This window comes from Mesorhizobium sp. LMG17149, from assembly GCF_024518695.1.
Lineage (GTDB): Bacteria > Pseudomonadota > Alphaproteobacteria > Rhizobiales > Rhizobiaceae > Mesorhizobium.
This window is the reverse complement of record NZ_JANIFL010000013.1, coordinates 172,794-229,869: the sequence shown is the minus strand read 5'-3', so window position 1 is coordinate 229,869 and position 57,076 is coordinate 172,794. Positions and strand designations below refer to the sequence as shown.

Sequence of the window (57,076 nt, the reverse complement as noted above, 5' to 3'; positions counted from 1 at the left end):
CGTGGTGCATCCGGAAAACAGCAGATGCGTGATGCCTTGCGCGCGCAGCACAAGTTCGAAATCCGTATAGGTGAAAGCGCTGTTGCAGGTCTTGTCGACGATGATGTCCTGCGGGGCGACGTCGATCTCCGGAACGATCTGGAATCCTGGACCAGAGCGCAGCAGGATTTCGGTGCCTTCGAGCCCAGCGCGCTTGCGGCGCCATGTCTCGTAGGGCGTCATGTCGGCCATGTCAGCCCGGTAGCCCTGCCTGGTGTGGATGACCCTGACACCGGCCTTGCGGGCGGCTGATATCAGCCGGCTCACGGTCGGCAGGATCGCCCTTAGAGGCGACGGGTCATAGCCCTGCCTGGCGAAGTAGCCTGTCGTCGACAGGAAATCCTGCTGCAGGTCGATGACGACCAGTGCGGTGTTTTCGGCCACCAGCCTGCCGTCATAGGGGAAATCGAAGGGCGTTGCCTTGATCATCCGGGGCTCCCTGCTTTGGGCCGCCACCATAGTGGATCAGCGCGACGACACCAGATGCTGCGCGTCGTGCAGACGCCGATAGATGCCGCCGGCGCGGAGCAGTTCGCTGTGCGAACCCTGTTCGACGACGCCCGACTCCGAGACGACGACGATGCGGTCGGCGCCTCGGATCGTTGCCAGCCGGTGTGCGATGACCAGCGTGGTTCGGCCCTCGGCAAGTTCGGCCAACGACTTCTGGATTTCGCGCTCGGTCTCGGTGTCGAGCGCCGACGTCGCCTCGTCGAGGATAAGGATCGGCGGGTTCTTCAGGAACATGCGGGCGATCGCCAGCCGCTGCTTCTGGCCGCCGGACAATTTTACGCCGCGCTCGCCGATGATCGTGTCATAGCCGGCCGGCAGGCCCGATATCATGCCGTCGAGTTGCGCGCGCCGTGCGGCGTCGGTGATGGCCTCGTCGGAAGCGCCGAGGCGGCCATAGGCGATGTTTTCGCGGATCGAGCCCCCGAACAGGAACACATCCTGCTGGACGATGCCGATCTGGCCGCGCAGCGAAGCGAGCGTCATGTCCCTGATATCGATGCCGTCGATGCTGATCGCGCCGGCGCTGACCTCGTAGAAACGCGGCAGCAGCGAGCAGATGGTGGTCTTGCCGGCGCCGGACGGGCCGACGAAGGCGATGGTTTCGCCGGCGTGGATGGTGAGATCGATACCCCTGAGCACCGGCTTGCCGTCGCCATAGCCAAAGCTCACGCCGCGATATTCGATATCGCCCTTGAGGCCGCTTACGGTCACGGCACCTGGCCGGTCGGCGATGTCGGGTTCGGTGTCGAGCAATTCGGTGTAGCGCCGGAAGCCGGCAATACCCTTGGGATAGGTCTCGATCACCGAGTTGATCTTCTCGATCGGCCGTACGAAGACGCCGACCAGAAGCAGGAAGCCGACGAAGCCGCCATTGCTGAGGCCTCCCGTGATGACGAGATAGCTGCCGGCGATCATGACCACGAGCTGGATCAGCCTTATGCCCATATAGTTCAGCGAATTGCTGGCCGACATGATGCGGTAGGCGTCGAGCTTGGTCTGGCGGTAGCGCTGGTTGTCATGCGCGAACAGCGTGCGCTCATGCTCCTCATTGGCGAAGGCCTGGACGACGCGCATGCCGCCGACATTCTCCTCGATGCGGACGTTGAAATCGCCGACACGCCGGTACAGCGCCTGCCAGTTGCGCTCCATGCGGTCGCCGTAGCGCATCGTCACCCAGGCGATCAGAGGCACGATCACCGCCGTGATCAGCGCCAGATGCATGTTGACCGTGAACATCAGCACGAAGGCGCCGGCGAAGGTCATGATGGCGATGAACAGGTCCTCGGGGCCGTGATGGGCGATCTCGCCGATTTCCTCGAGATCCTTGGTGACACGGCCGACGAGATGGCCGGTCTTGTGGTTGTCGTAGAAGCGGAACGACAGCTTCTGCAGATGGTCGAAACTCTTGCGCCGCATCTCGGTCTCGATGTTGATGCCGAGCATGTGGCCCCAATAGGTGACGACCGCCATCAGCACGGTGTTGAGCAGGTAGATCACCAGCAGCCCGGCAGACGCGATGATGATCAAGGTCCAGTCCTGCTGCGGCAGCAGCTGGTCGACGAAGGTGCGGACCGCCATGGGAAAGCCGAGTTCAAGCAGGCCGGCCAGCACCGCGCAGGAGAAGTCGAGCGCGAACAGCCCCTTCCAGGGCGCGTAGTAGGAAAGGAAACGTCTGATCATCGAGGTGAACCGCAAGCTGTCTTGACGGGCGCGGTGAGCGCGCCGGCCGTCATCGGTGGGCGCTGCTTACAATCGGCAGCGCAAGGGCGGCAATAGGCCAGGACGGACTTCATTGCCTGCCTTTCCACATCAGCGCCATGAAATAGGGGCCGCCGACGAAGGCGGCGATGAGGCCGGCCGGCACTTGCCAGGGAAAGATCAGCGTCCGCCCTGCCCAGTCGGCGGCAACGAGGATCAGCCCGCCTGTCATGGCCGAGGCCAGAAGCTGCGGCACGGCGCGGCGGAAGCCGAGCATGCGTGCGAGGTGCGGCGCCATCAGGCCGACGAAGCTCAACGGGCCGATGACCAATGTCGCGGTTGCGGTGGCCAATGCGGTGAGCGCAAGCAATGTGGCGCGAACACGTCCGAGTCGCAGGCCAAGGCCACGCGCGGCGGTTTCGCCGAGCGGCAGTATATCGAGCCAGCGCGCGGTCAGCGGCGCCAGCGCGAGGACGGTGACCGCGACCGTTGCGGCGGTGAAGGCATCCGTTGGCGTTGCGCGATACGTCGATCCCGACAGCCAGGCGAGCAGGAAGTCCATGCGCGGATCGCCGCTGGCCAGAAGCAGCGCGGCGAAGGCGGACGCGACCGTCGCAACGGCGACGCCGGCAAGCAGCAGCCGTTCCGGCGACAGGGCATTGCGCCGCCCGACCAGCACGACGATCGTCAGCGCCAGCAAGGCGCCGGCGAGGGCGGCGCCGAGCATTGCCGCGCGGTCGAAGCCGTCGCTGAGCAACAGCAGCGCCAGCACGCCGAAAGAGGCGCCGCCGGAAATGCCCAGGACCTCGGGTGCGGCCATCGGGTTGCCGGTCATGCGCTGCATCAGCGTGCCGGCGACGGCGAGCAGGACGCCCGCCGACAGGGCGACGACGACGCGAGGCGCGCGCAGGGCAAGCAGCTCGGTCAAATCCGCGGATGCGATCCAGTGCCAACCGCCTGCGCCACGGCCAAAGCCGATGGCGAGGACAACCGCGAGGATGAGCGCCAGCAGGCCCGCGATCAACGGCAGGCCGTTTGTCGGCAGGCGTATCGACGACACCATGTCGGCCTGCCTTTCGGGGGTGGTTCGCATTCTCGGCAACAGGAACAGCAGCAGCGGCGCGCCGAGCAAAGCGGTCGCGGTGCCGGCGGGGATTTCGCCGGTGAACGGCAGATGCTGCACCAGGCGGTCGGTGAGCCAGAGCAGGGCACCGCCGACCAGCGGCGACCAGACCAGACGGCGGCCAAGCGTGCGCGCTCCGGCCAGCCGCGCCAGCGCCGGGGCGGCGAGCGCCACGAAACCGATGACGCCCACCTCGGCGACGACCAGCGCGCTAAGCGAGACGGCGACTGTCATGCCGGCAAGGCGGATGACGGCCGGCCGGGTGCCGAGCGATGCCGCGCCGTCGTCGCTGAGGTCGAGCAGGCGTAGCGGTCGCCAGAGCAGGAGCGCGGCGCAGATGCCGGCCAGCAGCCATGGCGCCAGAACAACGACCGCCGCGTCGCCATTCTGCACCAGCGAGCCGCTCTGCCAGATGAACAGCTCCTCGGTGTATTCGCGGTTGAGCGCCATCAGCAGCGCGCCGGCCGAGCCGAAAGTGAGGCTGACGACGAGGCCGGCGATGATGATCGACACTGGCGAAAAGCTGCGCCCGCGCGCCAGTGCGAAAACGGCTGATGTGGCGAGCGCGCCGCCAGCCAGCGCCACGCCTTCGCGGCCGCCTTCCAGCAACCATGGTGCGTAGAGGGTGGCGGCCGCCAATGCGAGGCTCGCTCCGGCATTGGTGCCGATAGTGGTCGGCTCGGCCAGCGGGTTGCGCAGCACATGCTGCATGACGACACCGGCGAGACCAAGTGCCGCGCCGGCCAGCATGCTGACCGCGACACGCGGCAGGAAGGCATAGCGATACAGCAACTGCGCTGGATCGGATGTGTCGGGAGCGGTGAGCGCATGCCACCACAAGTGCGTCGGGAAAAGGTTGATGAGCTCGAAGATGGTCAGCATCAGTGCCAGGCCCGCGGGCACGGCCACCAGCAGGATGAGCGCGCCGATGCCGTCGCGCTGTCGCGGCAGGGACATTGCCTGAGCGATCATGCCGCTGCCACGAATTCGGCGAAACGCGCGGCAGCAGTGAGACCGCCGAACGGCCAGACCGGCGGAATGGTCCGCACCTGGCCGTTCCGGACGCAGGGCAGATTGGCCCAGAGCGAGCTGCGGGCAATCCTGATCCTGACGTGCGGCGGGATCGGATCGAGCGAGATCAGTTGCGCCTCGCCTACGGCGACCAGTTCCTCGATGCCGACCGTCGAAAAACCCCATTCATTGGTGGCGCCGGTCCAGGCGTTGACGAGGCCGAGCCGGTCGAGGACATCCTGCAGCAGGCTGCCGGCGCCGTAGACGCGGACATGGCGATCGTCGAACATGCTGACGACGCAGACCGGTTTTTGCACCGCCCGCTCCAGCCTGGCACGCGCTTGGGCGATCGAGGCTTCGGTGCGCCCGACAAGGTTTTCTGCTTCCGTCCTGCGGCCAAGCATGTCGCCAAGCTGCAGCGTCACCTGTTGCGCCTGCGCGTAAGGTGGAGCCTTGCCGCTGTAGAACGGCACGTTGAAGGTCGGCGCCAATCTGGTGAAGCTGTTCTCGTCCAAGCCATAGCCATAGGCGCCGACGATCAGGTCGGGCCGCAATTCCCGAAGCAGTTCGATATTGGGCTCGCTGCGCGATCCCAGGTCGATGGTGGCCTGCGGCAGCGCCGGGCCCTGCACCCAGTCGCCATAACCCCTGGTGTCGCCGACGGCGAGCGGCGACAGGCCGAGCGAGACCACCAGTTCGGCCGATGTCCATTCCAGGCAGACGACGCGGGCAGGTGCCGCGCGTGCCATGCCGCCCGGCAAAGCGAGGCCGGTCGCGGCGAGGCCGGCAAGATACTGGCGCCGTGTCAGCGCCGCCATTTTGGGCCGGCCCGCCACATTGCTTCTACCATGTGTATTTCACCGAACCGTTGATCCTGCGGCCTTCGCCGTAGAAGCAGCCGAAGCCCGAGGAGAAACAGGAGGCGACATAGCGTTTGTCGAACAGATTGCTGGCATTGAGGCTGAGCGTGGCGTTCTGCCAGGCGTAATGCACCGCCGCGTCGGCAAGCACGACCGATGGGACCTTGAAGCTGTTGGCGTCGTCGCCATAGGTCGAGCCGACATAGCGGACACCGGCGCCGAGGCCGAGACCTTCGAGCTTGCCGCCCATGAAGGTGTAATTGGCCCAGAGCGATGCGGAATGGGCTGGCACGCCGAAGGGCGTGTTGCCCTCGTTGCTGACCCAGACGCCGTTGACGTCTTCGACAGCGGTCGCCCTGGTGATCTTCGTGTCGAGGTAGGTGTAGGCCGCTCTCAGATCGAGGCCCGCATCCAGGCTCGCCACGGCTTCCAGTTCCACGCCGCGCGAACGGATCTCACCGGTCTGGAACAGATCGTTGGGTGAGCCCTCATTACCGGAACGCACGACATTCTGCCGGGTCAGGTCGAAAACCGATGCCGTAATGAAGGAGTTCCAGCCGGTCGGCTGGTATTTCAGCCCGATCTCGTACTGCCTGCCGGTCTCGGGCACGAACAGATTGCCGTCGCTGTCGGCGCCGGCCACGGGCTGGAACGATTCGGAGTAGCTGACATAGGGCGCAAGCCCGTTGTCGGCGAGATAGACGAGCCCCGCCCGGCTGGTGAAGGCGTTGTCCTTCTGCTCGGGAATGTAGCTGCCGGCCAGATTGTCGTAGACCTTGGCGTCCGACCAATCCTGGCGGCCGCCAAGGGTCAGCCGCCAGTTGCCGAGCTTGACCTGATCCTGCGCATAGAGACCGACTTGCTGCTGGGTGGTGTCGGTATCGGTGTAGGGCGTCAGATCGGTGATCGGGTACCCGTAAACCGGATCGAAGACGTTGAAACCGTCCTCGACGGTCCCTTCCGAGGCATAGTCGCGGTAAGTATAGCGTTTGTAGTCGAGGCCGACGAGCAGCGTGTGGGCGAGCGGCCCGGTGTCGAAATCGGCTTGTGCCTGGTTGTCGATGGTGACGCCGCTGAGTTTAGTGCCGCCGGCATCTGCATAACGGTAGTAGTCGCCGCTTGAAGGTTCCAGGCCGTTCGAGTCCGTCAGTCCGCCACCAAAGACGCCCTCCTCGGTGTGGGTGAGGTGGACGTAGCGGGCATGCTGTCGAACCTGCCAGGTTTCATTGAAACGGTGATCGAATTCGTAGCCGATCGAAGCCTGGTCGTTGTTGTAGGAGTCGAAGCCGGGTTCGCCGACGAACATGCTGTTCGGCAGGTACTTGCCGTCCTTGCCCGGTATGACCGTGCCGTAGGCAGGCAGATACTGCATCGCCCATCCCGAGCGGTCGCGCTGATAGTTGGCGAGGATGGTCAGGCTGGTGTCGGCATCGGGCTGCCAGGTGATCGCCGGCGCGATGAAGATGCGGTCGTCCTTGACGAAATCGATCTGCGTGTCGCCCATGTGAGCGGCACCGGTGAGGCGAAACAGCAGCGACTTGTCGGCGTTCACGGCACCGCTGAAATCGAACTTGCCTTCATACCGGTTGAAGCTGCCACCACTGAATTCGACCTCGCGCAGGTTTTCCTCGGTTGGCCGCTTGCTGACATAGTTGATGATGCCGCCGGGGCTTGCCTGGCCATAAAGCACCGACGCCGGTCCGCGCAGCACCTCGTAGCGTTCCGCGCCATAGGAATCGAGTGCGGTGAACAGGGTGAAATTGCTCTCCTTGAGCTGCAGCCCGTCCCTGTAGAAGACGCCGCTGGCGTTCGAAATGCCGCGCAACTGCAGGCCGAGGCCGCGATTGTCGGTGCCGTAGAGATTGCCGGTGGCGCCGGGTGTGTAGCGCAACGCGCTGTTCAGGCTGTCGACGGCCTGCGCTTCCATCTGGTCCCTGGTGATGACCGATATCGATTGCGGCGTCTCGATCAGCGGCGTGTCGGTCTTGGTGCCGGTGGAGCCCTTTGTGGCAACGTAGCCCTTGACCGGCCCGAAAGCGCTTTCGACACGTTCCTGGACTTTGATCGGGTCTAGGGTGGTGGTGACCGTCTCCTGGGCCAGTGCATGGCCGCAGCCAAGCAGGGCCGGCAGCGACACCGTTGCGATCAGCAGGCGCTTGCGCGCTATCCGGTTCTGCCAAATCGGTCCATGTCCTGAAATCATCTGGTGCGCCCTGTTTCCAAATTTCGTGCCGATATTGCCGGTCGCGACGATTTGTTGATCGTTGCAGTCATCTTCAATGTTGACTAGTAAGGTCATGTTTCATAGTCAACCGGGCACGACCCGTCGAAATGCCGGAATCTGGAAATGCGGGCGGCCGCACTGGAGAAAAGCCATGAGCATGGCTGGAATTGATGCCCAGACTGCCTTCCATATCGACGCGGTGCGCTTTGCCGTCGGCGAGCGGACGCTGCTCGGTCCGGTCTCGCTCGAACTGCAGCGCTCGCGCGTCTATGGGCTGATCGGCCACAATGGTTCGGGCAAGTCGACGCTTATCAAGCTCATGGCGCGCCAGCAGCCGGCGAGTTCAGGCGCCATCACTTTCGCCAGACGTCCGCTGCCGCAATGGGGCGCCCGCGAATTTGCCCGCGCGCTTGCCTACCTGCCGCAGACGACGCCCGCGGCGACCGGCCTGACCGTGCGCGAACTGGCGACGCTCGGGCGCTATCCCTGGCATGGCGCGCTTGGCCGTTTCCGCGCCGAGGACAGGCAGCATGTCGAGGAGGCGCTGGCCCTGACCGATATGGAGGGTTTTGCCGACCGGCTGGTGGACGAATTGTCGGGCGGCGAGCGCCAACGCGCCTGGCTCGCCATGCTGGTGGCGCAGAACGCCGGCGTCATGCTGCTCGACGAGCCGATCTCGGCGCTCGATATCGCCCATCAGGTCGAGGTGCTCGGGCTGGTCAAGGAGCTCAGCCGCAAACGCGACCTATGCGTCGTCGTCGTGCTGCACGATCCCAACATGGCGGCGCGCTACTGCGACGAACTGATCGCGCTCAAGGACGGCAAGCTGCTGACGCGCGGCACACCAGGCGAAATCATGCGCAGCGATGTGCTGAAAGGCATTTTCGGTGTGGAGATGGGCGTGTTCGCGCACCCCGTCACCGGCCAGCCTGTCGGCTATGTGCAGTGACAATATCTGATGCGGCGGCGGGAAATAGAAGGCGGCAGGCCGCTGTGAGAACAAGGAAGAAGCTGTTGTCGAGAACTGGTTTGTTGGCGGCGTTGGTCGCATCCGTCATCCTGTCGGCCGGCAGCGCGATGGCCCAGGAGCAACCCGCCGGTGCCGCGCCGGCGGTCGAAGCCCCCACCCCGGCTGCTCCCGCAGCCCCAGCGCCGATTGCACCCGCACCCTCCGCACCGGCAGTCGCTCCGCCCGCCACGATGGCGCCTTCGCAGCCAGGCACCCAGCCGAACACGGGCGCGCCGTCTGAGGCCGGACCTTCGACGGCGATGGAGTTGACCTTGCCGCATGACCTGTCGCCATGGGGCATGTTCATGGCGGCCGACATTGTCGTCAAGGCGGTGATGATCGGGCTGGCCTTTGCCTCCCTCGTCACCTGGACGATATGGCTGGCCAAGTCGCTGGAGCTTTTCGGCGGCAAGCTGCGCATTCGTCGCGCCGTGCGGGCGATCGGCGAGGCCGCCACGCTGAAGCAGGCCAGCCGCACCCTCGACCGCAGCGGCGGGCCCGGCGCGCTGCTGGTGCGGGCGGCTGAGGAGGAGACCGCACTCTCGGCCGGCGCGCTCGATCATGTCTCGGGCGATGGCCTCAAGGAGCGTGTCACGTCGCGCCTGTCGCGCATCGAGGCGGCGGCGGCGCGGCGCATGTCGCGCGGCACCGGCGTGCTGGCGACGATCGGCTCGACCGCGCCCTTCGTCGGCCTGTTCGGCACTGTCTGGGGCATCATGAACGCCTTCATCGGCATCTCGCAGGCGCAGACCACCAATCTCGCTGTGGTCGCGCCGGGCATCGCCGAAGCGCTGCTGGCCACCGCGATGGGCCTGGTCGCGGCCATACCGGCCGTCGTCATCTACAACGTCTTTGCACGCTCGATAGCCGGCTATCGGCAGATCCTCGCCGATGCCTCGGCCGGGGTCGAACGACTGGTCAGCCGCGACCTGGACTTCCGCACCGTGGCGCCGGCAACGCCACTGGCGGCGGAGTAGCGCCATGGGAAGCAGAATCCGACAGACCATGGATGACGATCTCGAGGAAAGCCACGAGATCAACGTCACCCCGTTCATCGATGTCATCCTGGTGCTCTTGATCATCTTCATGGTCGCGGCGCCGCTGGCCACGGTGGATGTCAATGTCGACCTGCCTGGTTCGACGGCAACGCCCGCGCCGAGGCCCGAGACACCGCTGTTCCTGACGCTGAAGGACGATCTGACGCTGGCGATCGGCAATGACGGCGTGCCGCGCCCGGCTTTCGCCACGACGCTGGACGCCAAGACCAAGGGCGACAAGCAGACGCGCATCTTCCTGCGCGCCGACAAGGCGGTCGCCTATGGCGACCTGATGGAGGCGATGAATCTATTGCGCGGTGCCGGCTATCTGAAGATCGCGCTGGTCGGCCTGGAGACGGCTCCCGCGTCCAATGCCCCGGCGCCCGCAGCCACTGGTGCGGCGGCGCCATGACGCAAGCGGTCGCCGTGCCCTCGGTCCAGCTGTCGCGCTTCGGTTGGCGCGACCTTGGCTTGTGGGCCGGTGCTGCCGCGCTGGTCCTTGGAGCCCATGTCGCGGTCGCCTACGCAGTGCAGAACCTCACAATGGTCACCGAAGTGGATGGCGGTCCACCCCCCGCGCAGATGATCGAGATGGCACCGATGGTGGTGATGCCGGCCGTGGAAGAGCAGGTCGCCGCGCTGGACGCGGTGACGCCAGATCAGACCGAACCGACACCGACGACCGAGCCGACACCTGAAGAACCGGTCGAAAAGGCGGAGCCGGTTGTCGAGCCGCCGGAAGCGGTCGCGCCAGACGAGACCGAAGCCACCCGGACCGAACCTACCCAGGCCGAAATGGCTGAACAGGTCGATCAGCCGCCGCCGGATGAGGTCATTCCGGATGTGGTCGAGGCTGTCACGCCCGACGTCGTCATTCCCTTGCCGCAGCCGAAACCGGTCGAAATTATCAAAGACAAGAAACCGGTCGCGGCCAAGGCGAAAAAGCCTGTCGAGAAGGCCAAGCCGCGGCCTAAGAAGGAGAAGGCGGCTCCGCCGAAGACGGCAACCGTGGCCAGCGCCGACGCACGGCCCGCGGCCAGGACCGCCGCGCCGAAGGCGGCGGAATCGACGTCTCGCTCCGGCGGCTCCAGCAAATGGGACTCCCGTCTGGGCGCCTGGATCAAGCGGCACACACGCTATCCCAGCTCTGCCAAGGCCCGACGCGTGGAGGGCAGGCCATATGTCGCATTCACGGTCGACTCGTCCGGCCGGGTCCTGTCTGCCAGGCTCTCTCGTTCCTCGGGGGATGCGGATCTGGACCGTGCGGCGCTCGCTGTGCTGCAAGGCGCCACGGTGCCGAAACCGCCACCGGAACTCGGCTCGCGTCTGAGCCGTACAGCGCCGTTCGTGTTCAGCCTGCGCAACTAGAGCAGTTCACCGTTTCACGGAAACGGCTAACTGCTCTAATTCTTTGGTTTGACGCAATTCCAAGGGAAAACGCTCTGCGTTTTCCCGGGAAAACCGTTTCACACTTTTCCTGGAATTGCTCTAGGTCCGAATTTGTTCGGGCCGGCCTGTCAATAGGCCAGTGACAGACTCAGGGCCTCGATCTGTTCGAGATAGAAACGGCATTTCGTGCGCAAGGGCCCGAGGCCTGGGTCATCGGCGCCGTTGATCTCGATGGTCTGCATCATAAAGTCGAAATGGGCGTGGAAAGCGTCCACTGTACCCCAGAGACTGTCGGCTTGGCAGCTGTCGGCAATCGCCATCGAGACGAGTTGGCGGGCCTCGACCCGCGCGGAGTCAGGCGATGGCGGCCGCCTGGCGATCAAGACGTCGAGCCGGCTGAAAACGCCTTCCCTGGCATCGACGCTTCTGATGTTGGCTATCATGTTCATGTGCAGGTCCCCCTTGGCATTCCAGACGCGCAATAGGTTCCGGTCTGAAATTGAAAAACTGGTGATCAGAGCATTTTCAGCGGCGCCAATGAACGCGTCGCGTTTTGGCGGGCGACATGCATCAAGCTTGAGCGACCGGATGCCGGTCCTGCGGGCAGGATGCAATCAGGGCCGGGATTGCGGTTGCATCGGAGGGGTGGCCCCTGATGATGTTGGCGACCTCGGCGTCGGCCTGCTCGAACCAGTAGACCATGTCGGCGCGGCGCAGGTCCGTCGCGGCCTTCTTCAGCAACGGCAGCAGGCTTTGCAACGCGCACAGCGTCTCCCAGCGGTTTGGCCGGGAGGTCGAGCCGGCCACCGCGCATGCGGCTGACGATTGCATGTCGCTACGCTCTCCGTGGCTGGGCGGCCCGAGTGTCCTTTGCCTGCGCCTTGGGGTGCAGCGGGTTGCCGCTGAGCTGCGCATGCCTGGCCGGCCGTGCGCCGCGAAGAACGTCGAAGGCCTCTGCATAGGCCATGCCCAGCAGATAGGAGATCATCGGAAAACGGCTTGCTTCGGCCATCTGCACGAGCTCATTGGTCATCGACGAAATATATTGAAGGCTATCGATTTCCGACTGGCGTAAGGATTGATTTGGCACGTGCTGCTCCTGTCTCTGGTTATACCCTAGGGAACGCGTTACTGGCTGTGATGCACATAGTTGGTCGGCTAATTGATGGACTGGCCCGCCGTGGACGGATCTCTTTCCGGCGTCGAGAGGGTCAAGGCATAGATCGGTGCGTCGGTGAAACTGTCGAGACCAAGCAGCCGCTTGATGGCGGAATGGCTGAGCGCGGCTGTCGGACATGCCGACAGGCCATGATTGGTCGCTGCCAGCATGATGTTCTGGCCGATATGGCCGGCCTCGATCAGCACGACACGATAGGCGTTGGCGTCCTCATATTTCCACATCGTGCGATCTAGCTTGGCGCAAAGCAGGACAAGGCACGGCATGGCGTCGGCCCACTCCTGTCCGCCGACCAGTTCGGAGATTTTCGGCAGATGGTTTGCGGAAATCCTGCCAAGGTCGTGATCCGCGGCGGAATAGTGATAGACACCGGGTTCGAGGCCATCGACGCCGAGCGCGACCACATAGGCCTCATAGGGATTTCGCGCGCCGCCTGAAGGGGTCATGCCGAGCGGCAGGGTGCCAACGCAATTGGCGGTCTCGCCGATGATGCCGAGCCCTGCGAACAGGCAATCGGAAAGCTGTTTGGCCGTGATGGTGGGCTGAGCCGCCGTGCGGTTGGTGCGGCGCCGCGCCATCAAGCTGAGAAGTTCATTGTCTTCCAGTGCATTCGGCAGCTGGATGGCGCCTGCGGAATTCTTGAGCATGAGGTTCGGCTGCGGCGTATGGCCGGCGCGTTCTATCTGCCGCTCTTCCGCTTGCTCGATGGTCATGTATTCGCTGTCCTGGACGCAGAAATGCATCAGCGCCGTCGGAAGCCCCCAACTCCATTGTCCTGAAAACTGTTCCTCCTGCTCGGCGAGAGGCGATCCGGCTGTGACCAGCGCGGAGAAATCGAGCAACTGGGGAACGACAGCCTTCAACTCGGACTTCGACCATCCATGGGCGCGGGCAATGTCCGCCGTCGATGCCCATTTGTCCCACGAAGCGAGAAGGCCGACCATCTCAGGACTGCATTCAAACACGCTTCTGGTCAGGAAGTTGCATGCCGTGACCTTGTTCGGTCCGGGGTAGAAAACAAGCGTTTTCGAAGAGCGCATTTTCATGAAGCTGGTTGCCATCTGCGGAGCCGAGGCGCCGACAAGCAAGACGCTCGTCGGCGCAGAACGGCTTCAGCGCTTGTTGTAGTGCATGCCCTGCGAAAAGAAGACGGTCTGCGTGCCGGCGGCAATCGTCAGCTTCGGAGCATTGGTCACTTTCTTGGCCATTTTCATCCCTTTCCTGACCCCAATTTGGGATCCGTTGAAAGACCCCCGGAACGGGATCCGCGTGAAGAAAGGTAAGGTCGGAAGAGTTAATGGTTTGTTAAAATTATAGTAAAACCACGAGCCTAAGACGGACCCGTGGATTATCTTTCCTGGCATTAAAGTGTAAAATATCGATTTTATTCAGATACAGAGTAGACAATCGTTGGCATACGCTTAATCGGCGTACGCTTATTCTTATTTGGCGTAAGACACGGCGATCCGAGGGGTTAGCCCAACCCGTCCCGGGTGAGGCTGACAACCAGTTGATCGACGCCCGGATCGTCGAGATTGATGACATGCGCCATGCTGATGGCATCCCTTTGGTGGATGTTGGCAATGTCGCGCCGCATGATGACGGACACGAATGCCGGGCCGGCCTCCGTCAGAAGCATGGCCTTGCCCATCAGCACCGGTTCGGAGATGGGAGCCCATTGCACGGAGATCAGCGACGGCTCCCCGGTCTGGCGGCGATTGATGCCGCTGAAATAGATCCAGTTCAGCCGCGAGATCGCCACGCCATAGTGATTGCCGCGCGCTCGTGCCCAGGTCGATCCCCGGCGCTCCGACCATCCGGTGACCCTTCGGAAGGTGACCAGTTCGGCTTCGCGCCTCACGAAGGTCACCGAGCGCATCAGGAGGTCGAGGCGGCCCGGGATCGAGAAATAGGTGAAATAGGTGCCGCCCGCGATCGAAGGACTGGGAGGGCGGATCATCTGGTTGAACAGGCTCTCGGAAACCGGCGGCAGGCCACGCATCGCCGGCTCGGGTGCGCCGGGATCCTGGTACAGTTCGGCTTCGTCGATCCGAAAGTAATCGCATATCAGCTTGGCGGTAGCTTTGTTGGGAACGGTCTGCCCTTGCAGATAGCGTTCGAACTGCGTGCGATTGATGCGCAGCTCACGGCATACCGCACTTACGGAGGCATGGTCCTTGCACAGCCGTCTAAGGTTTGCAGCGAGATTGTCGCGAATTGACACGTCTTTGCTTCCGCAGGCGGATTTTTCATTTCGACTCGAAATCGATATAGCGTCTCCGGTCGCCCCCGCCGAAACGCCCTGGTCACAACGCACAGAAAAAACTGATTTGGTAACCTCAATTTAGTGGGGTGGTTTCCAAAAAAAACGGAAACAATCAGCGAGCTCTTCCGCCATAAGTCCAATTGACAAAAGTTTTGCCGGATATTGCGAAATAGGCGATGTAGCGCGGCCTTTTAAGGTGCGCTGGCACAGCAAATGCCAACCGCGGGGGCAAGCCGGGACGAGCGTCGCGGACTGCATGTGGCGCAGAGATGGGCATCTGGCGCGCAGCGTGGAGAATTATTCCGCTGGTGGAGCTGAGGAGGATCGAACTCCTGACCTCGTCATTGCGAACGACGCGCTCTCCCAGCTGAGCTACAGCCCCGTCCAGCGGATGGGCGCATTTATCGGGCGCCGCGGTTTCCTGTCAAGGCGGAGGTTTGCCGAAATCCAGTGCCGTCAAGCGTCGATCTGGCGCCGGCGGAAAGCGGCCCTTGCCGGTTTTGTGTATTCGCGCCTTCGTTGGGGTGTCGGCGACATGCCCTACAGTCCGACCGGGCCGGTATTGGCGCCCCACAGAAAGGCGGCCCTTGCCGGTTTCGCGTGCAATGGCTACATGTCGGCAACAATTGGAGACCGGCATGCTCGCCCTCATTCAAACAATCGTCATGGCGCTTGACCTCTACTGGTGGATCATCATCGCCTCGGCGATCTTTTCCTGGCTCTACGCCTTCAACGTCGTCAATTCGAAGAACCAGTTCGTCGGTTCCATCGGCAACATGCTCTACCGGCTGACCGAGCCGGCGTTGCGGCCTATCCGCCGCTTCATGCCGGACCTTGGCGGCATCGACATCTCGCCGATCATCCTGCTTCTGATCCTGTTCTTCCTGCGGCAGTTTCTGCTCACCACGGTGGCGCCTCTGATCCTGTGAGCAGGATGACCTTATGAGCACGCCGTTTCGCCTTCGCGAAAACGGCGCCGAGCTGTTTGTCCGGCTGACGCCAAAGGCTGCGCTGGACAGGCTCGAAGGTTTCGAGACCACGGCGGACGGGCGAAGCCATCTGAAAGCGCGTGTCCGCGCCGTGCCGGAAAACGGCGCCGCCAATCATGCGCTCGAAAAGCTGCTGGCCAAGGCTCTGGGCGTGCCTGGGTCCGCTGTCTCGGTTGTCGCCGGCGGCACCGCGCGGCTGAAGACCGTGCGCATTGAAGGCGATCCGGCGAAATTGGCGAAAAGCATCGAGGCGCTCGGCCGCCAGTCCTGATGTCCTTGGCCGCAGGGGCTCAATCGCCCAATGGCAAACGCGGATCGTCGACTTTCAACGTGTTCACGCTCTGCTTGATGCGGCGCAGATTCTCCAAAACCCTTGGTCCGCGCGTCTCGGCGACCGAGGTGACGATCATGTCGACGATCGACAGCAGCGCATAGCGAGACGATGTCGGCTTGTAGATATTGCCATCCTCGAGCGACTGGAAATGGATGACCGTGTCGGCGACCTTGGCGAGTGCGGAGTCCGGCGGGGTGATGGCGATCGTGGTGGCGCCATATTGCTGGGCGACCTGCACCGCATCGATGACCGATCTGGCATAGCCGGAGACGGAGAAGGCGATCAGCGTGGTGTCGGGGGTGGCAACGGCGGCGTACATGCGTTGCAACTGTCCGTCGATCTGCGCCAGCACCGACACGCCAAGCCTGAACAGCCGGTTCTGCATTTCGGTCGCCATCATGGACGAAATGCCACCGGAGCCGATGCACAGCACATTACCGGAAACAGCGATGCGTGCGGCGACGGCGACCAGCGTCGTCATGTCGAGGTTTTCGCTGGCGCGCTGGATGGCCGATATCGCCGCTTCGGTGATGGCGGAAGCGATGCGCTGTTCGCGGGCATCGCGGCTCAACGGCTCCGGCGACAGATACTGGCCGCCGATGGCGATGGCTTGCGCCAGATAGAATTTGAAGTCGCGCAGGCCCTCGCAGCCGAGGTTGCGGCAGAACCGCGTCACCGTCGGCTCGCTGACACCGACGCGCAAGGCAATTTCCGAAATCGCCGCTTTGGAAACGAAATCGAGGTCTGCCAGCACGAAGCCGGCCAGCTTGCGATCCGACTTCGTTCCGTCCTGCGACATCAGCTGCAGCCGCGTGATGATGTCGGCCGGCGTCTTCATGCTGCTATTCTCATAGAGGCAGGCCCGTTGCCTTGTCGAACAGATGGATGTTGCCGGGGTCGACCGAGACCGGCAGCAGGTCTCCCGGCCTGACCGGCACCCTGTCGCGGAACACGGCGCGTACCGTATCAGCACCGATAGCGCCATAGACATGTGTTTCGGAGCCGGTGGGCTCGACGACATCCACTCTGATCGCCATCGCGTCGACAGCCTCGCCGACGATAAAATGCTCGGGCCGGATGCCAGCCTCCACCGCGCTGTGCGCCGGCACCTGTTTGCCGGCAAGCGCAAGCCGCCCGCCACCGGCCGATTCGAACCAGGTTTTCTCAAGCGCCGTCTTGAGCGAACCGGACACAAAGCTCATCGACGGCGAGCCGAGGAAGGAGGCGACGAACTTGTTGGCAGGCCTGTCGTAGAGTTCCAGCGGCGCCCCGACCTGCTGGATTCTGCCGCGGTCCATCACGACGATGCGGTCGGCCATCGTCATGGCCTCGATCTGGTCGTGGGTGACGTAGACGATCGTCGATTTCAGCCGCTGGTGCAGCGCCTTGATCTCGACGCGCATCTGCACGCGCAATTGCGCGTCGAGGTTGGACAGCGGCTCGTCGAACAGGAACACAGACGGCTCGCGCACGATGGCGCGGCCCATGGCGACGCGCTGGCGCTGGCCGCCCGACAGCTGGCGGGGATAGCGGTCGAGATAGGAGAAGAGATTGAGGACGCCGGACGCTTTCTTGACCTTCTCATCGATCACCGTGCGCGTCTCGCCGCGGATCTTCGGGCCAAAGCCGATATTGTCAGCTGCCTTCAGATGCGGAAACAGCGCATAGGACTGGAACACCATGGCGATGTTGCGCTGCTGCGGCGGCAGCGCATTGGCGCGCACGCCGCCGATCAACAGGTCGCCGGAGGTGATCGTCTCCAGGCCGGCCAGCATGCGCAGCAAGGTCGACTTGCCGCAGCCGGACGGGCCGACGAGGACGACGAACTCGCCGCTCTTGATATCGAGGCTGATGTTCTCGAGGATCTTGTGCTGGCCGAAGGATTTCGACAGATCGCGAAACTCGACATCGGTCATGCTCACGCTCCCAATATGTCGTCGATGAAGGGCAGGCAGCCGGCGGTCAGTCCCGCGTCCACGGGCATCACCACGCCTGTTATTCCCGATGCGCGATCGGACGCAAGGAAGGCGACAGCTTCCGCCACTTCCGCGGCGTTGACGATGCGGCCGAGCGGATAGAGCCGCTGCAATTTGCCGAGGATTTCGGGATCCTTGGCAAGGCGGTGGTCCCAGGCGGCGGTGCGGATCGATCCGGGGCAGACGACATTGGCGCGCAGGCCGCTGCGGCCGAGCTCGACGGCGATCGCCTTGGCATAGGCGTTGATGCCGGCCTTGGCGGCGGCATAGGCCGGATTGCCGAAATGCGCGATGGCGTTGACCGAGGAGATGAAGACGACGCTGCCCGAGCCGCGGCCAGCCATCGCCTTGACCAGCGGGTCGGCGAAATTCATCACGCCAGTCAGGTTGAGATCGAGTTCCTGCTCTATTCTGTCGGGATCGAGTGCCGAAATCGTCTCGGCGCGCGTCCAGCCGGCATTGTTGATGAGAATGTCGGGCACGCCATCCCGGTCTAGGATCGTGGCGACCGCCGTGGCTATCGATGGCTTGTCGAGAAGATCGAAGACATGGCGGGAGGCAAGGTGCGGACTGTTCAGCGCCTCGCTTGACTGATCGCAACCGACGACCTTGGCGCCTCTTTGCGCCATCAGCGCCACGATGGCCGTGCCGAGGCCGCCGCCGGCACCCGTCACCACGACGGTCTTGCCTTCGAACTCGGCCCTGCCTTCGAACTCGGATTGCGAAACCACCGTGCGTCATCCTCCGGGAGCTCTGACAGATCGCATAAGGCCTAGGCCTGTAAATGTAATTAAGCAACAGAATAATCCGCTTGCAAGCCTTCAAATCATCGATAATGTAGGAAAGTCACATAATCTTCTGCTCCGGCACGGAGAGGCGCGCAGGCGCAACACCAATGGGAGAGATCAAATGAGCCTTGCAAAATGGACTGTCGGCCTGATGGCCGGAATGAGCATGCTGGCAATTGCGGCGCAGGCGGATGCGGGCGAGGTGCGGGTCACCGTGGCCGAGTACAGCGCCAAGACTGCTCCCTATTTCGCCGACGTCAAGAAGGAATTCGAGGCGGCGAACCCCGGCATTACCGTCAAGTTCGAAGTGGTGCCGTGGGATGTGCTGCTGCAGAAGCTGACCACCGACATCACCGCCGGCACCAATGCCGATCTGTCGATCATCGGCACGCGCTGGCTGATCGACTTCGTCCAGCAGGATGTCGCCGAGCCGCTCGACGGCTACATCAAGCCCGACTTCAAGGATCGCTTCATCGACACCTTCCTGTCGCCCTCGATCATGGACGGCAAGACCTACGGCTTGCCGATCGCGGCCTCGGCGCGCGCCATGTACTACAACAAGGAGCTGTTCGAGAAAGCCGGCATCGCCAAGCCACCGGCAACCTGGACCGAGCTGCAGGAAGATGCGCGCAAGATCAAGGCGCTGGGGTCGGGCACGTTCGGCTTCGGCCTGCAGGGCAAGGAGATCGAGACCGACGTCTATTACTATTATGCGATGTGGTCGCAGGGCACCGAGATCCTCAACAAGGACGGCACTTCGGGCCTGAGCACGCCAGGTGCGCTTGAGGCCGCCAAGCTCTACAAGTCGATGATCGACGAAGGCCTGACCGAACCCGGCGTCACCTCCAACAACCGCGAAGACGTGCAGAACCTGTTCAAGCAGGGCAAGGTCGGCATGATGATCACCGCACCCTTCCTGTCCAACCAGATCAAGGACGAGGCGCCGAACCTGAAATACGGCGTTGCAGCCATCCCCGCCGGCCCGACCGGCGCGCGCGGCACCTATGGCGTGACCGATTCCATCATCATGTTCAAGAACTCCAAGAACAAGGACGAAGCCTGGAAGCTGCTCGATTTCCTGTTCACCACGGAACAGCGCGCCAAGTTCACGCAAGGCGAAGGCTTCCTGCCGGTGAACAAGGAAGAGGCCAGGATGGACTACTACGTCAACAATGCCGATCTGGCGGCGTTCACCGCGCTGCTGCCCGACGCCCGCTTCGCGCCGGTCATTCCGGGCTGGGAAGAAGTCGCCCAGATCACGTCGGACGCCATGCAGAAGATCTATCTCGGCGGCGACCCCGAGGCGGGCTTGAAGGACGCGGCCGCCAAGGCCAACACCGTGCTGAAGAAATAGAGGCCGTGCTGAAGAAATAGGGCGTATCTCCCTGCGCCCGTGGCGCGCCCCAGACTCAGGCGGGGCGCGCCACACCTAGGTTCCCGGCCCGGTGCGGCGGATCCGAAATTCGCATAAGCAGAACCTTCTGATCCAGCGCGCCGAGGTTGCAGGCCAGCAGATGCAAAATCGTTTCTTGCCCTATCTCCTGACCTTGCCCAGCCTGTTTCTGGCGGCGGTGGTCATCTTCTGGCCGGTCTGGGACCTGATCCAGATCTCGACGCATGAGGTCAGCCGCTTCGGCCAGCTTCGCGACTTCAACGACTTCGCCAATTTCGCGGCACTCGCTGCCGATCCCGATTTCACGGCCGCGCTCTGGCGCACCGGCCAATGGACGGTGATGGTGGTCGGCGGTGCGCTTCTCTTGTCGATCCCGGTGGCGATGATCCTCAACACCGATTTCTATGGCCGCGGCATCGCCCGCGTCATCATCATGCTGCCCTGGGCGGTGTCGCTGACCATGACCGCGGTGGTCTGGCGCTGGGCGCTGAGCGGCGAAAGCGGCATGCTCAATTCGGCGCTGATCGGCCTCGGGCTCATCGATCACAATATCCAATGGCTGGCGAGCGCCGAGACCGCTTTCCCGATGCAGGTGCTGATCGGTATCCTGGTGACGGTGCCGTTCACGACGACGATCTTTCTCGGCGGGCTGTCGTCGATTCCGGACGATCTCTACGAGGCGGCGGCGCTCGAAGGGGCGACGCCGCTGCAGCAGTTCCGCGAAATCACCTTTCCGCTCCTGAAACCGTTCATCAACATCGCCATCGTGCTCAACACCATCTACGTCTTCAATTCCTTCCCGATCATCTGGGTGATGACGCAGGGCGGCCCGGCCAACTCGACCGATATCCTGGTCACCCATCTCTACAAGCTGGCCTTCCGCATCGGCAAGCTGGGCGAAGCATCGGCGGTGTCGCTGGTGATGTTCGCCATATTGCTGGTCTTCACCATGATCTATGTGCGGCTGGCGATGCGGGAGCAACGCACATGACGAGCAAGCTGAAACGCTCCATCATCGCCTGGCTGCTGCTGGCGCCGCTGATCGTGGTGACGCTCTTTCCCTTCGCGGTGATGTTCCTGACCGCGGTCAAGCCGAGGCAGGAAGTGCTGTCGCCGACCTGGTGGCCGAGCGAATTCCGCTGGTCGAATTTTTCCGACATGTGGGTGGCGACCGGCTTTGGCCAGGCGCTGCTCAATTCGCTCTACGTGTCTGTGATCGCCACGGTCGGCGCCATCCTGATCTCGGTTCCGGCGGCCTATGCGATGTCGCGCTTCCGCTTTGCCGGCTACGGCGCCTTGCGCCAGTTCCTGCTGATTTCGCAGATGATCTCGCCGATCGTGCTGGTGCTTGGCCTGTTCCGGCTGATGGCGGCCTGGGGCCTGGTCGAGAGCACGACGGCGCTCGGCTTCATCTACATGGCCTTCAACGTCGCCTTCACGGTGTGGATGCTGCAGAGCTATTTCGACACCATTCCGCGCGATCTCGAGGAAGCCGCCTGGATGGAGGGCGCCGGCCGCTGGCTGACCTTGCGCAAGGTGTTCCTGCCGCTGTGCCTGCCGGCGATCGCGGTGACCGCGATCTTCACCTTCATCAATGCCTGGAACGAATTCGTCGTGGCGCTCACCATGCTGCGCAGCCAGGAAAGCTATACGCTGCCGATCCAGGTGTTTTCGCTGGTCGCCGGCCGCTACACCATCGAATGGCACCACGTCATGGCCGCGACGCTGCTGGCGACCTTGCCGGTGGCCATCCTGTTCATCTGGCTGCAGCGCTACCTCGTTCGCGGGCTGGCGCTCGGGGCGGTCAAATAACGCCTATTCACGGACGGAGCTTTCATGCGCATTTTCACCGCCTCGCTGGCGACGGAAACCAACACCTTCTCGCCGGTGCCGACCGATAGGGCCTCGTTCGAGATGGCCTTCTATGCCGGGCCCGGCAAACATCCGGACACGCCGACGCTGTGCTCCTCGCCGATGGTGGCGCTGCGCCGGCGGGCAGCGGCCGAAGGCCTCGATGTCATCGAGGGCACCGCCACCTGGGCGGAGCCGGGCGGCCTGGTGCAACGGCAGACCTATGAGGCGCTGCGCGACGAGATCCTTGGCCAGCTCAAGGCAGCGCTGCCGGTCGATGCCGTCATCCTCGGCCTGCATGGCGCCATGGTGGCGCAAGGCTATGACGACTGCGAAGGCGACCTGCTCGAACGGGTTCGCGCAATGGTCGGGCCGCAGGTGGTGATCGCCGTGGAACTCGATCCGCACAGCCATCTGACACCGAAGCGCGTGGCGGCCTCCGACATCCTCGCCTACTTCCTCGAATTTCCGCACACCGATTTTTACGAGCGCGGCGAACATGTCGTCGAGCTTGGCCTGGCAGCAGTGCGCGGCGAGATCAAGCCGGTCATCTCGAGTTTCGATTGCCGCATGATCCAGGTGCTGCCGACCAGCCGCGAGCCGATGCGGTCCTTCGTCGACCGGATCAAGGCGCTGCACGGCAAGGACGGCGTGCTGTCGGTCTCCGTCATCCATGGCTTCATGGCGGCCGACGTGGCCGAGATGGGCACGCGCATTCTGGTCGTCACCGACGATGACAAGGCCAAGGGCGACGCGCTGGCGGAACGACTGGGGCGGGAACTTTACGCGATGCGCGAAAAGACGGCGATGACGATGCTGAGCGCCGCCGACGGCATCGACCGGGCCCTGGCCGTGCGCACAGAGAATCCGGGCAGGCCGGTGGTCATTGCCGACATCTGGGACAATCCCGGCGGCGGTGTCCCCGGTGACGGCACCTTCGTGCTGCGTCAGATGCTGGGGCGTGGCCTGGACAGATTCGCCGTGGCGACGATATGGGATCCGATCGCGGTCACCTTCTGCCTGGCGGCGGGCGAGGGCGCGGTCATCGACCTGCGCTTCGGCGGCAAGGCCGGGCCGCAGGCCGGCGAGCCGATCGACGCGCGCGTGCGCGTGCTGAAGGCGGTTACGGAGGGTTGGCAAAGTTTCGGGCCAAGCCGCGTGACGCTTGGGCCGACCGCGCTGATCCGCCTCGAAGGCACCGAGGTCGACATTATTCTCAACACCAATCGCACGCAGACCTTCGAGCCGGATATCTTTTCCAACATCGGCGTCGATCCGCTGGCCAAGGACATGCTGCTGATCAAGTCGACCAATCATTTCTACGCCGGCTTCGAGCCGATCGCCGCCGAGATCATCTATGTCTCGGCGCCGAGTTCGTATCCCAGCAATCCGGCGGTGACGAATTATACCAAGCTGACGCGGCCGGTGTGGCCAAGGGTGACGGATCCTTGGAAGGATGCTGGCAATCTCCCCCCTTGAGGGGGAGATGTCGCTTAAGGCGACAGAGGGGGTCGCCTGACGTAATGCGCCAACCTTCTTCTGCCGCAGCAGGCCGAGCCCGGTCGAACCGACCCCCTCTGGCCGCTTCGCGGCTATTTCCCCCTCGAGGGGGGAGATTATCCGGTGCTACACCAATCCCCGCTTCACCATCATCGCTTCGGGCGACGGCATCTTGCCGCGAAATGCGGTGTAGAGTTCTTCCGGATCCTTCGAACCGCCGGCGGCGTAGATGTTCTTGCGCAGCCGTTCGGCGAGCGCCGGGTTGAAGGGGTCGCCGGTCTCCTCGAAGGCGGCGAAAGCGTCCGCATCGAGCACTTCCGACCACATGTAGGAATAATAGCCGGCCGAATAGCCGTCGCCGGAGAAGACGTGGCCGAAATGCGGGGTGCGGTGACGCATGGCTATGGTGTCCGGCATGTGCAGCTCTGCAAGCGTTTCGGTTTCGAAACGAAGTGGTACTTCAGGCGCATCCGGCCGTGCGTGATAAGCCATGTCCATCAGCGCGGATGCGGTGAACTCTACTGTTGCAAAGCCAGCGCCAAAAGTCCGCGCGGCCAGCATCTTGTCGAGCAGCGCCTTGGGCATCGGCTTGCCGGTCTTGACGTGCAGCGCGTGTCTTTCCAGCACCGCCGGCACGGTCAGCCAGTGCTCGTAGAGCTGCGAGGGCAATTCGACGAAATCGCGGCTGACCGAGGTGCCGGCTACCGACGGCCAGGTGACGTCGGTCAGCATGCCGTGCAGCGCGTGGCCGAACTCGTGGAACAGCGTCTTCGCCTCGTCGACCGACAGCAGCGCGGGCTCGCCGGCCGGCGGCTTGGCGAAGTTCATGATGTTGTAGATCACCGGGCTCGCACCGTGGCCGAGCCTGTAGCCGGACTGCAGCGCGCTCATCCAGGCGCCGGAGCGCTTCGAGGGCCGGGCGAAATAATCGGCGAGGAACAGGCCGCGCTCGCTGCCGTCGGCATTTTTCACCACGAAGACGCGGGCGTCGGGGTGCCAGGCAGCGATGCCCTTCTTCTCCTCGAAGGTGATGCCGAACAGCCGTGTCGCCACATCGAAGCAAGCGTCGATGATGCGGTCGAGCTGCAGATAGGGCTTCAGCTCCGCCTCGTCGAAGGCGAATTTTTCCGCGCGCAGTTTCTCCTGGTAGAAACGCCAGTCCCAGGCAGCAAATTTTTCGTTGCTGCCGGCCTCCGTCGCCAGCCGTTGCAATTCGATCTGGTCGCTTGCTGCCTTCTCCAGCGCCTTTTCCCACACCGGATCGAGCAGCGCGTGCACGGCCTTCGGCGTCTTGGCCATGGTGTCATCGAGCTTCAGCGCGGCGAAAGAGGCATAGCCGAGCAGCTTTGCCTTCTCGGCGCGCAGGCGCAGCATGTCGCGCACCACGTTCGTGTTGTCGGTGGCGCCGCCATTCTGGCCGCGCATGGTGAAGGCGCGGAAGGCGATCTCGCGCAGATCGCGGCGCTCGGAGAAGGTCGAGAACGGCTCGTAGATCGAGCGCGACAGGGTGACGGCGTAGCGGCCCTTCTGGCCGCGTATCTCGGCGGCTTCGGCCATCGAGCTTTTCACGAAGTCCGGCAGGCCGGCAAGGTCGGCCTCATCGAGGAACAGTGCCCAGTCGCTCTCGTCGGCCAGCACATTCTGGCCGAAGCTGGTACCGAGCGAGGACAATTCCTCGCTGATCTTGGCCAGCCGCTTCTTGCCGTCGGCATCGAGTTTGGCGCCGGAGCGGACAAAACCCTTCCAGGTCTTTTCCAGGACCCGCAGGGTCTCTGCGTCGAGCTTCAGGCTCTCGCGGCGCTGGTAGAGATCGTCGATGCGGGCAAACAGCCGCTCATTCATCGAAATCGCCGAGAAATGCCTGGACATTTTCGGCGAGATGTCGCGCTCCAGCGCCCGGATCGTCTCGTTGGTGTAGGCGCCGGCGCGGCACCAGAAGATCGACGAGACACGGTCGAGCGCTTCGCCGCCGAGTTCCAGCGCGGCAAGCGTGTTCTCGATGGTCGGCGCATCCTTGTTGCCGGCGATCGCCTCGATCTCGGCCTCGTGCGCCTTCAGCGCCGCGTCGAAGACCGGGGAAAAGTCGCCATCGCCAATGCGCGTGAAATCGGGCAGGCCGAGCGGCCCTTGCCACGCGGTCAGCGGATGGGCGGCGAGGTCGACGGCTTTCGTGGAAGGCATGGACAGTCTTTCGATCGTTGACGGGGAGAGGTTTGGTCGTCCCCGATGTAGGGCGAGGCCTCGCAAGGCGCAACGGCTCGGCCCTCAGGATGGCGTCAGAAGCCGTCGCACGTCTCGGCGATTGCCGCTTGCGAACTGGCGGTGATGCGGTCGTCGGTCACCGCGAAAGTCTCATGCATGAGCTTGTCATTGTTGGGAAAGTCGTAGCAGGCGACCACGGTGGTGACCCCGCCTTCGCTCTTTTCGATCCGATGCCGGATCGCTGCGCCCGCAACCGCACCTTTCCATTCGTCCATCGAGGCGATGAATTCCTGCTTGCTTTGCACGATGCCGAGGTCGTCCAGCTTGATGCGGACATCATCGGCGAGCAGGTCGGACAGTTCGGTGCGGTCGGCGACCAGCAGCGCCGAATACCAGCGGCTGATGAGGGCACGATCATCGGCGCGGGCGGCAATAATCGCTATCAGCAGCGCGACCGCCGTCAAAGCGGCCGACCTGATGTTCAGCACCTTGCGCGCCGCTGTGTTCATCCCAGCTCCGGCCGTTCGAAATCGCCGGTTTCCTTGTTCATCGTCCAGAGTTCGCCGGTCGAGATATCGAACCAGGCCCCATGCAGCGACAGTCGCCCCTTGCCCTCGAGAATCGAGACGCAGGGAAAGGTTCTGAGGTTGGCGATGGAATAGCGGATCGAGATGCGCTCCAGCGCGGTCTGGCGCTCCGACGCGGTCATGAAGGTGCTGGAGGAGACGGTTTCGGCCGCCGGCGCGATCAGGCTCATCCACTTGCCGATGAAGTCGCCCGGCGAAAGCGGCGCGGAATTGGTGTCGAGCGCTGCACGGATGCCGCCGCAGCGGCCATGACCCATGACGACGATGTTCTTGACCTTGAGGCTCTGCACGGCGAATTCAAGCGCCGCCGAGGTCGAATGGAACTCGCCGTCGGGAGCATAGGGCGGCACCAGATTGCCGACATTGCGCAGCACGAAGAGTTCGCCGGGCCCGGCATCGAAGATCGCCTCGGGCGCCGAACGCGAATCGCAGCAGGCGACGATCATCGTCTCCGGCGCCTGGCCTTCGCGAGCGAGATCGCGATAGCGCCCGCTCTCTGTGAGATAGCGGCCATTCATGAAATTGCGGTAGCCGGCGAGAAGATGTTCAGGCAGATGGGACATGGGCGGCGTCTGGAGCCTTTCCGGGTTGGATGCGGCAGCTCGTTGCGGTCTAGAGAGGCTCTAGCGGCAAAAGCCGGTCGCGAGCAATGCAGAATTATGAGGCTGGCTAGAAATGCCATGCATCGAGCGCAACCTTGGCCAACAGCGTTACGCCCAGATGGCGACAGGAATGCCAAAGCTGTCGCGGCCCGGCGGGTCGGGCAGCGGCCGTGCCTCACCGCTGGCGATGCGACCGGCGATCAGCGTCATCGCGGCCGCGTCGAGGAAATCGTCGGCGGCGGCGCCGCGCGGTGGCGGCTGGTCGAGAAAGGCCGTGTCATAGCCATGCCGGCAAAGCAGAGCCTTGCGTTCCGCCATGCCGGCCGGATTGATGCCGCCCTTGATCTTCTTCGGCAGTTGCATGGCCTGATCGCCGTTCAGGCGGCAGAAAGCGACTTCCGGATGCGATTCGAACACACGGCCGCGCAGATCGGGTCGCGCGATCAGCAGGGCGTCGATCTCGCGGATCTTGGCAAAAATGCCGAAGGCCTGGATCGAGACGCCGCGCGGCGGGTCGGATGTGGTCAGGGCCACCTCGCTTGCCCTGATGTGCGCGGCATACCAGGCTTCGATGGTGGTGAAATCATTGGTCTCCGCATAGAGCGCGGCGCGGGAGGGGATCGAGAAGACGCTGGATTGGCGTGCCCCGAGCAGCGGCCGCACCAGCGCTTCGGGGCCGCGACCCCCCTTGCCCGAAAACTCGGGTAGGCCGATCGGCATGTCGACAGCGATGACGGCGTTTTCGGGAAGGGATGCGAGCAAGGCGGTGAAGGTTGCAAAGACACCGACCGACGGTGCCATGCCAGAAGCGCGCCGGACGGCGATCCAGCCGGCCTTGCAGCCGTCGACGCCGACAAGCACGGCCTCAGTCGACGTCACGCCCGGCGGCCCCGCCCCGGATGCGTGAGGTGGCGAAGCTGGACCATCGCCATCGGATGCGACAGGCTCTGCGAATCGGTTTCGAGCTGCAGTTCGTCGCCGCCGCGCTTGGCGGTGCGCGCCAGGATCTCGTAGACCGCCGCCGTCGTCGATTGCAGCGCCTTGATCGGCGGCTGGCCGGACAGGATACGTGCCAGATAGACGGCCGCCGTCAGATCGCCCAGGCCATTCGGCGGCTTGTCGATCAGGCGATGTTCGGCGAGCAGCGCCTGGCTGCTATCGAGCAGCAGATTGCCGGTGCCGCCCGTTATCATCGACGGCGCAGAGGTGACCAGCATGGTCGATGGTCCGGCGTGGAGCGCTGCCGCGATCGCCGATTTCAGGTCGGGCAACGCGGCGCCGGCCATCCATTCCAGTTCGTAGCGGTTGGGGGTGGCTATGTCGGCGATCGGCATCAGCCGGTCGCGCATGGCGATGGCTGTCGGCTCGGGCACGTAGAGGCCGCCCGAATCACCCATCACCGGATCGCAGATATAGACGGCGCCGGGTGTCCTTGCCTTCACCGCGGCGACCAGCGAGGCGACGGCCTCGGCCTGGCCAGCCTCGCCGAGATAGCCGGACAACACGGCGCCGACTTCACCCAGCCATGGCGCCCGCTCGAGATCGGCCATCAGCGCCTTGAACTGGTCGAGCGGCGGTACGATCCGTGTTGCCCGTCCATGGCCGGGATGCCAGGGCAGGATGACGGTCGGCACCGCCCAGACCGGGAACCCCAGGGTCTCCAGCGCAAACACGGCGGCACGGTTGCCGACCGAGCCGCGCGCGACATGGCTGGAAATGACGATGACCGCACGCGGCGCGTCGGTTTGTTCGGCGCTCATTGTCGTTTGATTCCTAACTGCCCCGGATGACGTAAAGCACGAGCCAGACCATCAGGCCCAGCGCCAGCAGCAGGCCCAGCGTGCGGCCAAAGCGGGTGCCCCAGACTTCGATCGGATCGGCGCGATCGGCATCGGTCGCGGTGACGTGATCGCGCATGCCTTTCGCGGCCCGCCCCGCAAACGAGTCGCCCGCCGGATTCGTCTCGTGCGCGATGCGCTCGAGGATACGGCGCGATTCCTTCTCGCTGTCCTGGCGCTCCGCCATGATGATGTCCCGTTTTGCGGACCTTATCGCGTTCGTACGGCCAATCACAGACCCTTGCAGCGGCACTGGGCATGGCAGGCGAGGGGCTGCCGGCCCGGGCGGTTTTCTTGCGCGCTGATTGTGGTAATGCTTCGCGTGCAACTTCTACCGAGGGACCCCATCATGTTTGCCCAGCGCCTTGCCTCGCCGTCCATTTTCCGCACGCTGCCCGCCTTCCTGATGATGGCGATCGTGCTGCCGCTGCTTGCCGGCTGCGGCTACAACACCATCCCCACAGCGGAAGAAAACGCCAGGGCGGCGTGGAGCGAGGTGCTGAACCAGTATCAGCGCCGCGCCGACCTCATCCCCAATCTGGTCGAGACGGTGAAGGGTTATGCCTCGCACGAAAAGGATACGCTCGACGCGGTGGTCGAGGCACGCGCCAAGGCAACGCAGATCACGGTAACACCGGAAACGCTGAAGGATCCCGAAGCCCTCAAGAAGTTTCAGGATGCCCAGGCGGGGCTGACCAGCGCGCTGTCGCGGCTGATCGCGGTCTCGGAGGCCTATCCCGACCTCAAGGCCAATCAGAATTTCCTGGCGCTGCAAGCCCAGCTCGAAGGCACCGAGAACCGCATCGCGGTGTCGCGGCGCGACTACATCCAGGCGGTCAGGGACTACAATCTGACGCTGAGGACCTTCCCCTCGGTGCTGTGGGCGACCTTCTGGTTCCGCGGCAATGAGCCCTTTGCCAATTTCACTGTCGCCGAAGACAAGATGCAGCCGCCGAAGGTCGATTTCGGCACGAAGCAGGGCGGGTGAACGTCGACTGTCATCGGAATAAATCCCGCGAAATGACGGGCTGCTGGCGTGCAAACACCCCCCTCTGTCCTACCGGAACCGGCCCTTCGCTGCCGCTTCGGGCGTTCGTCGTTCGGAAAGCCAAGCAATTGGCTTCCCGTCCGCTACGCGGATCAGTCCTCACCCCCCTCAAGGGGGGAGATTGGCAGCTTCGGCGCTGACGCCGATCTTGCGACGTTGAAAATTGGAGAAAGTGGAGATGGCGGCCAATCTCCCCACTTGAGGGGGAGATGCCCGGCAGGGCAGAGGGGGGCGCCCCGGAATGCAAGCCTAGGGTTCCTTTTCGCTCTTCTAAGCCTCCTCTTCCTCCCCTTCACCGCCCTCGCCGCCGATCTCCCCGCGCTCACCGGCCGTGTCGTCGACAATGCCGGCATCATCGATGCCGCGACCAAGGCGGCGCTGACACGGAAGCTTGCCGATTTCGAGACAAAAGGCTCCGACCAGATCGTCGTGGCGACGATTCCCAGCCTCGAGGGCGAGGAGATCGAGCCTTACGCCAACCGCCTGTTCCGCTTCTGGAAACTTGGGCAGGCGAAGGAAAACAATGGCGTGCTGCTGCTGGTTGCGCCGAACGACCGCAAGATGCGCATCGAGGTCGGTTATGGGCTGGAAGGTACGCTGACCGACCTGCACACCAAGCTGATCATTGAAAACGACATGGTGCCGGCGTTCCGCGCCGGCGATTTCTCCGGCGGCATCAGCAAAGCCGTCGACGACATGGTCATGGTGCTGGAAGGCAGTCCGGAGGAGCTGGAGGCGCGCGGCGAGCGCAACCAGCAGGCGCCCTTCGAGTCCGACGACCTGTTCTTCACCGTGTTCATCGGCATATGGATAACCATTATGGTCGGCAGTCTTGCTGTCTCCATCTTGCCGCCGATCTTCGGCCAGAAGCTCGGTCCCGGCCGCTACCGCTGGCTCGGCATGACCTTCGAGCCAAGCCGGCGATCTTCCAGTGGCGGCTGGTCGTCGGGGACTTCCGGCGGCGGCTGGTCTTCGGGGTCAAGCAGCGGTGGAGGCTTTTCCGGCGGCGGCGGTTCGTCCGGCGGCGGCGGCTCGTCGGGAAGCTGGTGATGGCATGACGATACCCAGCATCAGCCTGTCGAAACGCGACCGCCTCGCCTCGGCTGTCCTGATTGCCGCGGTCGTGCTGTTCTCCTGCGTCATGTCCTACGCGGCCGACCTGCCGGCGCTGACCGGCCGTGTCGTCGACAATGCCGGCATCATCGATGCCGCGACCAAGGCGGCGCTGACGCGGAAGCTTGCCGACTTCGAGACAAAAGGTTCCGACCAGATCGTCGTGGCGACGATCCCCAGCCTCGATGGCGAGGAGATCGAGCCCTACGCCAACCGCCTGTTCCGCTTCTGGAAACTTGGCCAGGCGGGCGAGAACAATGGCGTGCTCCTGCTGGTTGCCCCGAACGACCGCAAGATGCGCATCGAGGTCGGTTATGGGCTCGAAGGTACGCTGACCGACCTGCATACCAAGCTGATCATCGAAAATGACATGGTGCCGGCCTTCCGCGCCGGCGACTTCTCCGGCGGCATCAGTAAAGCCGTCGATGACATGGTCATGGTGCTGGAAGGTAATCCGGAGGAGCTGGAAGCGCGAGGCAAGCGCAATCCCGCCGATGACGGCACGTCCATCGATCCGATCGTTGCCGTGTTCCTGATCCTGTGGGCGACGATGTTTTTCGGCGGGTTGGCGATGGCGTTCCTGCCGCCGATGTTCGGCACGAAGCTGTCCCCGGGCGTGTACAGATGGCTGGGCATGACGTTTCGTTACGGCCGTGGGCCGAGCGGGTACTCGGGCAGCCGTGGCTGGACAACGGGTTCGTCTTCGGGCGGCTGGTCGTCGGGGAGCTCCGGTGGTGGCTGGTCTTCGGGATCAAGCGGCGGTGGCGGGTTTTCCGGTGGCGGCGGCTCATCGGGTGGTGGCGGTTCTTCAGGAAGCTGGTGAGACATATCATGGCAACACGACCAATCAGCCCGCAGGATCATGAGCGCATCGCAACCACGATCCGCGCCGCCGAGGAGAAAACCGACGGCGAGATCTACTGCGTCGTGGCGCATGCCAGCGACGGCTATTTCTTCCCGGCCGCCTTCATGGCGACCGTGTGCATGCTGATCGTCAGCCTGGCGGTCGGCTACGGTCTGGAGGCCTGGTGGCTGTCGATCCGGCTGCCGCATTTCGTCCTCGCCCAGCTCCTGGCGCTTGCCTGCGTGCTGGCCTTGTTGTGGGCGCTGCCCGGCCTGCGCATCCATCTGGTGCCGAGGCGGCTGCGCTACCAGGCGGCGCACGCCAACGCGATCAAGCAGTTCCTTGCCCGCAACGTCCACCGCACCACGGCGCGCACCGGCGTGCTGGTCTTCGTCTCGATCGCAGAACGCTATGCCGAAGTGGTTGCCGATTCGGGCATCGACGCCAAGGTCGGCCAGCATGTCTGGGACGGTGTCGTGCGCGATCTTACCGCGCATGCCGGCGACGACCGGCTTGCCGACGGCTTCGTCAAGGCGATCGAGCAGGTGGGTGCGGTGCTGGCCGAGCATTTCCCGGTCACAGTGGGCGACAGCAACGAACTTGACGACCATCTGGTCGAAATCTGAAAGCCCGCCTGCAAACGCTACTCAGCCGGACGCCTGACGCGGTTTTCTGCGCTTCCGGCCTTCGCCGGCCGAAGCACTCACTCATGAGCAGCCTTGGCAGGCAGGCTTCGGCCGGCGTTCACGTGTAAAGCTACGCTCCGCTCCGGTTCTCGAAAGCCCACGCCATCCGCCTCGGCTGAGCGCGTTTTCAAGCAGGCTTTGCCCGATGTCATCAGTGTCATGATCGCCTGTGAGAAAGCAGCCGGCGGGCCGCCGGGACTCTTGCAATCGGGCGATGCGGGTTTATGGTTAACTAATCATGAATACGCTGACGATCGACATCCGGAAAGCCGACCCGCGCGATGCCAGTGCCATCGCCGAGGTGCATCTGGAGGCCTGGCGCGGCGCCTATTCCGGCATCATTCCGCACCGCACCCTGACATCGATGATCAACCGTCGAGGTGCCGACTGGTGGGCGAATGCGATTCGCCGCGCCGCCACTGTTCTGGTGGTCGAGATCGGCGGAAAGATTGCCGGCTATGCGACGATTGGCAAGAACCGCGCCCGTGAACTCAGGCAGCAGGGCGAAATCTACGAATTGTACCTGCGGCCGGAATATCAGGGCATCGGGCTCGGCAGCCGCCTGTTTTCGGCGGCCAAGGCGCGGCTGGCCGATCACGGGCTGAAAGGCATGGTCGTGTGGGCGCTGGAAGACAACCAGAACGCGCTTGCCTTCTATGCCGGCGCCGGCGGCCGCGATGTAGCGGAAGGCGTCGAGATCTTCGAGCAGAAGGCGCTCAAGAAGGTCGCTTTCGTCTGGGAATGACAGCCCGGCCTTTCGGCCATTGCCTCTCCCGATTTCAGCCAGCACCATTCGCCGCATTGCACCATGACGCGCCGCCCGCTATCGATCGTCCATCGAGAGAGGGATTTAAGCCATGCGCATTGAAGCCATAGCCAGCGGAAAGAACCCGCCTGAGGACGTCAACGTCATCATCGAGGTGCCGATCGGCGGCGAGCCGATCAAGTATGAGATGGACAAGGAAGCCGGCACGCTGTTCGTCGACCGCTTCCTGCACACCTCGATGCGCTACCCCGGCAATTACGGCTTCGTGCCGCACACGCTGTCGGGCGACGGCGATCCGATCGACGTGCTGGTCTGCAACACGCGCGCCCTGGTGCCGGGCTGCGTCATCAACGTCAGGCCGATCGGCGTGCTGATCATGGAAGACAATGCCGGCCAGGATGAGAAGATCATTGCCGTGCCGTCGCCAAAACTGACGCTGCGCTACGAGAACGTCACCGAATACACTCAGCTGCCCGACATCACGCGCCAGCAGGTGCAGCACTTCTTCGAGCACTACAAGGATCTCGAGCCCGGCAAATGGGTCAAGATCGAAGGCTGGCACGATTCCAAATACGCCAAGAAGATGATCGTCGACGCGATCGAGCGGGCCAAGGCGAGCAAGTAGCCCAACTTCGTCATACCAGGGCGGAGCAGCCGCAAAGCGGCGTCGCGGAGACCCTGGTATCCATGCCGTGACGCCAGGCGACGTGTGCGGCGGAACGGAATTCTGAACCGCCGCGGCGGTGTTGATGTCGCGGCATGGACCCTCGGGTCTGCGCTGCGTCGCTACGCTCCTTGCTCCGCCCGTGGATGACGAAGCTACGGGTGCGATGCCCAATCTCCGCCGTGCTCAGTTATCCACCCGGCCGAAAGCCGGCACGTTGCCGATGACGGTGCGCCTGTCCTTGCCGCAGGCGAAGGTCCGCGCCTTGTCGTCGGCAAGCTTGCGCGCCTGATCGTTGGCGGTGGGATTGCCGGTGGCCAGCACGAGGCCGACGGTGCAGCCGTCCCGGGCGCCCATCTGGCCGACCTTGGCGACGAGCAGCACCTCGGTCGGCTTTTTCTCGTCCTCGGGATTGCTGATCGAGCGGCGATGGATGGCTGCATAGGGCACAGCCTTGTCGCCGGTGGTTTCGATGCGCCATTCGATCTTGGCTCCGGACGAATTGAAACCGGAAAAGCTCTCCCAGACCGTCGTCATGTCGCCGCCGGGGGGAAAGCCGTAGAACAGCGATTCACGGGCATCGTCATAGGCTATCAGTACGGGATAGCCGCGATAGCCCGAACAGGCGAGTTCGGCCCAGTCGCCGTCGCCTTCCTCGGCCTGCGCGTAGGTCACGCAATCCTTTTTCGAATCCAGATCGGTGTAGGCGCTGGAAATGCCGTCGGCTTGCGCAGCCTGACCCAGACCGACCAGAACAAGCGGGATCAGAATGGCACGCATGGCGGTCAATCTCCGTTGCAAGCTGCCGCAGCGTAGCGCCAAACGTTATTTCTTCAAGCTCGCTTCAATCAGCAGGTCCGCGTTGCGGGCGACCGCTTGCGCCGGGCCGCCGAGCCCGAACAGCTGGCCACTGATATAGGCGCCTTCGATCAGCAGCAGCAGGCCGTCGCCGAGCGTGTCAGGGTCTTGCGCGCCCATCGCAACCGCCATGGCGCGCAGGCGGCGGCGCAATTCCTGCTTGTTGGCCTCGCTGACCACACGGGCCGGATGGCTGTGGTCGGGATATTCGACCGCCGCGTTGGTCATGCCGCAGCCGCGATAGTCCGCCACTTGCGTGCGCTTGCCGATGCGGGTCAGGAAAGCCTTGATCTGTGCGCGCGGGTCGCCGGGATGAGCCGCAACCGCCTCGTCGAAACGCTCCCAATATTCAAGATCGTACTGCCTGAGATAGGAGGCGGCCAGTTCATCCTTGGACGGAAAGCTGCGATAGAGGCTGGGTTTGGTGACGCCGGCACGCTTGACGATCTCGTCGACGCCGATCGCCCTGATACCGCGCCGGTAGAACAGGTCATAAGCCACATCGAGGATCTTCTTGGCTGCTTTCGGTGGCGCCGACGCATGATCGTCGCTGATGGTCAGATCAATATTTTTGTCGGTTGGCATCGTGTGGCTCGATTGACAATGTTACCGATCGGTACGTATACATACTCCACCTGCAACGTACCGGTCAGTAACATGATAGCTCAATCCCGCCCCTTTGGCCAGCGCTACGCTTTCGTCGTGGTCGGCGTGATCTTCCTTAGCCTGCTGGTCGCGGCTGGCCTGCGCTCCGCACCCTCTGTCATGATGCTGCCGCTGGAAAACAGTTTCGGCTGGCGCCGCGACATCATCTCGCTGGCTGCTGGTGTCGGCATCCTGCTTTACGGTCTGACGGGGCCATTTGCCGCGGCCCTGATGGAGCGCATCGGGCTGCGCCGCACGTTGCTGGCCTCGCTGGTGGTGATGTCGGGCTCGACCGCGCTCAGCCTGCTGATGACCAAGCCGTGGCATCTGTTCATCACCTGGGGCGTGTTCTCGGGCATTGGTTCCGGTGCTGTCGCCAGCGTGCTCGGCGCGACCATCGTCAACCGGTGGTTCAAGACCAATCGCGGGCTTGTCATGGGATTGATGTCGGCCTCCAGCGCCTCGGGCATGCTGGTGTTCCTGCCGCTGATCGCCGCGCTGGCGCAGTCGGGCGGCTGGCAGCCGGTTGTCATTGCGGTCGCGATCGCGACCGCTGCCCTGATACCGCTGGTCTGGCTGCTGGTGCCGGAGCGGCCGGCATCGATCGGCATGGTGCGCTACGGCGCCGAGGCTGACGACGTGCCGCCCACTCCGCCTGCGTCACAGGGCAATTTTCTGGCGCATACGTTCTCGACGCTGCGCCGTGCCGCCGGCACGCGGGTGTTCTGGTATCTGTTCGCCACCTTCTTCGTCTGCGGCTTCACCACCAACGGGCTGGTCGGCACGCATCTGATCGCGTTCTGCGGCGACATGGGCATCGGCGAAGTGCAGGCCGCCGGCCTGCTGTCGATGATGGGCATCTTCGACCTGATCGGCACGACGTTGTCAGGCTGGCTCACCGACCGCTACGATCCGCGCAAGCTGCTCGGCGTCTATTACGGCATTCGTGGCCTGTCGCTGATCTATCTGCCCTATTCCGGCTTCTCGGCCACCAGCCTGATCATCTTCGCCGTGCTCTACGGCCTCGACTGGATCGCCACCGTGCCGCCGACGCTGCGGCTCGCCAACGAGGCGTTCGGCGATCGCAGCGGGCCGATCGTGTTCGGCTGGATCGTCGCCGGGCACCAGATCGGTGCGGCCACAGCCGCCGCCTTTGGCGGCACCATGCGCGAGTTGCAGGGCAATTACGAACTGGCCTTCCTGATTGCCGGCATGACGGCAATCGCCGCCGCCTGTATCTCGCTGCTGATCAACACCAGCAAGCCGGCATTCGATCCGGAGCCGCAAGCGGCGTAGGGCGCTGCGTTAATCTCCCCCCTCGAGGGGGAGATGGCCGCGAAGCGGCCAGAGGGGGTCGGTCCGACTGGGCTCGGCCTCTTGCGATAGAAGGAGGTTAGCGCTCCACGCGCGGCGACCCCCTCTGTCGCCTTCGGCGACATCTCCCCCTCGAGGGGGGAGATCACCTGTTCACTGTTATCAAACCTTCATCATCCCGAGATGCGCCTGAAACATTGACGCTGGATTTTGGTGGCACCGTTCAAGCCATCCAGGAGACAGCCGTGAACAAGCTTTCGATGACCCGCCGTGCTTTCGTTACCTCCGCCGGCGCCGTTGGCCTGGCCGGCGTTTCGGGTCTGGCGCTGCCCTATTATTCGCGCGCCAATCAGCGGCCTTCCTTCACCCATGGCGTCCAGTCGGGAGATGTCGACGCCACCAGCGGCATGGTGTGGACGCGCACCGACCGACCGTCGCGCGTCATGTTCGAGGTGTCGTCGACGGAGAATTTCGCCAGTGCGACGCGGCTGGCGCCGCTCGATACGTCGCCGGCCAGCGATTACACGGTCAAGCGGCTGCTCACCGACCTCGCTTCGGACCAGGATATCTTCTACCGCATGACATCGGCCGATCTCGCCGACATCAACGCCGTTTCGGAGCCGATCACCGGCCGTTTCAGGACGGCGCCAGCCTCGAAGCGCGACATCCGCTTTGCCTGGTCGGGCGACACCGCCGGCCAGGGCTGGGGCATCGACGAGACCGGCATGAAGACCTACGCCACGATCGGCAAGCACACGCCTGACTTCTTCCTGCATTCGGGCGATACCATCTATGCCGACGGCGCCATGAAGGACGAGGTCGACCTGCCCGGCGGCGGCAAGTGGAAGAACGTCGTGCTGATCGACGGCAAGCGCAAAGTCGCCGAGACGCTGGACGAGTACCGGGACCAGTGGAAATACAACATGATGGACAGGAGCGTGCTCGGCCTGAGCGCCATCTGCCCGACTTTCTACCAGTGGGACGACCATGAAGTGCTGAACAACTGGTCGGATTCCAAGGATCTCAGCGCCGACAGCCGCTACACGGAAAAATCCATCCACGTGCTGGCGGCCCGCGCGGCGCGGGCTTTCCACGAGATGACGACGATCCGCTACGAACCGTCCGAGCCCGGCCGCGTCTATCGCAAGATCGCTTATGGGCCGCTGCTCGACGTGTTCTTCCTCGACATGCGCTCCTATCGCGGCCCCAATGGTCCCGACATGCAGGATGAGATGACGCCGCAGTCGCGCATGCTCGGCGAGCAGCAGACGAAATGGCTGAAGCGCGAACTGGCGAATTCGAAGGCGACCTGGAAAATCATCGCCGCCGACATGCCGCTCGGCCTCGTCGTCTGGGACGACGGCACCAAGAAGGTTGGCGCCGAAGCGGTCAGCAATGGCGACAATGGCTTGCCAAAAGGGCGCGAGCTCGAGATCGCCGACCTGCTGCGCTTCATAAAGAATGCCGGCATCAGCAACACCGTCTGGCTCACCGCAGATGTGCATTACACGGCCGCGCATTATTACAACCCGGACAAGGCGCAGTTCCAGGAGTTCAATCCGTTCTGGGAATTCGTCTCGGGTCCGATCCATGCCGGCACGTTCGGTCCCAACGATTTCGACATGACGTTCGGTCCGGAGCTGAAGTTCATCAAGGCGCCGACCGCCGAACAGGGACAGAACCTGCCGCCCTCGGCCGGGCTGCAATTCTTCGGGCTCGTCGATATTTCAGGCGCCAGCGAGCAGATGACGGTGCGGCTGATGGATCGCGACGACAACGAACTCTACAAGGTGACGCTCGACCCGGTGCGGTCGGCGTAAGCGCGCTTCTCAACCCTCCCCCTTGTGGGGAAGGTTGGCGGCGGCTTCGCAAAGCGAAGCTGGCGAGACGGGGCGGGGGGTGAAGCGCTGACTAGTCCGGGTAGCAGACCATGGGGATATTCGGCCAGACGGCGCTGTCGCAGTTGGCGGCGTCCTGCCGCTGCTTGAAGGCGGCGCTGACCGGGCCGGTCACCATCGGGTCGACGCCGTCTGGTGCGTCGGCGAAAATCTGCTCGGCCGACTGTGCCTCCGACGGCAAGGCAGGCCGTGATTCCTTCATCGTCGCGGCTGACTGTGCGGCGTTGGCCGCCAGCAGGACGGCGAAGGCAACAGACGCGATGAGCGGCCAGAATCGGTTGAGTTTATCGGTCATGACGTTTGAACTGCCCGGGCCCCAAAGGGTTCCCGCCTTGGTTAACAAAATCATCTCACACGCAGATGCTTAAGATTTGATGAGTATTTGGTGACGCTCCTCCTCTTTCGCAACTGCGAAAAACCCTGTATGAGCCGCGCAACCGAAAGAGGCAGCGCCTTTTGGCCTGCTGCCTGCAACGCTTCCGAGACCAGAACATGAAAATCCGTAATATCGCGATCATCGCGCACGTCGACCATGGAAAGACCACCCTGGTCGACCAGCTTTTGAAGCAGTCCGGCTCCTTCCGAGACAATCAGCGCGTCGCCGAGCGCGCCATGGATTCCAACGACCTCGAAAAGGAACGCGGCATCACCATCCTGGCCAAGGCGACTTCGGTCGACTGGAAGGATACCCGCATCAACATCGTCGACACCCCCGGCCACGCCGATTTTGGCGGCGAGGTCGAACGCATCCTGTCGATGGTGGACTCAGCCATCGTGCTGGTCGACGCAGCCGAAGGGCCGATGCCGCAAACCAAGTTCGTCGTCGGCAAGGCGCTCAAGGTCGGCCTGAAGCCGATCGTCGTCATCAACAAGATCGACCGTCCGGACGCCCGTCACGTCGAGGTGGTCAACGAGGTGTTCGACCTTTTCGCGGCGCTCGACGCCACCGACGAGCAGCTCGACTTCCCGATTCTGTACGGTTCAGGCCGCGATGGCTGGGTTTCGGAAAATCCGGAAGGACCCAAGGACCAGCAGCTGGGACCGCTGTTCGACCTCGTCATCAAGCATGTGCCGGAGCCGACCGTTCATCCCGGCCCGTTCCGCATGATCGGCACCATCCTGGAAGCCAATCCGTTCCTCGGCCGCATCATCACCGGCCGTATCGAGAGCGGCACGCTGAAGGCCAACCAGCCGGTCAAGGTGCTGCATCATGACGGTACCCAGATCGAAACCGGCCGTATTTCGAAGATCCTGGCCTTCCGCGGCCTTGAGCGCCAGCCGATCGAAGAAGCGCAGGCGGGCGACATCGTCGCCATTGCCGGCCTGTCGAAGGGCACCGTCGCCGACACGTTCTGCGACCCGAGCGTGAGCGAACCGCTGCATGCGCAGCCGATCGATCCGCCGACCGTGACCATGTCGTTCCTGGTCAACGACAGTCCGCTGGCCGGCACCGAAGGCGACAAGGTGACCAGCCGCGTCATCCGCGACCGCCTGCTGCGCGAAGCCGAAGGCAATGTCGCGCTGAAGATCGAGGAATCACCCGACAAGGATTCGTTCTTCGTCTCCGGCCGCGGCGAATTGCAGCTGGCCGTGCTGATCGAGACGATGCGCCGCGAAGGCTTTGAAATCGCCGTGTCGCGTCCGCGCGTCGTCATGCAGAAGGGCGAGAACGGCGAATTGCTGGAGCCGGTCGAAGAAGTCGTCATCGACGTCGATGAGGAGCATGCCGGCGTCGTCGTGCAGAAGATGTCCGAGCGCAAGGCCGAGATGGTCGAACTGCGCCCGTCCGGCGGCAATCGCCAGCGCATCGTCTTCCACGCGCCGACCCGTGGCCTGATCGGCTACCAGTCGGAGCTTTTGACCGACACGCGCGGCACCGCCGTGATGAACCGGCTCTTCCACGCCTATGAGCCCTACAAGGGTGAGCTGCCGGGCCGCACCAATGGCGTGCTGATTTCCAACGAACAGGGCGAATCGGTCGCCTACGCCATGTGGAACCTGGAAGATCGCGGCCCGATGGTCATCGATCCGGGCGTCAAGGTGTATCAGGGCATGATCATCGGCATCCATAGCCGCGACAATGATCTTGAAGTGAACGTGCTCAAGGGCAAGAAGCTGACCAACATCCGTGCCGCCGGCAAGGACGAGGCGGTCAAGCTGACGCCGCCGATCCGCATGACGCTGGAACGCGCCCTGGCCTGGATCCAGGACGATGAACTGGTCGAAGTGACGCCGAAGACCATTCGGCTGCGCAAGCTCTATCTCGATCCGAACGAGCGCAAGCGGTTCGAGAAGTCGTCCAAGGTGGTCGGCGCGGCGTAAGCTCTCTATTTTCCGACAGTCGATAGGGGCGGAGCAACCAGTGTTCCGCCCCTTTTTCGTTCATCCACCGGCAGCCGAGATGATGGCCTGCCGATCGGCCTCGCCGGCCAGATCGATGCGGATCGCGATTCCCGCGCGGGTAGGCTTGCGCAGGGCCTTTGCGCCATCCGGTTCAACGATGAGCAGCCGCCTCTCCTCCAGCGCCTGAAGCCGTGATCGCGAGATGCCGAGTTCGCCAGCGAGCAGCCGGTCGAGTCGCAGCGATGTCGGCATTTCCAGTCCAAGCTGGATCTCCAACACGGTCGCGGCTTCCCCGGTGTCGCCGAGCCTGCGCTTGTGAATGCTGACATCGGAGAACTCCTCGACGCGCCCGATCCGGTTGCGCAACGCGATTACATCGAAGGCATGACGGTGAGCGAGTGCAGGATCGTTGCTTTCGAGCGCCGCCAGCAGCGCCGGGTCGATGTCGCGGCGGTTGCAGCGCTCGAAAATGCCGAAATTCCAGGAGTTGTCGCAGTCGATGCAGCGATAGATCAGCCACACGTCGATGCGTTTGCCATTGGCGTTGACGCGGAATTTCCCGCTGCTGCAATAGGCCTTCACAGTGCCGCAACGATTGCAGCTGATGAGCGGCCGAGGTGGGGTTTGGGGTGCGATCGTCCAATGGATACGCTGAAGTCCAGACATGCCGATAAGCCCTTCCCGTCGGGAAGTTCATCAGGCCGGCGATGTCGAGATGCCCATGCGGGCGCGGCGTGGCGGTCGCTTGCTATGATCGGAAATCGGATGTCACGGGCGGCAGCGCGCAACAACGGTTCAGCAGTGCCAAACCGGTCTCGAACCGCCGCCCAGAAGAACACATGAAATGAAAACAGACACCGCGAATGCGGTGTCATGCAGTGTGTCGGGGGAGTTGACGAGACCGGCGGCTACGTAGGCAAAGTGACGCTCAAAATTGTTTCGCGGCGGCCTTTCTAGCCGCGAGATGCTGGACCGACAAGGGTCTTTTGTCGGTGCTACCGCAGCCGAGCCACTTGCGCTAATATCCGAAATCGAAGGTTTTCAACCAGAGACCCCGGTTATGCACGCCACCTCGCTCCTGATTTTCGCCGCCGCTCTGTTCGTTGCCGCCGGTTCGCCCGGTCCATCGATCGCGGCGCTTGTCGCGCGCGTCATCTCGAAAGGGTTTCGCGACGTGTTCCCGTTCCTGCTCGCCATGTGGATCGGCGAGGGCATCTGGCTGTCGCTGGCGGTGTTCGGCCTGGCTGTCGTGGCGCAGACCTTCCATTTCGCCTTCGTCGTGGTGAAATGGGTCGGCGTCGCCTATCTCGCTTACCTCGCCTGGAAAATGTGGACCGCGCCTGTCGATGCAAAAGAGGGCGAGATGCCGCGCGAGGATTCTCCGGCAAAGCTGTTCTTCGCCGGCATGGCGGTGACGCTTGGCAATCCCAAGATCATGATGTTCTACCTGGCGCTGCTGCCGACCATCATCGACCTCGCTTCGGTCAGCATCGTCGGCTGGGTCGAGCTGACGGCGACCATGGCCGTGGTGCTGGTCGCCATCGATCTCGCCTGGGTGCTCGCCGCATCACAGGCGCGCAAGCTTTTGAAGAGCAAGCGCGCCATGAAGATCGCCAACCGCGTCAGCGCGACGACCATGGCCGGCGCGGCGGCGGCGATCGCTGCTCGCTGATCTTCCCCTCGCCCCGTTTACGGGGAGAGGGTGGCCCGAAGGATCGGGTGGGGCAGCGCAAAGTTGGCCCTCCATTCACGGATGTTGGTGCCGCCCCTCGCCTGCCTGCCGGCATCTTCTCCCCGTAAAAAGGGGAGAAGAAAGCAAATTCACCGTGCCATGGCGTGGTATTCGTCGTTCGGGCGCATGTCGATTGCCGCGGCCACGCGGTTCGACATGTTGAAGAAGGCAGCGGTCGAGGCGATGTCCCAGATGTCGCGATCGGTGAAGCCGGCCTGACGCAGCGCGGCCCGGTCTGCCTCGACGATCTTGGCCGGCTCTTGCGTCAGCTTGACGGTGAATTCGAGCATTGCCACCTGCCTGGGCGAAAGATCGGCGGCGCGGAAATTCATCACCATCATTTCGCCGAGCGGCGGGTCGCCGGAGAGCTGGCGCACCGCCGCGCCGTGCGCGGTCAGGCAATAGTAGCAATGATTGATCGAGGAGACGGCGACCGCGATCATCTCGCGTTCCAGCTTGGTCAGCCCGGACTCACCCAGCATCAAATCGTTGTACATGTCGGTGAAGGCGCGCAGCTTTCTGTCGTCGAAGGCATAGGCCCTGAGCACGTTGGGGACGAGGCCGAGCTTCTCCTCGCATTTGGCGAAATAGGTTTTTGTCGCCTCGCTCAGCTCTCCCTGGCCAAGATCAAGCGCGCTGATTTTGCCGGTCATGGGTCATTTCTCCTCGTTGCGCGGCATCTTGTCGCCAAATTCCGATAATTCTTGGCAAGCCGTCAAACCTTTGTCGCCAAATACCGGTCATCTGCTACGATAGTCGTAAAAGCATTCGACGGGAGGAAATAGCGTCATGGCCAGCGTGAAATCCGCGAGCAAGCCGAAGAAAAAAGCCACGGCAGCGATTAAAGCGGAGGAAAGGCCGGCCAGGCTTGCAGACTATCTGCTCGCCCGCGCGCCAGCTGAAGACATTGCTCCCTACGATGTGGCCGACCTGGAGCGGGCTGCCGATCTCGCCGGCCAGGCAGTCGCCACTCACAGGAAAGGCGAGTGCGTCGTCGCCGTCGATGCCGATTCGGGCGTTGTGCGAGACGGCCGCCCGATGACGGTTGTCACGGTCGTCAACGACAACATGCCGTTCCTGTTCGATTCCATCCTCGGCGAGATCACCGAGACATCGGGCGAACCGACCCTGGTCACCCATCCGGTTATCGTGGTGCGCCACGGCAAGGGCGGCGTGGAAGAAATCCTCGGCGACGGCAATTTCGCCAAGGACGATGGCAGCCACGACCGGCTTAGCGTCATCCATGTCCACATCCCGCGGCTGACATCCGAGCAGGCGAGCGGATTGAGCGAGCGGCTGCGCAAGATCCTTGGCCAGGTTCATGCCGCCGTTCACGACTGGAGGCCGATGCTGGCCCGCCTCGATCAGGCGATCTCGGAATTCCGCTATACGGCCGTGCCGCTCGACAAGAAGAGCGTTGCCGAGGCCCTCGCCTTCCTGGAGTGGCTGCGCGACGACAATTTCACCTTCCTTGGCATGCGCGAGTTCAAATACACCGGCGGCGAAGAAAGCGGTACGCTGGAGCGCGCTGAAAAGCCCGGCCTCGGCATCCTGTCCGACCCCGACGTGCTGGTGCTCAGGCGCGGCACCGAAGCGGTGACGACGACGCCGGAGATCCGCGCCTTCCTGCATGGGCCGGAGCCGCTGATCGTCACCAAGGCCAATGCCAAGTCTTCCGTGCACCGCCGCATCTATCTCGACTATATCGGCGTCAAGACCTACACCGCCAAGGGCACGCTCGCGGGCGAATTGCGCATCGTCGGTCTGTTCACCTCGACCGCCTACACGCGCTCGGTGATGAAGATCCCGTATCTCAGGTCCAAGGCCGAAACCATCATCGCCAAGTCCGGCTTCGACCGGCACGATCACTCCGGCAAGGCGCTGATCAACGTGCTGGAAAGCTATCCGCGCGACGAATTGTTCCAGGTGCCGGTGCCGATCCTGAGGAAGCACGCCGCTGCCATTCTGGGCCTGGTCGAGCGGCCACGCGTGCGGGCGCTGGTGCGCGCCGACCAGTTCGACCGTTTCGTCTCGATCCTCGTCTTCGTGCCGCGCGACCGTTACGACAGCGTCGTGCGCGAGAAGATCGGCTCGTATCTGAAGACCGTATTCGAAGGCCGGCTGTCGGCCTACTACCCGGCCTTTCCCGAGGGCGGGCTGGCGCGCGTGCACTTCATCATCGGCCGCTCCGGCGGCAAGACGCCGAAGGTCGAGCAAGCGACGATAGAGGCGGCGATCCGCGACATCGTGCGCACCTGGGAGGACGCCCTTTCCGATGCGGCCGAGGCCAGTGGCGGCGACCAGGCTTTGAAGGCGATTGCCGCGCGGCTGCCGGAAAGCTACCGCGATTCGTTCAGCGCGGCGGTGGCGCTGGCCGATGCTAGGCGCATTGCCAAGATCAGCGCCGGCAATCCGATCGCCATCGATTATTATCGTCATGCCGAGCAGAAACCGCATCAGGCGGCGCTGAAAATCTATCACCATGGCAGCCCGGTGGCGCTGTCGCGGCGGGTGCCGGTGCTGGAAAACATCGGCTTCCGCGTCATCAGCGAGCGCACCTTCGAGGTCGGCGACGACCAGTCAAGTTTGGTCTTCATTCACGACATGGAGCTTGAGAACAGCTACGGCAAGCCGATCGACCTGACCGATGGCGGCGCGCTGTTCGAGGACGCTTTCCTCTCTGTCTGGCGAGGCGATGTCGACAATGACGGCTATAACGGCCTTGCCCAGACCGCCGGCTTGTGGTCGGGCGAGATCACCATCCTGCGCGCCTATGGCCGCTATCTGCAGCAGGTGGGCATCCCGCAAAGCCAGGATTTCATCGCCGCCGCGCTCAATCGCTATCCCGACATAGCGCGGGGCCTGCATGCGCTGTTCATCGCCCGGCTTGGCCCGACAGCCGAGACCGAAGGCGTGGTGGCCGCAAAGCACCTCAAGGCCAAGATCAAGGACGCGCTGGAGGATGTGCCGAACATCGATGACGACACCATCATCCGGCGCTATCTCAATCTGATCGAAGCCTCGCTGCGCACCAATCATTTCGTTGCCGATACGAAAGAGAAAGGCCAGTCGCTGGCGATCAAACTCGATTCGCACGCGGTCGAGGGTTTGCCGGCGCCGCGGCCGTGGCGAGAGATCTTCGTCTACGGTTCCGAGGTCGAAGGCCTGCATCTGCGCTTCGGTCCGGTGGCGCGCGGCGGCCTGCGCTGGTCCGACCGCGCCCAGGACTACCGCACCGAGGTGCTCGGCCTGGTCAAGGCACAGCAGGTCAAGAATGCCGTCATCGTGCCGGTGGGGGCCAAGGGCGGTTTCTATCCGAAGAAGCTGCCGATGAGCGCCGGTCGCGACGCGATCTTCGAGGCCGGCACCTCAGCCTACAAGAATTTCGTCTCCAGCCTGCTGTCGATCACCGACAATATCGGTCTCGACGGTGTCATCCCGCCGGCCGGCGTCATCAGACGCGACCCGGACGATCCGTATTTCGTCGTTGCCGCCGACAAGGGCACGGCGACCTTCTCCGACACCGCCAACGCGATCTCGGAGAAGCACGGCTTCTGGCTCGACGACGCCTTCGCCAGCGGCGGCTCGGCCGGCTACGACCACAAGAAGATGGGCATCACCGCCAAAGGCGCCTGGGAAGCGGTCAAGCGGCATTTCCGCGAGATCAACCGCGATATCCAGACCTCGTCCTTCACGGTCGTCGGGGTTGGCGACATGTCGGGCGACGTGTTCGGCAACGGCATGCTTTTGTCGCCGAAAACCCGGCTGATCGCCGCCTTCGACCATCGCGACATCTTTATCGACCCCGATCCCGACATGGCAGCCTCGATGGCCGAGCGCGAGCGCATGTTCGCGCTGCCGCGTTCGAGCTGGCAGGACTACGACAAGACGAAACTGTCGGAAGGCGGCATCATCGTCTCGCGCAACCAGAAATCGATCACCTTGCCGGCAGCGGCCGCGGCGGCGATCGGCCTGGCAAAGACCACCGCCACGCCGGTCGAGATCATGACCGCCATCCTCAAGGCACCGGTCGATCTCCTGTGGTTCGGCGGCATCGGCACCTATTTGCGATCATCGACAGAGACCAATGCCGAGGTCGGCGACCGCGCCAACGATGCCATTCGCATCACCGCGCTCGATGTCCGGGCGAAAGTGATCGGCGAGGGCGCCAATCTCGGCGTCACGCAGCGGGCGCGCATCGAGTTCGGCCTAAATGGCGGCCGCTGCAATTCCGACGCCATCGACAATTCGGGCGGCGTCAACTGTTCCGACGTCGAGGTCAACATCAAGATCGCGTTGGCATCCGCCATGCGCAAGGGGTCGTTGACGCGCCCGGCACGCAACAAGCTGCTCGCCGAGATGACCGACGAGGTCGGCTCGCTGGTGCTGTCCAACAACTACCAGCAGACGCTGGCGCTTTCGATCGCCCGCAAGCGCGGCCTCGCCGACATCGCGCATCAGAGCCGTTTCATGACGGCGCTGGAGGCGCGCGGCCTGCTCGACCGCACTGTGGAGACGCTGCCGTCCCCAGCATGGCTTGCCGAGCGCGAGGCGCGTGGCGAACCGCTGACCAGGGCCGAACTTGGCGTGCTGCTCGCCTATGCCAAGATCGTGCTGTTTTCCGACATCGTCGCCAGCGACGTGCCTGATGACGCGCATTTCGATCGCGATCTGATGGGCTATTTTCCCGACCGGATGGCGAAGAAATACGCCACTGAGATCCATGGCCACCGGCTGCGCCGCGAGATCATCACGCGGGTCGTCGCCAACGATCTGGTCAATCGCGGCGGCCCATCCTTCGTCAACCGGCTGCAGGAGGCCACGGGGCGCACCGCCGCCGACGTGGTGCGGACCTTCGCGATGGTGCGCGACGGTTTTGCCTTGCCGGCACTCTATCGCGAGATCGACGCGCTCGACAACCAGATCGACGGCCAGGTGCAGCTCGATCTCTATCAGATGGTCAGCCGGCTGATCTACGTGACCAGCGGCTGGTATCTCAAGAACGATGCCGGCACGGCACCCCTCGGCCAGCGCATCGCCGAGCTGCAGGAAGCACGCAAGGCGCTGGAACCGAAGCTCGTTGCGCTGCTGCCGGCTTTCTCGCGCGAGCGCATCGAGGAGAAGCGGCACGGGCTGTTCAAGAGCGGCGCGCCGGAAGGGCTGGCCGGGCAACTGGCGCTGAGCGAGGTGGCGGAACTTATCCCCGACATCGCGCTGACGGCGCGCACCGCCGGCGCCGATATCGTCGCCGCGGCCAAGGCGTTCTTCGCCGTCAGCGATGCCTTCCGCATCCCGCGTGTCGAGGACGCCGCACGCTCGATCACGCCTTCGGACTACTATGATCAGCTGGCACTGTCGCGCGCCACCGACACGATCGGCGCGGCACGGCGCGGCATCGCGGTGGCGGCACTCACCGGCCACGCCAAGACGGCCGATCCGGTGGTTGCCTGGCTGGACGCCGGTGGCGAGCGGGTGGCGCGCATCCGCGAGCGGCTGCAGGCGCTGACCGAGGGCGGCGACATCACCGTGTCGCGGCTGTCGGTGGCGTCGGGGCTGATGAGCGATCTGACGGGGATGTGAACCGCCGACGATCACCACACGCATTACCGGATGCGTGTGGCTCTTTTCGAATGCCATCCGCTTCGAAACCGGCGTTCAAAAAGCTCACCAGGAATGTTTGAGCGTGCCGACGATCTTCAGCCGGTCGCCGCAAAATTCGGTTCCGTAATAGCTGGTTGTCAAATACTTCCGGTCGAACAGGTTCGTTGCGTTCAGGGCCAACGTCACGTCCTTGGTCATCTTGTAGCTGATCGCCGCATCCACCAGTGCGTAGCCGCCAATCGAAGTCGTGTTCGCGTCATCCCCGTAGGTTTGTCCGATATAGCGCACGCCTCCGCCGATGGTCAGGTCGCCACGCCGTCCCTCCTCGGGTAGCGTATAATCAACCCAGGCCGAAGCCAGGTGGCGAGGGACACGCTGCGGCCGATTGCCGGCATTTCCTCCAATACCGTCTTCCAGGATCTCGGCATCCCAGTAGGAATAGGCAAGTGTCAGGTTCAGGTTTTCCGCAATGGCGGCCTTGCCCTCGAGTTCGATGCCGCGGACGCCAACCTTGCCGATCTGCTGCTGGACAACAGGCGTGACATAGGTCGGAACATTGGTTTGGGTAAGGTCGAAGACCGCGGCCGTGAACAGGCCGTCGAAGCCGTCGGGCTTGTACTTGATACCTGCCTCATACTGCCTGCCCTCTTGAGGCTTCAGCGAACCCGAGACCGCATATCCATTGGCGCTTGGCGCCACGAGCGGCTGGAAGCTTTCCGAATAGTTGGCGTAGACCGCGAGGTTCGGAGTGAATTTGTAGGTCAGGCCGGCGCGCTTGGTGAAGGCGGACGCCGTGTCGTCGTCCTGCGTTCCCGAGTCGGGATAGTCCGCCGTCGTATGCACGCGGTCCCAGCGCCCGCCCAAGGTGACGATCCAGCGGTCGTCAAACGTCAATTGCTCCTGGGCATAGACACCGACCGCCTGTTGCTTGACCCGCCAGTTCACGTAGGGGCCGAGATTGATGCAGGACAGACCGCAATAGGTCGGATTGTCGATGTCGATGGGACCGGCGGTGCCGAAGAGAATGTTTTCACGGGTATTGTCGTTGGCGTAGTCGACGCCGACAAGCGTCTTGCTGTCGATCCCGCCCCAGCCCGTATCGTATTGCAACTGATTGTCGAAGGCATAGCGGTTGGACAGGCCATCGACGGAAAATGCTGTGCGGTCCGCCGTGGGGTCAAGCGACGCGCCGTAGACCTCGGCGTAGTCGAGGCTCAAATGCGTGTAGCGGGCATTGGAGCGGAAGGTGAGGTTCTCGTTGAACTCGTGCTCGAACTGGTAGCCGAGATCGACCTGCTCCGTGTTGAAGCGGTTGAAATCCGGCTCGCCCAGGAATGTGCCGATGTCGATATTGCCGCCAGCCGGGGTGCCGCGTGCGCCTGTGCCATCTCGCTTGTAATAGTCAGTCAGGATGGTGAGCGACGTTCCTTCCTCGGGCTTGATGGTCAACGCGGGCGCGATGTAAAGCCGATCGTCGTTGGAATAATCCCATCCTTGATCGCCATCCTTGGCCAGCCCGGTGAGCCGATAGGTCCACACGCCATCGGGGTCGATCGGCCCGCCAAAATCAACGCCAATCTCCTTGGTACCGTCGCCATAGGACGTGTAAATCTCCCCCTGCTTCTGGTCCAGCGGCCGCTTGGTGATGGCATTGACCAGTCCGCCAGGGCCGTTGAGACCAAAAAGCGTCGATGTCGATCCCTTCAGGACCTCCACGCGCTGAAGTCCGTAAGGCTCGAGACGGCTGGCCGTGAACCAAGCGGGGATGCGCGCCGTGAGACCATCGCGATAAGTGCCGAGCGATGTCTGGTCGAAACCGCGGATACGAATATAGTCGTATCGGTCATCGTTGCCGAACTCGTCGGTGAGGACGCTGGATGTATAGGCCACGGCCTGCTGGAGGCTTTCGACATGGCGTGCCTCCAGTTCCTTCTGGGTAACAACTGAAACCGAGGCGGGAACGTCGACGATGGGCGTGTCGGTCTTGGTGCCGGTCGCCGTATCCTCGGCGACGATCGTTTGATCGGGCCCGACAAGGCGGTCCGACTTGCTGGTGACGACGATGGTTTCCAGTTGAGTTGCATCGTCCGGCGAAACCACTTGGGCCCGGCCGGCCCCCACCACTCCAAAAGATGCCGCTATCAAGGCACTGCTCGCAATCAATCGCCTTGCCTGAGTGCGCGACAATGCCTGTCGACCAATCGTCATCTCTTATTCCCTGTCAGACCAATATCGAGCCGTTCGACCGGCGACTTTCCGGCCCTGCGCGAGCGCAATTAGTCAAACTGGATAAAAAGAGTCAACTTAAATAATCAAGAAATTCGCGCCGGCGGCAATCGCTGCGAAGCAGGGGGTGGAGGACGGCGCCGGACCTTCGGTCCGACTTCCCCACGAGAAAAAATAGGGCTTGGTCGCGCGTCGCGGACGAAAGCCAATTGCTGGGTTTTCGAACAACGAACGCCCCGGCAGGGGCAAGGGACGGCACCAAGCTTGGTTCATTGCATGAGCGCATGAAACATGCAGACATGGCGCCCGACACGGAACCGGTGCCGGGGGATCATCATGACGGTAGAGACAGTGCAGCGTGCGTCCGGGCGCGGCATCTGGGGATGGATGTTGTTCGACTGGGCGGCGCAGCCGTTCTTCACCGTCGTCACCACCTTCATCTTCGGGCCTTACTTCGTGTCGCGGATGGCGAGCGATCCGGAAACCGGGCAGGCGGCCTGGGGCTACGGCATTGCCGCGGCCGGCCTTGTCATTGCAGTGCTGTCGCCGATCCTCGGCTCGATCGCCGACCAGACCGGACCGCGCAAGCCTTGGATCGCATTCTTTGCCGCGGTCAAGGTCACCTGCCTTTGCATGCTTTGGTTCGCGGCCCCCGGTTCGAACCTTTTCCTGGTCGTGCTGTTCTTTTCGCTGGCGTCGGTGGCGGCGGAGTTTTCGACCGTGTTCAACGATTCGATGATGCCGCGCCTGGTGCCGAAGAGTGAGATCGGCCGGGTTTCCAACATGGCCTGGGGGCTTGGTTATCTCGGCGGCATGATCGTGCTGGTCTTCGTCGTCGCCTGCCTGGCCGGTTCGCCTGAGACCGGCAAGACGATCATCGGCATCGACCCGCTCTTCGGGCTCGACCCGAAGCTCGGCGAGGACGCGCGCGCAACCGGGCCTTTGTCAGCCGGCTGGTACTTCCTGTTCATCCTGCCGATGTTCTTTTTCACCCCCGACGCCATCAAGGGCCTGCCGATCGGTCCGGCTGTCCGAGAGGGGTTGGCGGAGCTGAAAGTGACACTGGGTGAGGTGCGCAAGCGCAGCGGCATCTTCCGCTTCCTGGTCGCCCGCATGATCTATCAGGACGGCGTCAACGCGCTGCTGGCGTTGGGTGGCACCTTCGCCGCTGCGATGTTCCACTGGTCGATCACCGAGATCGGTATTTTCGGCATCATTCTCAACGTCGTCGCCATCTTCGGCTGCCTGGTCGCAGCCCGTCTCGATACGGCGCTTGGCTCAAAAACCATCGTCATGATCTCGCTGGTCCTGCTCAGCATCGCCACGATCGGCATCGTCTCGACCGGGCCCGGCTATACGTTGTTCGGCCTCTGGATGATGCCTGGACCGGACAGCGGCGGCCTGTTCGGCACGGCAGCGGAAAAAGCCTACATCTTCTTCGGCCTGTTGATCGGCGTGGCTTTCGGGCCGGTGCAGGCATCGTCGCGATCCTATATGGCGCGCAGCGTCACGGCGGCAGAATCCGGCCGCTATTTCGGCATTTATGCGCTGGCCGGGCGGGCGACCAGTTTCCTGGCGCCGTTCATGGTCGCGTCGGTCACCCTGGCCAGCGGCTCGGCGCGGCTCGGTATGGCGGTGATCGTGCTGTTCCTGGGCATCGGCATGGCGATCCTGGTCAAGACGCCCTATCCGGCGGACCGGCCGGTGGGATAGGAGCGCCTCTTTCCTTCTCTCCCTTGGGAGAAGGTGGCCTCGCGAAGCGAGGTCGGATGAGGGGTGTTCCAGGGAACACCAACGTCTCACTTCGCTGGACACCCCTCAACCGTCTCGGCGCTACGCGCCGATCCACCTTCTCCCGCAAGGGGAGAAGGAAGAAGTGCGTCAATGCCGGAAATGCCTGATCCCCGTAAACACCATGGCGATGCCGTGCTCGTCGGCAGCGGCGATGACGTCCTTGTCGTTCATCGAACCGCCCGGCTGGATGACGGCGGTGGCGCCGGCGGCGATCGCCGACAGCAAGCCATCGGCGAAGGGGAAGAAGGCGTCGGAGGCGACGACCGAGCCCTTGGTCAGCGGTTCGGCGAGGCCGGCGGCCTCGGCGGCGTCGAGTGCCTTGCGGGCGGCGATGCGTGAGGAATCGACCCGGCTCATCTGGCCGGCGCCGATGCCGACGGTGGCGCCGTCCCTGACATAGACGATGGCGTTGGATTTGACGTGCTTGGCGATGCGGAAGGCGAATTTCAGGTCGGCCATTTCGGCTGGCGTCGGCGCCCGCGTGGTCACCACTTTCAATTCGAGGTCGTCGACGACGGCGTTGTCCCGGCCCTGGACGAGCAGGCCGCCGGCTACGGATTTGACCGTCGTGCCCGGCGTGCGCGGGTCCGGCAGCCCACCGGTGACCAGCAGGCGCAAGTTCTTCTTCGCCGCCACGATGGCCGCTGCCTCATCGGTGGCGCCGGGCGCGATGATCACCTCGGTGAAGGTTTTTACGATCTCTTCCGCCGCCTCGGCGTCGAGGGTGCGGTTGACGGCGATGATGCCGCCGAAGGCCGAGACCGGGTCGCAGGCCAGCGCCTTGGCGTAGGCGGCTTTCAGCGAGTCGCCTTCGGCAACGCCGCACGGATTGGCGTGCTTGATGATGGCGACGGCGGCGGAAAGGTCGGGGTCGAACTCGCCGACCAGTTCGAAGGCGGCGTCGGTGTCGTTGATGTTGTTGTAGGATAGCTGCTTGCCCTGCAGCTGGCGCGCCGTGGCGACGCCCGGGCGCTTGTCGCCGTTGACGTAGAAGCCGGCGCTCTGATGCGGGTTCTCGCCATAGCGCATCACCTCGACCAACCTGCCGCCAAAGGCGCGCCATGTCGGATGTTCGATCTCGAGCGCCTCGGCGAACCAGCCGGAGATCGCCGCGTCATAGCTGGCGGTGCGGGCAAAGGCCTTGGCCGCCAGCTTCTTGCGGAAATCCAGCGAAAGCGAGCCGATGTTCATCTCCAGCGCATTCAGCACCGAGGCGTAATCGCCGGGGTCGGTGACGATGGCGACATAGGCGTGGTTCTTGGCCGAGGCGCGGATCATCGCCGGCCCGCCAATGTCGATGTTTTCGACGATCGACGCGTAGTCGGCGCCGGAGCGGCGGACCTCCTCGAACGGATAGAGATTGGAGACGACGAGATCGATCGGCTCGATGCCGTATTTGCGCATTGCCGCGGAATGCTCCGGATCGTCGCGCACGCCAAGCAGCGCGCCATGCACCCCAGGATGCAAGGTCTTGACGCGGCCGTCCATGATCTCGGGGAAACCGGTGAGCTCGGAGACGTCGCGCACCGGAAGGCCCGCGTCAGCGATCGCCTTTGCCGTGCCGCCGGTCGAGACCAGCTCTACGCCTGCGGCTGCCAGCGCTTTGGCGAAATCGATGAGGCCGGTCTTGTCGAAAACGGAGAGCAGGGCGCGACGCACGGGAACAAGGTCTGGTGCGGGAATGTTCTTGGCGGCGACGGCCATGGGCTGGCAGCCTTTCACGACTGGTGTGATGGATGCCCGCGCCCGTAGCACATGCCGTCCGGAAATCAAACCGGCGGTCAGGTGGGGCAAGGCAATGAATCCGTATTAAAACGAAAAACCCGCCTGTGTGGCGGGTCACTGGCGCAAATCAGCACCATGGGCGAATTTGTACCATAGCTGAGGTCACCGAGTCAAGAAAAAATTCCTATCGCTGCCGACGAAAGCTGCCGATGCCGCCGAACTGGTTGTCCTCAGGCCTTCTGTTAACCTGCGTTGGAAGCCCTGCCAGGAGGATCAGTTGTTTTCCGGATGACCGGCGATGCTGGTGCGCGTCAGCTGCCAGTGGACTTCGGCGATTTCCGAGGCTTTGAAGGCAAGCACGATCTGGCGGCTGCGGCGCGGGCCGCCAAGACCGGCGAAATAGATTGATTCCTCGACTTCCGGCACCACCTCGGCTGCTGTGAACACCCAGGTGTCGGCCTGATCGGCGGCCAGCACCAGGCGATCATGCTCGTCCTGCAAAAGATTGACGTCGGGGTGAACGTGGAAACGGACAGTGACGAAGTCGCGGCCATTGTTGCGGATCGCGGCATTGCCGGGCCGCTGGAAGCGGTCGCGGCCGGCCAGCACGTTGCCGTTCGACGACAGTTTCAGCTCGCGCTCATGCAGGAAGCCGAAGCGCGGGACATAGCCGTCATGGCGGGCGATGAAGCCCTGAATGCCCTTCTGGTCGGTGCGCTTGCACTGCACATGCTGCGGGCCGCCGATCAGCGGCGAACCGAGCAGGTCGTTGACGCGCAGTGAATGGCTGAAGCGCGCCGACGAGGTGTCGTTGATGGTGGCGGTCGAGTGCGCGGCGGTGGCACGCGCCAGCGGCCGGAATTCAGCCGCGCCATAGGTGTCGATGCCGGCATTGACGATGTAGTGCTGGCGGCCGGACGACAGTTCGAAGGCAAGGCAGCTGGCGTGTGCGGCGTTGGACACATCGACCGGCGGCGGCGGGCCGGTGTCGGCGATGACCGTGGTGCCGCCCATCGACAGGCGCTCATAGCCGGAATGCGGCGCATGCAGCAGCGGCGCGCCAGCGGTGTCGTCGTGGCGCAGAATGGTGGCGATGCGGTCGTGGATGGTGGCGCCCATGCCGTTGAAGCGGGCGAGGCTGCCATCCTGATGGCGAAAGAAGCGCAGCGCCGGCAGCATGCGGTCGATGGCGCCGATCAGCGCCTGCGGCGGCGTTTCCGCCTGGTTGGCATAGGTCTGGCGCAGCGGCAGAAGGTCGGCGAGAATTTCCAGGACGACCATCGGATTGCGCGAAATATGCCCGCCATCGGCGAGGATCTGGCGGTCGAGTTCCTCGGCAAGATTGCGGGTCGCGCCACGCAGCGCCGATGCCGGCGCCGGCAGGGACAAGGCAGCGAAGGCGAGCGCGATGCGGGCCCGCAGCCTGTCCTTGCCGTCGGGCATTTCGCGCGCCATCGACCTGAGGTAGCGGATCTGGATGGCTACCGATTTCAGGAAGGCGCGGTAGAAAGGGAACTCGGCGCCCTGCAATACGACCGAGGAGTGCTGCAACCAGGCGATGATGCGCTTGGCCGTCGTGCCGGGCTCCCAGGCGATGCCGGAAATATGGCTGCCATGCATGGTGATCCAATCGGAGACCAGGGCGCGGGCATTGGCGGCGGCAAGCTCGGTGCCGGCGGCGCGCATATGGCGCAGCCAGCGAAAGCCGTGCAGCGTCTTCTGCCAGCCGTGATTGGGCACGCTGATCTGGAAAGGCGACTTGCCGCCGGTCTCGACGAGATGCCCCGACAGGGGATAGCGGCCGTAATAGATCTCGAGTGCGATCTGCGGGTCGGCGAGGCGCAGGTCCGGCGGCGCGATCAGCACACGTTCCGGCGTGCGGCCGGAATAGCGCCAGCGATAGATAGGCCCGGCGCGCAGGCGCCGGCGCGTTTTGCGCCAGAACTCCTTCGCGACAAGCGTCCACAGACGCGTCGTGCTGCTGGCAGCAAGTGCCAAAACCCCTCCTGATCGTCCTCTACCCCGGCGCCGAGTCTACATGATTGCACGATTCGTGCGAAGGCGAATTCCACGACCCCACGCCGGTTCACCTGGCTTTGCCCCCGATCCTACCCCTAAAAGTCAGTAAATCCGGGCAATTCAATCGCTAGCCGGCTCGCCGCATGCGAGCGGCGAAGAAACCATCGAGGCCCGAGCGTTCCGGCGCGCCGAGCTCCAGGTCGGCGGGCGTGGTGCGCAGCGTGCCTTGCGGGGTCAGGAACGGATCGATGCCGGCGATCTCGCCTTGCCGCAACGGATCGTTGGTGACTTCAGGCGTGCCGGCCAGAAAGGCGCGATAGAGATCCTCGCCTTCGAGCGGATCGAGCGAACAGTTGGAAAAGACGATCCTGCCGCCGGGCTTCACCAGCGTGACGGCGCGGGCGAGCAGCCTGCGTTGCAGGTCGGCCAGTTTTTCGACATCGGCCGAAGTCTTGGTCCATGGCACGTCTGGATGCCGCCGCACCGTGCCGGTCGATGAGCAGGGCGCGTCGAGGAGCACGGCGTCGAACAAGTCCTTCGGCTCGTATTTGAGCAGGTCGGTCTGAACGATTTCGGCGGACAGGCCGAGACGGTCGAGATTCTGCGTCAGCCGCACGAGCCGGTTTTTCGAGGTGTCGACGGCGGTGACCTTCGCGCCGGCAACGATCAGTTGCGCGGTCTTGCCGCCGGGCGCGGCGCAGAGATCGGCAACCCGCAATCCCGTGACATCGCCGAACAGCCGGGCGGGCAGGCTGGCCGCGGCGTCCTGGACCCACCAGGCGCCCTCGGCAAAGCCAGGCAATTCAGTGACAGGACCGACAAGATTCTCGACTCGCACCGTGCCTGTCGGCAGGACGATACCGCCAAGTTTTTCGGCCCAGAGACCGGGATCGGCCTTGACCGAGAAGTCGACCGGCGCCTCAACGCGATGCGCGTCGAGGATCTGTCCGGCCTTCTCGTTGCCGTACGTGGTCTTCAGCCGATCGGAAAACCACTTTGGCGCTTCGTCGGTGGCGGCAAGGGCGGCAGGCAATTCCGTTTCCTTGGCACGTGCCAGTGTGCGCAGCACGCCATTGACGAGGCCGGAGAAGCGCACCGTGCGCGGATCGGACTTGGCATGGGTCACCGCAATGTCGACGGCGGCGCTGTCGGGAATATCGAGGAACAGGATCTGTGCCGCCGCCACATGCAATATGTGCGACAAAGCGGTGGCGTTGGGCGGCAGCGGCTTTTCCAGGCGCCGCGCCAGCAGCCCCGATATGGTCATGCGGTAGCGCAGCGCGGTGACCAGGATGGCGCGGACCAGGCCGCGATCGCGCAAGTCGAGCGCCTTGTACTGCGGGTGGCCGTTTTCGTGATCGGTCAGCCCATCAAGCGGGGTCCTGGCATCGATGACG

At 63.6% G+C, this 57,076-nt stretch carries 50 protein-coding genes and 1 tRNA gene (2 of these 51 only partly in view); 22 read left to right on the top strand and 29 right to left on the bottom strand.

From position 1 onward, the window contains the following. The 5 genes from NP945_RS27465 to NP945_RS27445 all read right to left on the bottom strand — a co-directional run. Positions 1–468 carry the 5' portion of a cysteine hydrolase family protein gene (locus NP945_RS27465; RefSeq protein ID WP_256748077.1) on the bottom strand. The gene continues 219 nt to the left of window position 1, outside the view, so the window shows 468 of its 687 coding nt (coding positions 1–468); it begins with the start codon at positions 466–468; its stop codon lies off the left edge, out of view. Between the two features lie 36 nt (positions 469–504). After that, positions 505–2,229 carry an ABC transporter ATP-binding protein gene (locus NP945_RS27460; RefSeq protein ID WP_256748076.1) on the bottom strand — a complete coding sequence of 575 codons (1,725 nt, stop codon included), beginning with the start codon at positions 2,227–2,229 and terminating at the stop codon, positions 505–507. A 109-nt stretch (positions 2,230–2,338) separates the two neighbouring features. Continuing rightward, positions 2,339–4,342, bottom strand: a complete 2,004-nt coding sequence (fhuB, locus tag NP945_RS27455) for a Fe(3+)-hydroxamate ABC transporter permease FhuB (RefSeq protein WP_256748075.1) — start codon at positions 4,340–4,342, stop codon at positions 2,339–2,341. Next, positions 4,339–5,199: an ABC transporter substrate-binding protein gene (locus tag NP945_RS27450; protein ID WP_127272291.1), complete on the bottom strand. Its 861-nt coding sequence runs from the start codon at positions 5,197–5,199 to the stop codon at positions 4,339–4,341. The genes fhuB and NP945_RS27450 overlap by 4 nt, the downstream gene beginning before the upstream one ends. A 25-nt stretch (positions 5,200–5,224) precedes the next feature. Then, positions 5,225–7,444, bottom strand: a complete 2,220-nt coding sequence (locus NP945_RS27445) for a TonB-dependent siderophore receptor (protein ID WP_256748074.1) — start codon at positions 7,442–7,444, stop codon at positions 5,225–5,227. A 178-nt stretch (positions 7,445–7,622) separates the two neighbouring features. On the opposite strand from NP945_RS27445, the gene NP945_RS27440 reads away from it, so the two are divergent. The 4 genes from NP945_RS27440 (at position 7,623) to NP945_RS27425 (ending at position 10,879) form a co-directional block, all read left to right on the top strand. Continuing rightward, positions 7,623–8,414 (top strand): ATP-binding cassette domain-containing protein, encoded by a 792-nt coding sequence (locus NP945_RS27440; protein ID WP_256748084.1) that lies wholly within the window; start codon positions 7,623–7,625, stop codon positions 8,412–8,414. Between the two features lie 65 nt (positions 8,415–8,479). Next, on the top strand, positions 8,480–9,451 hold the full coding sequence (exbB, locus tag NP945_RS27435) for a tonB-system energizer ExbB (RefSeq protein ID WP_127272292.1): 972 nt from the start codon (positions 8,480–8,482) through the stop codon (positions 9,449–9,451). A 4-nt stretch (positions 9,452–9,455) separates the two neighbouring features. Beyond that, positions 9,456–9,923 (top strand): TonB system transport protein ExbD, encoded by a 468-nt coding sequence (exbD, locus tag NP945_RS27430; protein WP_256748073.1) that lies wholly within the window; start codon positions 9,456–9,458, stop codon positions 9,921–9,923. Continuing rightward, positions 9,920–10,879: a TonB family protein gene (locus NP945_RS27425; RefSeq protein ID WP_256748072.1), complete on the top strand. Its 960-nt coding sequence runs from the start codon at positions 9,920–9,922 to the stop codon at positions 10,877–10,879. Before exbD ends, NP945_RS27425 begins: the two co-directional genes overlap by 4 nt. Positions 10,880–11,028: 149 nt before the next feature. Here the strand turns inward: NP945_RS27425 and NP945_RS27420 are convergent, their stop codons facing one another. The 6 genes from NP945_RS27420 to NP945_RS27395 form a co-directional block, all read right to left on the bottom strand. Next, positions 11,029–11,349, bottom strand: coding sequence for a hypothetical protein (locus NP945_RS27420; RefSeq protein ID WP_256748071.1), 321 nt, complete (start codon positions 11,347–11,349; stop codon positions 11,029–11,031). 121 nt (positions 11,350–11,470) lie between these two features. Further along, a complete protein-coding gene (locus tag NP945_RS27415; RefSeq protein ID WP_127329798.1) occupies positions 11,471–11,731 on the bottom strand; it encodes a hypothetical protein in 261 nt (86 codons plus the stop codon). A gap of 4 nt (positions 11,732–11,735) precedes the next feature. Further along, positions 11,736–11,990, bottom strand: a complete 255-nt coding sequence (locus NP945_RS27410; RefSeq protein ID WP_127268063.1) for a hypothetical protein — start codon at positions 11,988–11,990, stop codon at positions 11,736–11,738. Positions 11,991–12,058: 68 nt separating this feature from the next. Then, positions 12,059–13,021 carry a SagB/ThcOx family dehydrogenase gene (locus tag NP945_RS27405; RefSeq protein WP_236382936.1) on the bottom strand — a complete coding sequence of 321 codons (963 nt, stop codon included), beginning with the start codon at positions 13,019–13,021 and terminating at the stop codon, positions 12,059–12,061. A 530-nt stretch (positions 13,022–13,551) separates the two neighbouring features. Further along, the gene (locus NP945_RS27400) at positions 13,552–14,301 is read right to left on the bottom strand and encodes a helix-turn-helix transcriptional regulator (RefSeq protein WP_256748070.1); all 750 of its coding nucleotides are present in this window, start codon (positions 14,299–14,301) and stop codon (positions 13,552–13,554) included. 348 nt (positions 14,302–14,649) lie between these two features. Further along, positions 14,650–14,725, bottom strand: a tRNA-Ala gene (locus tag NP945_RS27395). Positions 14,726–14,981: 256 nt separating this feature from the next. Between NP945_RS27395 and NP945_RS27390 the strand changes: the two genes are divergently transcribed. Beyond that, on the top strand, positions 14,982–15,272 hold the full coding sequence (locus tag NP945_RS27390; protein ID WP_023811703.1) for a YggT family protein: 291 nt from the start codon (positions 14,982–14,984) through the stop codon (positions 15,270–15,272). A 13-nt stretch (positions 15,273–15,285) separates the two neighbouring features. After that, positions 15,286–15,603, top strand: a complete 318-nt coding sequence (locus tag NP945_RS27385) for a DUF167 family protein (RefSeq protein ID WP_127322139.1) — start codon at positions 15,286–15,288, stop codon at positions 15,601–15,603. A gap of 19 nt (positions 15,604–15,622) precedes the next feature. Here the strand turns inward: NP945_RS27385 and NP945_RS27380 are convergent, their stop codons facing one another. The 3 genes from NP945_RS27380 to NP945_RS27370 are packed head-to-tail and all read right to left on the bottom strand — an operon-like array spanning position 15,623 to position 18,373. Then, on the bottom strand, positions 15,623–16,504 hold the full coding sequence (locus NP945_RS27380) for a MurR/RpiR family transcriptional regulator (protein WP_127268067.1): 882 nt from the start codon (positions 16,502–16,504) through the stop codon (positions 15,623–15,625). Between the two features lie 10 nt (positions 16,505–16,514). Beyond that, the gene (locus NP945_RS27375) at positions 16,515–17,582 is read right to left on the bottom strand and encodes an ABC transporter ATP-binding protein (RefSeq protein ID WP_256748069.1); all 1,068 of its coding nucleotides are present in this window, start codon (positions 17,580–17,582) and stop codon (positions 16,515–16,517) included. A gap of 2 nt (positions 17,583–17,584) precedes the next feature. Continuing rightward, the gene (locus tag NP945_RS27370; protein ID WP_256748068.1) at positions 17,585–18,373 is read right to left on the bottom strand and encodes an SDR family oxidoreductase; all 789 of its coding nucleotides are present in this window, start codon (positions 18,371–18,373) and stop codon (positions 17,585–17,587) included. Positions 18,374–18,551: 178 nt separating this feature from the next. Here NP945_RS27370 and NP945_RS27365 point away from each other — a divergent pair, with 178 nt between their 5' ends. The 4 genes from NP945_RS27365 (at position 18,552) to NP945_RS27350 (ending at position 23,153) form a co-directional block, all read left to right on the top strand. Beyond that, positions 18,552–19,784, top strand: a complete 1,233-nt coding sequence (locus NP945_RS27365; protein WP_256748067.1) for a sugar ABC transporter substrate-binding protein — start codon at positions 18,552–18,554, stop codon at positions 19,782–19,784. Between the two features lie 160 nt (positions 19,785–19,944). Further along, entirely contained in the window at positions 19,945–20,814 is an 870-nt protein-coding gene (locus NP945_RS27360) for a carbohydrate ABC transporter permease (RefSeq protein WP_023811708.1), read from the top strand. Continuing rightward, positions 20,811–21,635 (top strand): carbohydrate ABC transporter permease, encoded by an 825-nt coding sequence (locus NP945_RS27355; RefSeq protein WP_013528984.1) that lies wholly within the window; start codon positions 20,811–20,813, stop codon positions 21,633–21,635. Before NP945_RS27360 ends, NP945_RS27355 begins: the two co-directional genes overlap by 4 nt. A 24-nt stretch (positions 21,636–21,659) precedes the next feature. Next, a complete protein-coding gene (locus tag NP945_RS27350; RefSeq protein ID WP_256748066.1) occupies positions 21,660–23,153 on the top strand; it encodes a M81 family metallopeptidase in 1,494 nt (497 codons plus the stop codon). A gap of 147 nt (positions 23,154–23,300) precedes the next feature. Here NP945_RS27350 and NP945_RS27345 read toward each other — a convergent pair whose 3' ends face one another. The 6 genes from NP945_RS27345 to NP945_RS27320 all read right to left on the bottom strand — a co-directional run bounded on the left by NP945_RS27345 (position 23,301) and on the right by NP945_RS27320 (position 28,590). Beyond that, positions 23,301–25,355: a M3 family metallopeptidase gene (locus NP945_RS27345; protein WP_256748065.1), complete on the bottom strand. Its 2,055-nt coding sequence runs from the start codon at positions 25,353–25,355 to the stop codon at positions 23,301–23,303. Between the two features lie 95 nt (positions 25,356–25,450). Further along, complete coding sequence (locus NP945_RS27340; RefSeq protein WP_256748064.1) at positions 25,451–25,885, bottom strand: nuclear transport factor 2 family protein; 435 nt, start codon at positions 25,883–25,885, stop codon at positions 25,451–25,453. Continuing rightward, positions 25,882–26,526: a carbonic anhydrase gene (locus NP945_RS27335; protein WP_023811712.1), complete on the bottom strand. Its 645-nt coding sequence runs from the start codon at positions 26,524–26,526 to the stop codon at positions 25,882–25,884. The genes NP945_RS27340 and NP945_RS27335 overlap by 4 nt, the downstream gene beginning before the upstream one ends. Positions 26,527–26,673: 147 nt before the next feature. After that, positions 26,674–27,444 carry a DUF429 domain-containing protein gene (locus tag NP945_RS27330; RefSeq protein WP_256748063.1) on the bottom strand — a complete coding sequence of 257 codons (771 nt, stop codon included), beginning with the start codon at positions 27,442–27,444 and terminating at the stop codon, positions 26,674–26,676. Then, on the bottom strand, positions 27,441–28,325 hold the full coding sequence (gene pdxY / locus NP945_RS27325; protein WP_256748062.1) for a pyridoxal kinase PdxY: 885 nt from the start codon (positions 28,323–28,325) through the stop codon (positions 27,441–27,443). Before pdxY ends, NP945_RS27330 begins: the two co-directional genes overlap by 4 nt. A 13-nt stretch (positions 28,326–28,338) precedes the next feature. Next, positions 28,339–28,590 (bottom strand): hypothetical protein, encoded by a 252-nt coding sequence (locus NP945_RS27320; protein ID WP_256748061.1) that lies wholly within the window; start codon positions 28,588–28,590, stop codon positions 28,339–28,341. Between the two features lie 162 nt (positions 28,591–28,752). Between NP945_RS27320 and NP945_RS27315 the strand changes: the two genes are divergently transcribed. From NP945_RS27315 to ppa, 6 genes are all read left to right on the top strand, one after another. Beyond that, on the top strand, positions 28,753–29,391 hold the full coding sequence (locus tag NP945_RS27315; protein WP_127269647.1) for a LemA family protein: 639 nt from the start codon (positions 28,753–28,755) through the stop codon (positions 29,389–29,391). A gap of 258 nt (positions 29,392–29,649) precedes the next feature. Further along, positions 29,650–30,501: a YgcG family protein gene (locus tag NP945_RS27310; protein ID WP_256748060.1), complete on the top strand. Its 852-nt coding sequence runs from the start codon at positions 29,650–29,652 to the stop codon at positions 30,499–30,501. Between the two features lie 4 nt (positions 30,502–30,505). After that, the gene (locus NP945_RS27305) at positions 30,506–31,387 is read left to right on the top strand and encodes a YgcG family protein (RefSeq protein WP_256748059.1); all 882 of its coding nucleotides are present in this window, start codon (positions 30,506–30,508) and stop codon (positions 31,385–31,387) included. Positions 31,388–31,395: 8 nt separating this feature from the next. After that, positions 31,396–32,034: a TPM domain-containing protein gene (locus NP945_RS27300; RefSeq protein WP_127382012.1), complete on the top strand. Its 639-nt coding sequence runs from the start codon at positions 31,396–31,398 to the stop codon at positions 32,032–32,034. A gap of 298 nt (positions 32,035–32,332) precedes the next feature. Continuing rightward, on the top strand, positions 32,333–32,839 hold the full coding sequence (locus NP945_RS27295; protein ID WP_013528996.1) for a GNAT family N-acetyltransferase: 507 nt from the start codon (positions 32,333–32,335) through the stop codon (positions 32,837–32,839). A gap of 112 nt (positions 32,840–32,951) precedes the next feature. After that, positions 32,952–33,485: an inorganic diphosphatase gene (ppa, locus tag NP945_RS27290; RefSeq protein ID WP_013528997.1), complete on the top strand. Its 534-nt coding sequence runs from the start codon at positions 32,952–32,954 to the stop codon at positions 33,483–33,485. 225 nt (positions 33,486–33,710) lie between these two features. Here the strand turns inward: ppa and NP945_RS27285 are convergent, their stop codons facing one another. Next, positions 33,711–34,304 carry a hypothetical protein gene (locus NP945_RS27285; protein ID WP_127808781.1) on the bottom strand — a complete coding sequence of 198 codons (594 nt, stop codon included), beginning with the start codon at positions 34,302–34,304 and terminating at the stop codon, positions 33,711–33,713. A 45-nt stretch (positions 34,305–34,349) separates the two neighbouring features. Next, positions 34,350–34,967 (bottom strand): TetR/AcrR family transcriptional regulator, encoded by a 618-nt coding sequence (locus NP945_RS27280; protein WP_127267937.1) that lies wholly within the window; start codon positions 34,965–34,967, stop codon positions 34,350–34,352. Positions 34,968–35,039: 72 nt separating this feature from the next. Here NP945_RS27280 and NP945_RS27275 point away from each other — a divergent pair, with 72 nt between their 5' ends. Beyond that, complete coding sequence (locus NP945_RS27275; protein ID WP_256748058.1) at positions 35,040–36,323, top strand: MFS transporter; 1,284 nt, start codon at positions 35,040–35,042, stop codon at positions 36,321–36,323. Positions 36,324–36,601: 278 nt separating this feature from the next. Continuing rightward, positions 36,602–38,161 (top strand): alkaline phosphatase, encoded by a 1,560-nt coding sequence (locus tag NP945_RS27270; RefSeq protein ID WP_306283313.1) that lies wholly within the window; start codon positions 36,602–36,604, stop codon positions 38,159–38,161. A gap of 91 nt (positions 38,162–38,252) precedes the next feature. Here the strand turns inward: NP945_RS27270 and NP945_RS27265 are convergent, their stop codons facing one another. Continuing rightward, positions 38,253–38,534 carry a hypothetical protein gene (locus NP945_RS27265; RefSeq protein ID WP_245466367.1) on the bottom strand — a complete coding sequence of 94 codons (282 nt, stop codon included), beginning with the start codon at positions 38,532–38,534 and terminating at the stop codon, positions 38,253–38,255. 197 nt (positions 38,535–38,731) lie between these two features. Here NP945_RS27265 and typA point away from each other — a divergent pair, with 197 nt between their 5' ends. Next, positions 38,732–40,561 carry a translational GTPase TypA gene (gene typA, locus NP945_RS27260; RefSeq protein ID WP_023811726.1) on the top strand — a complete coding sequence of 610 codons (1,830 nt, stop codon included), beginning with the start codon at positions 38,732–38,734 and terminating at the stop codon, positions 40,559–40,561. Between the two features lie 60 nt (positions 40,562–40,621). Here typA and NP945_RS27255 read toward each other — a convergent pair whose 3' ends face one another. After that, positions 40,622–41,248, bottom strand: coding sequence for a DUF1062 domain-containing protein (locus NP945_RS27255; protein ID WP_256748056.1), 627 nt, complete (start codon positions 41,246–41,248; stop codon positions 40,622–40,624). A 394-nt stretch (positions 41,249–41,642) separates the two neighbouring features. On the opposite strand from NP945_RS27255, the gene NP945_RS27250 reads away from it, so the two are divergent. After that, positions 41,643–42,254 (top strand): LysE family translocator, encoded by a 612-nt coding sequence (locus NP945_RS27250; protein ID WP_128287912.1) that lies wholly within the window; start codon positions 41,643–41,645, stop codon positions 42,252–42,254. A 149-nt stretch (positions 42,255–42,403) separates the two neighbouring features. On the opposite strand, the gene NP945_RS27245 is transcribed toward NP945_RS27250, so the two are convergent. Beyond that, positions 42,404–42,967 carry a peroxidase-related enzyme gene (locus NP945_RS27245; protein WP_127269517.1) on the bottom strand — a complete coding sequence of 188 codons (564 nt, stop codon included), beginning with the start codon at positions 42,965–42,967 and terminating at the stop codon, positions 42,404–42,406. Between the two features lie 136 nt (positions 42,968–43,103). Between NP945_RS27245 and NP945_RS27240 the strand changes: the two genes are divergently transcribed. Then, positions 43,104–47,894, top strand: a complete 4,791-nt coding sequence (locus NP945_RS27240; RefSeq protein ID WP_256748055.1) for an NAD-glutamate dehydrogenase — start codon at positions 43,104–43,106, stop codon at positions 47,892–47,894. 84 nt (positions 47,895–47,978) lie between these two features. Here the strand turns inward: NP945_RS27240 and NP945_RS27235 are convergent, their stop codons facing one another. Then, a complete protein-coding gene (locus tag NP945_RS27235; protein ID WP_256748054.1) occupies positions 47,979–50,123 on the bottom strand; it encodes a TonB-dependent siderophore receptor in 2,145 nt (714 codons plus the stop codon). 354 nt (positions 50,124–50,477) lie between these two features. On the opposite strand from NP945_RS27235, the gene NP945_RS27230 reads away from it, so the two are divergent. Continuing rightward, positions 50,478–51,854: an MFS transporter gene (locus NP945_RS27230; RefSeq protein WP_256748053.1), complete on the top strand. Its 1,377-nt coding sequence runs from the start codon at positions 50,478–50,480 to the stop codon at positions 51,852–51,854. Positions 51,855–52,022: 168 nt separating this feature from the next. Here the strand turns inward: NP945_RS27230 and purH are convergent, their stop codons facing one another. The 3 genes from purH to NP945_RS27215 all read right to left on the bottom strand — a co-directional run. Further along, positions 52,023–53,639 carry a bifunctional phosphoribosylaminoimidazolecarboxamide formyltransferase/IMP cyclohydrolase gene (purH, locus tag NP945_RS27225; protein WP_256748052.1) on the bottom strand — a complete coding sequence of 539 codons (1,617 nt, stop codon included), beginning with the start codon at positions 53,637–53,639 and terminating at the stop codon, positions 52,023–52,025. Positions 53,640–53,933: 294 nt separating this feature from the next. Continuing rightward, a complete protein-coding gene (locus tag NP945_RS27220) occupies positions 53,934–55,658 on the bottom strand; it encodes a heparinase II/III family protein (RefSeq protein WP_127328630.1) in 1,725 nt (574 codons plus the stop codon). 148 nt (positions 55,659–55,806) lie between these two features. Continuing rightward, positions 55,807–57,076, bottom strand: partial view of an RsmB/NOP family class I SAM-dependent RNA methyltransferase gene (locus NP945_RS27215; protein ID WP_256748051.1) — the 3' portion only. The gene runs 158 nt beyond the window's last position; the window shows 1,270 of its 1,428 coding nt (coding positions 159–1,428); its start codon lies off the right edge, out of view; the stop codon is at positions 55,807–55,809.

What these genes read in the sequence shown, in the direction of transcription:
- NP945_RS27460 (WP_256748076.1), bottom strand. Translation starts at nt 2,229, where the DNA reads ATGATCAGACGTTTCCTTTCCTACTACGCGCCCTGGAAGGGGCTGTTC.
- fhuB (WP_256748075.1), bottom strand. Translation starts at nt 4,342, where the DNA reads ATGATCGCTCAGGCAATGTCCCTGCCGCGACAGCGCGACGGCATCGGC.
- NP945_RS27450 (WP_127272291.1), bottom strand. Translation starts at nt 5,199, where the DNA reads ATGGCGGCGCTGACACGGCGCCAGTATCTTGCCGGCCTCGCCGCGACC.
- NP945_RS27445 (WP_256748074.1), bottom strand. Translation starts at nt 7,444, where the DNA reads ATGATTTCAGGACATGGACCGATTTGGCAGAACCGGATAGCGCGCAAG.
- NP945_RS27440 (WP_256748084.1), top strand. Translation starts at nt 7,623, where the DNA reads ATGGCTGGAATTGATGCCCAGACTGCCTTCCATATCGACGCGGTGCGC.
- exbD (WP_256748073.1), top strand. Translation starts at nt 9,456, where the DNA reads ATGGGAAGCAGAATCCGACAGACCATGGATGACGATCTCGAGGAAAGC.
- NP945_RS27425 (WP_256748072.1), top strand. Translation starts at nt 9,920, where the DNA reads ATGACGCAAGCGGTCGCCGTGCCCTCGGTCCAGCTGTCGCGCTTCGGT.
- NP945_RS27420 (WP_256748071.1), bottom strand. Translation starts at nt 11,349, where the DNA reads ATGAACATGATAGCCAACATCAGAAGCGTCGATGCCAGGGAAGGCGTT.
- NP945_RS27415 (WP_127329798.1), bottom strand. Translation starts at nt 11,731, where the DNA reads ATGCAATCGTCAGCCGCATGCGCGGTGGCCGGCTCGACCTCCCGGCCA.
- NP945_RS27405 (WP_236382936.1), bottom strand. Translation starts at nt 13,021, where the DNA reads ATGGTCGGCCTTCTCGCTTCGTGGGACAAATGGGCATCGACGGCGGAC.
- NP945_RS27390 (WP_023811703.1), top strand. Translation starts at nt 14,982, where the DNA reads ATGCTCGCCCTCATTCAAACAATCGTCATGGCGCTTGACCTCTACTGG.
- NP945_RS27385 (WP_127322139.1), top strand. Translation starts at nt 15,286, where the DNA reads ATGAGCACGCCGTTTCGCCTTCGCGAAAACGGCGCCGAGCTGTTTGTC.
- NP945_RS27380 (WP_127268067.1), bottom strand. Translation starts at nt 16,504, where the DNA reads ATGAAGACGCCGGCCGACATCATCACGCGGCTGCAGCTGATGTCGCAG.
- NP945_RS27375 (WP_256748069.1), bottom strand. Translation starts at nt 17,582, where the DNA reads ATGACCGATGTCGAGTTTCGCGATCTGTCGAAATCCTTCGGCCAGCAC.
- NP945_RS27365 (WP_256748067.1), top strand. Translation starts at nt 18,552, where the DNA reads ATGAGCCTTGCAAAATGGACTGTCGGCCTGATGGCCGGAATGAGCATG.
- NP945_RS27360 (WP_023811708.1), top strand. Translation starts at nt 19,945, where the DNA reads ATGCAAAATCGTTTCTTGCCCTATCTCCTGACCTTGCCCAGCCTGTTT.
- NP945_RS27355 (WP_013528984.1), top strand. Translation starts at nt 20,811, where the DNA reads ATGACGAGCAAGCTGAAACGCTCCATCATCGCCTGGCTGCTGCTGGCG.
- NP945_RS27350 (WP_256748066.1), top strand. Translation starts at nt 21,660, where the DNA reads ATGCGCATTTTCACCGCCTCGCTGGCGACGGAAACCAACACCTTCTCG.
- NP945_RS27345 (WP_256748065.1), bottom strand. Translation starts at nt 25,355, where the DNA reads ATGCCTTCCACGAAAGCCGTCGACCTCGCCGCCCATCCGCTGACCGCG.
- NP945_RS27340 (WP_256748064.1), bottom strand. Translation starts at nt 25,885, where the DNA reads ATGAACACAGCGGCGCGCAAGGTGCTGAACATCAGGTCGGCCGCTTTG.
- NP945_RS27335 (WP_023811712.1), bottom strand. Translation starts at nt 26,526, where the DNA reads ATGTCCCATCTGCCTGAACATCTTCTCGCCGGCTACCGCAATTTCATG.
- pdxY (WP_256748062.1), bottom strand. Translation starts at nt 28,325, where the DNA reads ATGAGCGCCGAACAAACCGACGCGCCGCGTGCGGTCATCGTCATTTCC.
- NP945_RS27320 (WP_256748061.1), bottom strand. Translation starts at nt 28,590, where the DNA reads ATGGCGGAGCGCCAGGACAGCGAGAAGGAATCGCGCCGTATCCTCGAG.
- NP945_RS27315 (WP_127269647.1), top strand. Translation starts at nt 28,753, where the DNA reads ATGTTTGCCCAGCGCCTTGCCTCGCCGTCCATTTTCCGCACGCTGCCC.
- NP945_RS27305 (WP_256748059.1), top strand. Translation starts at nt 30,506, where the DNA reads ATGACGATACCCAGCATCAGCCTGTCGAAACGCGACCGCCTCGCCTCG.
- NP945_RS27300 (WP_127382012.1), top strand. Translation starts at nt 31,396, where the DNA reads ATGGCAACACGACCAATCAGCCCGCAGGATCATGAGCGCATCGCAACC.
- NP945_RS27295 (WP_013528996.1), top strand. Translation starts at nt 32,333, where the DNA reads ATGAATACGCTGACGATCGACATCCGGAAAGCCGACCCGCGCGATGCC.
- ppa (WP_013528997.1), top strand. Translation starts at nt 32,952, where the DNA reads ATGCGCATTGAAGCCATAGCCAGCGGAAAGAACCCGCCTGAGGACGTC.
- NP945_RS27285 (WP_127808781.1), bottom strand. Translation starts at nt 34,304, where the DNA reads ATGCGTGCCATTCTGATCCCGCTTGTTCTGGTCGGTCTGGGTCAGGCT.
- NP945_RS27280 (WP_127267937.1), bottom strand. Translation starts at nt 34,967, where the DNA reads ATGCCAACCGACAAAAATATTGATCTGACCATCAGCGACGATCATGCG.
- NP945_RS27275 (WP_256748058.1), top strand. Translation starts at nt 35,040, where the DNA reads ATGATAGCTCAATCCCGCCCCTTTGGCCAGCGCTACGCTTTCGTCGTG.
- NP945_RS27270 (WP_306283313.1), top strand. Translation starts at nt 36,602, where the DNA reads ATGACCCGCCGTGCTTTCGTTACCTCCGCCGGCGCCGTTGGCCTGGCC.
- NP945_RS27265 (WP_245466367.1), bottom strand. Translation starts at nt 38,534, where the DNA reads ATGACCGATAAACTCAACCGATTCTGGCCGCTCATCGCGTCTGTTGCC.
- typA (WP_023811726.1), top strand. Translation starts at nt 38,732, where the DNA reads ATGAAAATCCGTAATATCGCGATCATCGCGCACGTCGACCATGGAAAG.
- NP945_RS27255 (WP_256748056.1), bottom strand. Translation starts at nt 41,248, where the DNA reads ATGTCTGGACTTCAGCGTATCCATTGGACGATCGCACCCCAAACCCCA.
- NP945_RS27250 (WP_128287912.1), top strand. Translation starts at nt 41,643, where the DNA reads ATGCACGCCACCTCGCTCCTGATTTTCGCCGCCGCTCTGTTCGTTGCC.
- NP945_RS27245 (WP_127269517.1), bottom strand. Translation starts at nt 42,967, where the DNA reads ATGACCGGCAAAATCAGCGCGCTTGATCTTGGCCAGGGAGAGCTGAGC.
- NP945_RS27240 (WP_256748055.1), top strand. Translation starts at nt 43,104, where the DNA reads ATGGCCAGCGTGAAATCCGCGAGCAAGCCGAAGAAAAAAGCCACGGCA.
- NP945_RS27235 (WP_256748054.1), bottom strand. Translation starts at nt 50,123, where the DNA reads ATGACGATTGGTCGACAGGCATTGTCGCGCACTCAGGCAAGGCGATTG.
- NP945_RS27230 (WP_256748053.1), top strand. Translation starts at nt 50,478, where the DNA reads ATGACGGTAGAGACAGTGCAGCGTGCGTCCGGGCGCGGCATCTGGGGA.
- purH (WP_256748052.1), bottom strand. Translation starts at nt 53,639, where the DNA reads ATGGCCGTCGCCGCCAAGAACATTCCCGCACCAGACCTTGTTCCCGTG.